A 42,127-nucleotide genomic window follows, 5' to 3' on the forward strand; every position below is an offset into this window, starting at 1 on the left:
GCCGCGGCATAAAGTCGCCGGGGTAAACGATGACTTCGACCCAGTCCCGGTAGTAATCAAGGCCCAGATTGAGAATCAACAAGCAGGCCTGGGCGGCAATTACCATGCACATTTCTTCCGTCAATTGCAATTCCGCCGCGCCGCTGATTTGCTTGTTGCCGAGAAAACGCTGCGTCAAATCACGCAGACGTCCCTTTTCGTCGGCAGTGAGTGCACGCAGGAAAGGAAAACGCGAACAAATTTTCCGCCACAGAACTTCATCGACTGCGGCATAACTTGGAGTACGCCGCCTGCGCCAGGTTTTGAGTCCCCACATCGTTTAAGACGCTCAACCCGACTCTTCACGTCCCTGCTTCACCTCCAGCAAGGCAGCCGGCTCGCTCTGCTCCAAGTCCAGTTCGACACCTTCGATGCGCTTGAATTTGTCGCTGATCTTCCTGCTGGTCGTGTGCACTTCTTGAGCGTCTTCATGCGCCTGACGGATATGGTTGGCGAGATTTTTCATGCGCAGATCAAAACGTTCAAAATCTATGCTCAATTTGGCGAGGGCTTCTTTAATAACGTTCATATGCTTGCGCATTTCCACATCTTTTAATACTGCCCGGGCAGTGTTCAGCACCGCCATCAGCGTGGTCGGGGACACGATCCACACCCGCTGTTGCATCGCGTAATCCACGATGTCGAAGTGGTAGGCATGGATTTCAGCAAACACCGCTTCCGCAGGAACAAACATCACCGCGCCGTCCGAAGTTTCATTGGCAATAATATATTTCTGGCTGATGTCATCCACGTGTTTTTTGACGTCCGCCTTGAACTGGCGCTGCGCCTGGGCACGTTCGATTTCGCTGACATCCGGCGCGAACATACGATGATAGTTTTCCAGAGGGAATTTGGAATCCACCGCGACCATGCCGGTGGGCTCGGGAAGTCGCAGCACACAATCCACGCGGCTGCCGTTGCTTAATGTGTATTGCATGGCATAAGCGGAGGGCGGAAGGATATTTCTCACCAGCGCTTCCAGCTGCACTTCGCCAAAAGCGCCACGCGAACGTTTGTCCCCCAGCAGTTCCTGCAGGCTTACCACGTTGCTGGTAAGCCCGTCTATTTTCTTTTGCGCCTCATCTATAGTGGCAAGCCGCGCCATCACATTAGTGAAGGTTTCGTTGGTCTTTTTGAATCCTTCGTCGAGGCGCTCGCTTACCTTCCCGCTGATTTGCTGCAAACGTTCATCCACCGTGGCGCGCAGCCGATCAGAAGTTTGCGTGAGCTTCTCATCAAGACGGTCGCCCTGGCGGGTGAAGCCCTCATGCAAATCCTTGAGCATGGCGCGGTGCTTTTCCTCCATTATGGCGGCAAAACGCCAAACCATCCCAATCAGCACGAGCAGCACCAAGCCCGCGATCACGCCCACAACAATTTCGCCCATAAACGCTCCTGCCGCCAGTATAGCTTATCAGCGCAAGAGCTGCCTTCTTGGGGCTGAACGCGTTTGGACGATTGGTTGCTGCGGGTGAGTCGCGATAACGGTTATCCGCATTCTGGGACTGCGCTCCGGCCCAGCCAACGGTATAGTCGGCAAGATCGGATTGGCGCTGACGGACTGGATGCACATGGACTGATACGATGGCCGCCTCGTCGACACTAGCGACGGGGATTTACCTGGTTCCGAAAATGCAAACATCCCCGTTTCGGTCCGGTCTTCGTCGACTGCATCGATCCCTAAGTGAATCGGCTCGAGGCCAATGGTTTGGTGGAGCTGGCGCCGCAGTTAGTTGCCCCCGCGTTAGCGAATGACGTGCTCAATGCGACTGAGAATCGCATGACGCGCCGCTGTCGCTAAAAGGCGCAGAAGTCACCACTCTGGCGGGGCGAGCGTGGACTAATCTGAGCGCGGTCGGTTCAAGGCCAGGGATCTCAGCTATTCCGCGAGCGCCTTGTAGGTGAACTCGCGCGTCCAGTTCGTGTATTGCTTGCCGTTCACTTCGACGTACATCTTTGCAAGCGCGTTCACCGGTCCGTCGTTCTGCGGCGGCTGCATCATCAGATCGCGGCCCATCGACCACACGACCCGACGGTCATCGAGATTCCCGAAATAGTAGTCGACTTTGCTCGTGTCGAGGCCGTGATAGCCGGTCGCAGTGGTCAGCTCGACCAGCTTCTCGTTCTTGTCGGTAAGCGGAAACTCCTTGCCGTAAATGTTGGCAAGTGAAACGTCAAGCGGCAGCCAGCCGTAGTTAGGCGCATAGAATTCGATCCAGCAATGGTAGCTCGCGTCCACCTGAACACCATTGAGCGTGGGTTTCAGCAGCGAGCCATATACCATACGAACGGGAATGCCCGAGGCCATCGCGAGCGAGGCAAACAGAGAATGGAAATCGGTGCAATTGCCTGTCTTGGTTATAAGGCAATAGTCGGTGCTGCCAACGGCCGAAGCCTTCAGATGATCGGGGTACTTCACCCAGTAGTCCACATTCTGCAGCGTCCAGTCGTACAACTTGCGGGCCGCGATGATGGGATTCGTTTCTCCGCCGACAATCGAAGCCGAAAGCTTTTTGACCCGATCGTTCACCACGACGTAGGTGGTGGGTAGAAGGTAACGAGCCAGGGCCTCGCGCTCGGCATCCGTTAGCGGGCGTGTCTTGGACGGATCAACGCTATTGCGGATCTCCGATCGGCTCAAATCGAACGTCTCGGTAATCGTGATTGTCGGCTCGATGGATCCACTCGCCTCGAGATAACCGACGCGGTTGCCCCAGGAATCGTGGTCGTAGCTGACGGGATACGGGCTCGCCACCTTAAAATTCGTAATTACGGAATACCCGTCATCGTTGGGCACTGCGAACCATACTCGTACCCGGTGAGCATCCTTGGGGACGTGCACCGTCAACACATTCCGTATCTGGAACGACGCGTGATCCACTTGAGTCGCCCCCGCGATGTTGATGGAAGCAAGACTGATGAACGAGAACAAAAGCAGCGTTTGCAACACGGTTGGAAGATGAACAGATCGACGCAGCATAATAAGCTCCTCGTATGACATCCAAGAAACAGTTACGGCCAAAACCCGGAGCGCTCAAGTCGGTTCTACGGCGCCAGGTCGTGAATCTCTAGCGCACGATGACTGTCAGCGTGCTCAAAGCGAGAATATGACGTTCAAGGTTCAAGGCCTGACGCTAATCATACACTCGCGACGGAAAGCGCCGCTCGACTTAATTGCTGGGGTTCGAGGCCATTCGCTGAGCCGTCTATGTGCAAAACGGGGCACCGCTTCGCCGCTCTAATCCGAATCAATCAAACTTGGCCGAAATAGCTCTCAATTTGATGCGCCAGGTTGATCCAAACTCGTGAAAATCATTAGGCCTCATTCAGTCTTTTCTCGCTACCCGCAAATTCATATGTAGGCCACAATGGAACTGTGGTAGGTTAAATCGTTATTGACAACTTTTTTATTAGGAGACAACCATGGCCTGGAGCAAACCCGAATTTACCGATATGCGTTTCGGTTTCGAAGTTACTATGTACATTCTGAACCGCTAATCGCATTTAAGTTCCATTAGGAAAAAGGGCTGCTGAAGAAGCAGCCCTTTTTTATTCCAAGCTCCAATTTGTCCAGCTAACCGCAAGTATTCGACGCGGGTCCTATCGCTATCGGCTTTTCCCGTTGGAGCAGCTTATATCGGTTGCATCTCGTAGGACCCACGTTACTCGAACGGCGGGATGACAATCAAAAACACTTAAAGTCGGGTTTCGAACCAAGGCAATCATTCCGGCCGACTCCTAATCCGGATTGTTATTTCGAGTCCTTGTGGGGAAAGTGGTTATGATCAATACATTCGCCACCACAGGGCGCGGCCGCGAGCATCGGGCTTGTCGGTCACCCGTGCTTGAGCTTCAACGCCAGGATCGCGCCGGCGAGCACGAGCGTCACGGCGTTGGCAAGGATCACTGGCAGTGAATGGATCATGAGCCCGTAGATGAGCCACAGCAGAACGCCGGTGCAAAAAATCAGGAACATGCCGAGCGAGACGTCTTTGGCGGACTTCGTCTGCCACGTGTGAATCAGTTGGGGCAGAAAGGCAATCGTGGTCAGGGTACCGGCAACCAGTCCGACAAACAAGGCGATATCCATAAAGGAAGCTCCAATCAGCGCTGAGTAATTTGTGCCGGATGCCCAAGGTTTCGACACAATGCCGACATTGCCGCTGACTGTGCGATCCTTTGACCCTCGGCAAGCACTTTTATGCAATTGGCCAGGCCTGCGCCGTTGAAACTGAAGATTACGGCACTGACGCTCTAATTGAACACCATTTTAAGGTACTCGCGCGCTGCCAAGCTAATCCTTCAGAAAAAGAGCTGTGTGATTGACAAAAAGCTCCGCATATTGAAACAGAGCGCCGTGTCCGGAGTCGGGATACAAGATCAACTGAGCATTTTTCAGATGTTTGAACATGAAATACGCATTTTGGTCGGGAAGCATGGTGTCGTTGCTGCCGCTCACGATAAGGACGGGCTGGTGGATGGCTTTCAGAACGGCGTTCTCCGGATCCTTGGTGGCACACCATGTGATCAACGCTTTGGCTTGCGGATCGGTTATCGCCTTGCCGCTATCCGGATCTCTATCAACGGTTCTGACCTTGGCGCGCGCGAGGAAAGCCCGGCCTGCAGCCTGACTTGCCTCTGACTGGGTAAAAAACAGAGGCAGCCTCGGATCGGGTGCGTCCCTATGTGAATATGCTTCAGCCAGTACTTTCATCAAATGCTCTTCGCCTCCTTGCGGGGCGGTGCCTACCAGCAAAATCTTTCTGACCAGTTGAGGATGATCAGCCGCTATTTTTTGCGCGATAAAGCCGCCCAGAGAATATCCGAGGAGGTCGACCTTCTTCAAACCTAGGGCGGATATAAAATGCGCGGCGTCCGCTGCCATTTGGGCAACATTGTCAGGAGTCTTGCCGCCGGATTTTCCAACTCCAGAATTATCGAAGACGACTACAGGCCGATCTTTGGCAAGGGGGTTGACGACAGCCGGGTCCCAAGAGTCCATATGCCCTGAAAAGTGCTGCAGGAAAACCAACGGTGTGCCGGCGCGCTTCCCAAAACTACGGTAGGCAAACTTAATCCCGCCAGCGTCGATGAATTTGGTCGGTTCAGTTTCCAGTTTGTCCGATTTCTCTCGGGCATTCGCAACTGTTTCATCCGCAACAATAAACACTGCGTTATTCCAGAGAAGCGGTAATCTAAGATATGACATGATTTTGGTCTCCTTGATTGAGGTTTGAATAAACGGATGGATTCGACTGGACCATCAGCAAGGGAGTGCTCGCCTTGATAAAGGCGCACATACGCGTATATTATACGCATATGCACTTATGTCAAGACACGCCAAACATTTTATGAGTAACGCCACCGACTTGCAGTCCAGACCGTGTAATTGCGCAGGGCTGCGCGAAGCGGCCCGCTATGTCACCCAGTTGTACGACCGGCATTTGGCCGGCGCGGGTCTGCGCAGCACCCAGTTCTCGATCCTCGCCAGGCTAAAGCGCCTGGGACCTACCACCATCAACACCCTGGCGCAAGACATGGTGATGGACCGGACCACGCTAGGACGGAATATCATGCCGCTGCAGCGCAGGCGTCTCATTGCGGTGAGGAGAGGGCGCGAAGACGGACGAATCAAGGAACTGCATCTAACGAAGACCGGACTCGTGCGGTTCGACGCGGCATTCAAAGCATGGGTCAAAGCACAAGCGCAATTTGAAGCGACGCTCGGGGGCGACCGCGCATCGGCGTTGCGCGATCTTCTGCGCGCAGTCGTCGGGAGCGATTTCCGCACCGACATCGACCCGCGGAGTAAAGCGGCGGGCGGCTATTCAAGGTAACATACTCGGCGAGTTGCCGATTCAACGCAGCAACGTTAAACAAGCGGACCTTCGCACGCCAAAAAAAAGTAGTCAGGTCTTGAATCTTGAAGCCTGGATGCTAAGCATCGTAATCTAAGGGACGATATTACGTTCAAGATTCAAAACTTGACCCTTTCGTTGTATTTGCCCATCTGGCTAAAACTGTCAAAGCAGCGTCGTCCGGCGACGATCCAGTGTCACAGCAACGATCTTTTTTCGCACTACGAAAGTGCGGGCATCGCACCACCAAGGTGCAACTCCGGGGAACACACGTGCTGAAGTACTTTTCAACGTTCTGGCCGCCCAACGGCTGCGAATCAAAATAGATGGTTTCGTTACTCTTCGGCAAACCTAAAAAATGCCCTGAAATTCTCATCGAAAACTCTTGCAATACTGTGCGATAGCTCACAACCAGCGGCGTTTCGGCACAGTTTATGCTGCTCACTCCAGTAGTGATCCTCTGGAAAACGGCTATGCGAATTATTGGTACTGTGCTCATGCTGGGGCTTCTGCCTTCGTTCGCAGTTTGGGGCGAAGATACGCCGGTCAATGTGTTCGCGAGCGGCTCGAGCATTTTCATGGTTCGGGCGCAATACCCTGGCGGCAGAGTTAACTACGGTTCTGCGATTTTGGTCCAGCCTGGTAAATTCGTGACCAACTGCCATGTCACACGGCAAGCCCAACGTATCGTAGTCGTTCGCGGCTCAGCGGCCTGGAGCGTCGAATCCCAAACGCCGGATATAGAGCACGACCTTTGTATATTGGCGGTGCGTGACGCTGTTGGCGAGGTTCCCGGGTTCGTTAAACCGGGCGAGCTTAAGGTCGGTGAAAAAGTATATGCATTGGGTTACGGTGGATTTGGCCATCTAACGTTGAGCGACGGGGCAGTTGTGGCGTTACACCCTTACGATGGCGCAAAAGTAATTCAAACATCGGCCTCGTTCACCTTTGGGGAAAGCGGCGGCGGCCTTTTCGACGGACGGGGCCGGTTGGTTGGAATTATTACGTTTAAAACACTTGCGGGCGGGGAATATCATTTTGCCTTGCCCGTTGAGTGGGTACAGGCTCTTTTAGCGAGGTCCGGCAACAAAACTGCGGCGATTGCGCCGGAGACCGGCAAAGCTTTTTGGGAACGCCCAAGCGAAGCGCAACCCAAATTTATGCAGGCCGCGACACTCGAAGCCGAAAAAGACTGGGGCGCCCTTCTTAAGTTTGCTAAGGGATGGATCGAGGTTGATGCGACCAACGCGGGAGCGTGGATTGCGAAAAGCGAAGCGTTGCACTATCTCAACCATGAAACTGAGGCCGCATCCGCATTCGATGAGGCGGTACGGCTGGATTCTTCTTACGCTCAAAACGAATACACGTTTGAGCATACCCGTCACGATCTGAACGAACGCGTCACGGTCCAGAACTTGGGCGCGTCCTATAGTCAATCTCAATAATTTTGTCCTAGAGCAATGGAAAGTTCCGTCGTGGCGTCCCGAGCAGGGCTCGAACGGCTCAGGTCGTTATTTACAGGACGTTTTACTAGTGCGCGCTTTTGGCGGCGAAAGCGGTCGCTCGCTAATGGCCGCTTCCGCCCCATTTCGCTCATTCAAAAAGATAAGCAGATCCACCAAACACATATCCTGCCGACCGGTATAGGGTGAACTCGAAATAAATCGGGCCCGGCGCCTATTACTCAACGTTGGAATGCAAGACCTGAACCCTTTTCGCGGCCCCATGGATTTTTCTATTCGCTCGGGTGCCGGGGACGATCACGGTCCTTCGGGGTGCGCCTGCGCCCCGGCAGCAGCTCGAATAACCACTCGGCCATCACGTTGGCGCGAATGACGCGGATAGCGAGCGCTGTCGGGGAGATCGGCCGCACCAAGCGCGTCTCGCGCAGCCGCCGCAGGAACACCGCGATCACCACAGCGCGCGCGACGCCCGAGGCGCAGAGCGCGAGCCACAATCCGCTGCTGAAGACGACCGTATGACCAACGAGCTTGAGCTCGTGCGGCGCGTGCGTGGCCAGCACGCCGCCGATCAGCGCGCCGCCGAAGACCGCCGTATTCGAGAGGGTCTGGTGCACGGCGCTGTAGGCGGCGCGCTTCTCCGGCGGTACGACGTCGTAGAGAAAATTCCCCACCGCGAGGCTGAATCCCGCCCAGGCGACGCCGCTGATGATCTGAATCACGAGAATCGCCCAGAAATTCGGGAACAGCACCCACAGAACCGGCAGCGCGGGAAACACGATGCTCGTGATCTGCACCACCCGCAGGTTGCCGAACACGTCCGACAGCCGGCCCCACAAATTGAGTGCGGCAAACTGCATCAGCACGTAGAACGCGTTGACCGCGGTGAATTCGATATACGAGAAGCGGAGATCGCGCAGCATGTACAGCGCAAAGAACGGCGAAGCGATGGCCACCGTCAGGTTCATGAAGCCGACGAACAGCGCGAAGCGCATGAAGTCCGAGCCGCGCATCCGGTCGAGCAGCCCGCCTAGGGGCGGGAGCGTCAACGGCGCGAGGCGCGCGAGCGGCTCGTGCATGCGCATTAGCTGAGCGAGCGAGTACAGGCGCCCCGCCAGCGCGATTGTGAAGATCGCCGCGAAACCCCAGTGCGCCAGCTGCCGCTGCTCGAAGAACTCCAGGGCGAGGCCGGCAGCGCTCAGGCTCGCGAAGGTCATGACGCTCATGAGCCGGGTGCGCCGGCCGAAGAAACGGCCGCGCCGGCGCTCTGGAACCAGATCGCTGATCAGGCTGCTCCACGGCGGCGCCGCAAACTGGCCGCCGATGTAGTAGAGCACGACTGCCGCGATGAGCAGCACCACCGAAGTCTCACCGGGGACGAACGCGAGGGCGATGATCGGCAGCCACGCGGCCGACTGCAGCAGCACGCCGGCAAAAATCAGTGTCTTGCGCCGGATGGCGTACCCCGCCACCCAGGCTGAGGCGAGCTGGGCTACCGAACCGAGCATCGAGGGCAACGCGGCGAGCAGCGTGATCTGGGCTGTGCTTGCCTTGAGAAAGATCGCGAACGCTTGGAGGTAGGACTCACCCGCGCCGAACATCAGCGACCAAGCGACGCCGTCGCGCACGGAGTATTGGAGTGATCGGTCGACCTTGGGGTCGCGTGAAAAGTGGCGGGACACGAAGAGCGCTAGAAAGGAGCGGGTTTAGGCAAAGTATAGATGTTGCCGCGCCTGCTTGAAAAATTAAATAGGCGAGGCACGATTTCTCATAATTCGTGCCTGGCCCGTTAGCGCGACTGTCTATTCGGCAATCTCGCGTTTTTTTCGCTCAAATTCCTCCCGATTAATTTCCCCACGGGCATAACGATCCTTAAGCACTTCAAGAGGTGATTTCTCTGGTGGTTGACCTGCTGATGAATTAGCAGAGTTCCTGAGCCACCTGATCAGAAGGACAATAACCAGGACAATTAATACCGCGAACAGGAACATGCCGAATATGGCGAGCCCTGTCCACACCGATTCCCAGCCAAAGTTCCACATACCATTGATTTCTCCTTGTCCTGTATGCAGCAACCGCTATGCCAGAAACTGCCGCTTTCAATTGTATTTACTTAAAAAACAAGACCTTCTGGCCGACGAACGCTGTTCTGGGCTGATAGACGTTTTATTCGCGATCCGGCTTGAACGCATAGGTATTACGCGGTTCATAAAATTGCGACAAAACGGCGTATGTCAGGCCTAAGCGAGTCATAATCTACTTTCGTAATTACACCGACAGCCAGTTGCTTACTGCGGTGCGAGCTTGAACTTAATGAGCAGTGGGCGCTGGTGAAGTCGCGCTCGTATGACGGGCAGAATTTAATGCGTGAACATCCGGTTTCGACCAAATGCCAACTGGCCGGTGGCGCGCCCGAGTTTTGATCCGCGCAAACGCCCGAGGCTTCGCGCAGCCGATGCAGCGGCACGGACGGGGCACGGCAGTGATTTATCTAGTGCGACATCAACACCGGCACGGTCATCGAGTCGAACATTGTCCGTGTCACGCCGCCAAGCACCAACTCGCTGAAGCGTGAATGCCCGTAGGCTCCCATCACAATCAAGTCGGATGACAGATCTGCGGCTCGGGACAGCAGGAGATTGCCCGCGTCGACGTCCACCCCCTCAATATTTTCTACCTTCACCTGCACGCCATGCCGCGCCAGGTAAAGCCCAATATCAGCTCCGGGCACTTCTCCGTGCGAAGAGCTGTCTGGCTTGACCAGCACCACCCGGACTTCCTCGGCTGCCTGCAGGAACGGCAGCGCATCGGTTGTTGCTCGCGTTGCCTCGCGAGTGGCGTTCCAAGCAAGCAGCACCCGCTTGCCGATCGTGCCTGGCGCGCCGATGTACGGCACCACCAATACCGGGCGTCCGGCCATTAGCACAAGTCGATGGGCAAAAGTCATGTCGGCGCCGGAATCCTCTTGAACGTCGGGCTGACCTATTACGACGAGATCGGCGTAGCGCGAGTGCAGCGCCAGGGCCGCGAGCGCGTCTCCTGACGAGGTTCGCCACTCCGCACTAACTGAATCACCTTTTTCGGCTGTGCGCCGGAACGCGGTCTCAGCGCCCTTCGCCTGCTCCAGCGCCACCCGCTTCTCGCTCTCAATGATCAGGGGATCCGTCTCGACTGTCTGGTACGCCAAAGAGTACGCAGGGGTCACGGCGTGAAGTCCTACCAAATGGGCCTGGAAACGTCCGGCAAGGTCAACCGCAACTTCGGCGCGCGCCGGCCAGCGGCTTCCATTGTCGACGTGCACGAGGATCGTCTTGTATGTCATCGCTTTCTCCTTGGAAGGCTTTGCGGTAACGCGAGCCCTATTGTTAATGCTCCTTGGTTGCAGGAAAACCGGTCCAATGATACGGGCCCGTGCCCCGGCTGTCTTTGAGCCAGGTCAACAAACACGCAGGCGCCTCGCCTGCCGCGATTTCGTGATCAAGCGGTACGCAGGATAACGCGGTATCCGTTGACCCCGCGAATGCTCGCTCGATAGGATAAAGTGTTTTAGCACCACACGTCGAGGTGTGGAGCCGGGCTGCACGCGTAGGGGTTCACCAACGACGTTCGGCGCGGCGTATCGACCTCAAGCGCGCGTGGACTCCTCTCTTAAGTCAAGCGAAGTGGGGAAGAAGCCGTGTCAGACAGCCTCTCGGTGCCGTCCAGTAACCTCATCGAGCCCTAACTAACCGCTCGTCAAACGTAATCACTTATCCGGGAGCCGACGCTTAACGCCCTGCTTAATTGGCTGGTTGTGGAGCGCGAGCGACGGTTTCAAATCCGAGCTGAAATTACACTGAGCCCAAGTCATGCCGCGAGCGTAGCGTTCGCAGCATCTCCTTGGCCGGATGGTGTTTCCATTCAGGCCGCTGTTTGCGCAGCTCGTTCGCCATTCTCAATGTCTTGAGAATATCCCAAGGCATAGGAATGCGCGGCATACACGCAAGCTCCCAGCGTATTCCGGTTGGATCGACGAAAAAGACGGCGTAGTAGCCCGGCGCGTAGATTGGGTATTCACTCGGCCTGTCGGTCACAGTGACGTTTTCCCTAAGCAAAAACTCTTTGTAGAATTGGTCGACCTCCGTTCTACTTCGCGCCCACAGAGCGACATGATGGATCCCGGGTGCATGGTCTTCATGGTTCAATATTCCACGCTGCGCAGCAGGTTAAATTCCGACGTAACTGTGCGGAAATGGAAAGCGGGCCATGTAGTATGTGAAACGGTATCCGACGTCCAGTGTCCAGAAACTCTTGTACCCCAGCCACCCGAACATCCGATCATAGAATTTGATCGAGTTGTCGAAATCCAGTACAGAAAATTCCACGTGATGCGCTCCTCGAAGTCTCATTTCCTCCTTCCTATGCTTGTAGGTTCGCGGGGCGTTAGACGGCGAAGCTGCTCGTTGATTGGTCCGATTGACGGCACGGCATTGCTGTATTTCGTTTTTATCAGACGGCCATTCCCCACTTGTTTTTTGCAGGTTCCAAGCGGCGATCGCGAGTGCGCGCTTTTGGTCGCGTCCAGCCACTCGAGAGGCACAGGCTAGTAAAACAAACTACTGGCATTGTTCACTTGAAAACATCCTGTTTGCCCGTGAAGATATCATTGCAATGATTCTGGACAAAAATAGAATCGCGGTCTTCCGCGAGCAGCCGATATCGCGTAATATTCTTTGCGGTTGCCGCGAAGCAAATCAGAGCATTGAGTTGGTACTGGCGTATCCAGCGTAGCAAGCGGGGTTAATTGCAGCGGGGTTCTCTATTAAGTGACCTGATGCAAGCCGGGCGGGTCCCCTTCGAGCGCAAACCGAATACGCATCATGCCGTGTCAACGAGCATTGCAATGAGACAGTTGAAAATCGCAATCCTTTTGCTGGGAATTCTTGAGCTCGGCGCCTGCCATTCGCGTGCCAAGACCGTCCCCGTGGATCCGCCGCAAAATGTGTCATCCGGTTCGACATTGACCCTCAATCAGACCATCGTGATTCCGGATGGAAGTACTGGCGTGCATTTTCAGGACACGCAGCTGGTCGAAATTGCGTCCATCCAGCCGAACTACGCCTACTGCAAGTTCGAACTCAATGATCCTGCCGGCCCCGCCCGCAACATAGAACCCCAAGCATTTACGGTCGCAAGCGTGGACTACGATCAAGAGTCCATCGGTTCGCTGGGAGAAGCCGTGTCTTCGACGCGCATGAACCTTCAATCAGGGCAGCAGGCGGCGGCCTATCACATGACTTGCATGCTCCCGGCTGGGCCAGATTCCGCGCGTTTTGTGACCGTCTACGAAATCAATGGGGCGCTCGGCAACTATTTCACGTTGATGCGGGTGTACTAGGGAATTTCATATTGCAAGTCTGGACGTTTGGGCGAGAGTAGAATTTGCTTTTAAGCGTTTCCGGTCTACCCAGTATCCTTATGCAACGGAAAGTATTGCTGCAAATAATACGCTAGGTTTGAAGCCGAATCGCGGAATCGCGACCCAAAGCCCGCTATCGAGTCAAAACGGTAATTCACGCAACGTCGAGCGGTGCCGCTTGCAACTCGAATACTCCAAAGTCTGCGCGACATTCTGATCGCCATCAAGAGCGCAAAACTGAATTTTTGACGCCTCCGTGATTTGCCGGTTGGCATCCCGCGAGGCGTTGTGCAAGAATTTCCGATATCCAGGTTCTGAGTGAGGCGTCCGTGCTTAAAATCGTTGCACTATTGCTCGTACTGACCACCGTGTATGCAAACCTGACTCACTGGTATATGAAATTCCAGAGGAGAATTGGCGTGATGGCGCACCGACCAGCCCATTTTGAGGAGTCATCATGCGACTTATAGCGATTCTTGGAATTGCAGTAGCGGTTGCTGGCGTTGCGTTTGCGCTGCAGAACAATGTTCCGGTTACGGTGACGTTGCTCCTCTGGCGTTTCGACAGTTCGCTCGCGACGGTTCTGCTGCTGGCACTTGCGCTTGGCGCCATCATCGTGGCGTTTGTCTCGACGCCGCGCGCGCTTCGTACACACTGGCTGCTTTCGCGTCAACGCAAAGATATTGCAGCGCTAGAGGCCGCCAACGTCGAATTGCGGAAGAAACTGGCAGCACTGGAACACCAGAACGGAACGGGAATCGACACCGGCCAATAAGCGCACGCCGGTTGCGGCCACGCGCGGATACGGCTCAGCGAGGTGACCGCTATTGGCCGGAACTTTTCAGATATCGAATTTAGTTGCGGTTGATCGCGCCATAGACGCGCGCGCCACAAAGTACTTAAATCATCCACAAACTGCTAGAACAATAGATGAATTCCGCCGCCGGCCTGCTTCCGATCGCGCATGAGTATGCGAGCCGCGGACCGCTGATTCTCGCGATTTTTGCGATAACGTATTTTGGCATCGCGGTGGGCCGTGTGCCCGCCTTGAAGGTGAACCGCGTCGGCATCGCCTTGCTCGGCGCGATTGCGCTTACGATTTTCGCCGGCGTGACCACGGCGGACGTCGTCTCGTTCATCAACTGGCCAACTGTTTTTCTATTGTTCGGCTTCTTCGTGTTGTCCGCGCAGTTGCGCCTATCTGGATTCTTCGACAAGGTGGCGATTGCCGTTGCGGCCCGGCTCGGACACCCAGCGCGCTTTTTGCTGCAACTGATGCTGGTGACGGCGGGATTGTCTGCAGTGCTCAACCACGACGTTGTTTGCTTGGTGTTTGCCCCGATCATCGCGGCCGCGCTGATCCGGCAAAAAATCAATCCGGTACCGTTTCTGATCGCGCTCGCGATTGCGAGCAACATCGGGGCGGCTTCCACGCTTGTCGGTAATCCTCAGGACATGGTGATTGCGCAGCTCGCGCGGCTCGATTTCGGGCGCTACATCCTGTGGTCTATCGCACCGGTACTGTTCGCGCTTGCCAGTGCATACGCTATCATATGGATGCTGTCGCGCAAAACGCTGCATTCCACGGTGTTTCCGCGGACTGGCGCGCAGCGCGCGAATCGGCCGTTCGACCGCGGCCATACCATCAAGGGGCTCGTGATTCTCGCGGTCGTCATCGCGCTGTTCTTTACGTCGCTGCCGAAGGAAATGATTGCGCTCGCCGCCGCCGGAATTCATATCGCCAGCCGCAAGTTCCGCACCGAGGAATTGCTGGGTCTGGTGGACTGGTCGATTCTCGTACTTTTTATCGGGCTGTTCGTGATCGCCGGCGCATTTCAGACTACCGGCTATGGCGAGCTGGCCGTGCGCTGGCTCGCAAATAACGGAGTGAACCTCGGGTCGTTGCCCGTGCTGACAGGAGTCACCGCAGTCTTGTCCAACCTCCTTAACAATTCGGCGGCGGTGATGCTGCTGCTCAACGTCGTTGACCTTTCAAATCCGGCCACAGCCTATACGCTGGCGCTCGCCAACAGCTTCGGCGGCAGCCTCGTTATCATTGGCAGCGTGTCCAACATCATTGTCGTACAGCAGGCTCGCGAGTCGGGAATCAATATTTCGTTCTATGATTTCGCCCGCGTGGGTGTTCCGGTGACGCTTGCCGCTCTGGCAGGTCTGATCATCTGGACAATGTTGCCGTTCTAAGAGCGGTTGGCCTAACCGCCATTTTAATCCAAGTTGAATGAGAAAATACGGGCATGCGTTGTTCGAACGCATCTCGATTTACGTTTAACGGATTCCATTGAACGTCCGCGTCCGTCCGAATGCCGCTGTTCCCCGAAATCGAAGTGTGTACGGGAATGCATAGCGGGAGCGCCATCACGCGAGCGGCACGCTCAATTCCCGGAACTGCCACATAGAGTGAGGCGCCGCCCCGCGTTTCAACGTGCTACACCACCACCCCCGATTGCCTGATTCAGCGGCTGCGCAATCCCAGCCGGCGGTTAATCAGGGTATCGACGCTGACCTTCCCTGGGCCCGCCATGAGCAGCCAGAAGAAGATGAGAATGTAAACAAACTCATCTAACTCGACGAAGTCGTCGAAGCTGCTAACGTTCTTGATGACCACCAACGCAATGGCGACGACCATGTTGATGATCATCGGAATTGCCGTCAATCGCGTCAGTAACCCAACCATGATCAGTCCGCCCCCGACGAACTCCGTCCAGGCGGACAGCGAAGCGCTGAAAGCGGGAAATGGAATCCCCCAGTTGATGAAGCGTTCCGTAAAGGCGGCCAAGTTATGCAGCTTGGCCCAGCCCGTCTCCAGCCAGAAATAGCCGAAGAACAAACGTATCACCAGTGGCCCCAGCCAGTCCAGGGAATCCGCAAACTTGAGAAGCGCATTGCAACGATTTACAACAAATGCCCGCATGATATGTCCTTTCTTTTGTCCCCAGTGTTCGGATACTACGGCTGGAAATCGAAACGCAGTGCGATCTTCAATATATCGTTGGTCGAAGACTGATTTCTGGCTAAAGTTGACGATGCCCGCGCGGCCGCTAAGTCTGCCGGTACCACTTTATCCATAGCAGTGCGCCATTTTTTGTCAGCTGTGCCCTTCTTCAAGCGCGCCCATCGCCTGATTTCGGCACAAGTCATGCCGGCTCTCGCCCGCAACGACACCGAATTCTGTACCTCGCAGCGGTCAGGCGATTTACCGGGAGGGGTGCCGAGCCGAACACGGCGCCCCGACAATGAGTAAATGCGTCGCTTAATACTCGCCTGTGCCTTTATTATAATTGCCCGTGCCCTTGTCGACGGTGCCGCCTTGTTTGGCGCACTCTTCCTCCGTCATACTGAGGAAACCTTGGCCCTTACAGGCGTTCTGGCCTTTGCATGCATTGTTCGCGCTCTTGCAGTCGCTCTTGCCTTTGCAGGCATTGACGCCGGTACAATGCACCTTTGACTCGGCGGCGGCGTTTCCGACTACCGTAGTGGTCGCAAAAAGACCAGCCGCTATAGCGGCCAGAGTTGCACCTGAAAGCACTTTAATCGTGTTTCTTTTTCCTTGATCCATGGTAAAGCCTCCTGATTAGAAATTGATCCAGTTAAGAAAGGCACCCCTCCTGCAGCTACGATACAGAACTTTTCTGATAACTCCGCTCGAACGGGTTCGGGTGCTGTGCGGTCCTCATCCATAATACGCTGATGATTTACCGTTGGATTAAAGAGATTTCGTTTGTCGGAGAATACATTAGCTTCCTTACAAACGTTCGCAGTTTGATGAAGAACAGACCTGGGGGAGCGTGAGTACGATGGCCAACACATTCAAACAGGTTTGTAATGAATGCTGGCGTTGCTAGACTAATAGGAGCACTGGTTGCCCTTTAGGGGAATAGGTTATTACTTTTCCGAGCGTAGGTTAGGGACCTGCTACTCGGTAATTTGGACAGACGAACAATGTTGGCCCTGATGTGGTGGCCTTTGCCAGGTGATGATTTTGTTTACACACAAATATTGAAGTCCGCGGAGTTACGCCTATGAGAATTAGCATTCGCTTCGTTTTGTTGACTGTGTTGGTTGCCATCACAGTGGCAGTTTTTGCATCACGCAACGATAAAGGAAATTCAATGACCACTCAAGCCCAGGTCCAGACTCAGTCTGCCAAGCCGTCCGATGACGCGCTGAAGAAGAAGCTGACTCCGATCCAGTACGAGGTCACGCAGCATGAAGGAACGGAGCCGCCGTTCCACAACGAATACTGGAACAATCACGAGGCCGGAATCTATGTCGACGTCGTTTCAGGCGAGCCGTTGTTCAGCTCGACCGACAAATTCGACTCCGGAACCGGTTGGCCGAGCTTTACCAAACCGCTCGAGGCCTCGGACGTGGTGCTGAAGCGCGACACCAGATTATTCATGGTGCGCACCGAGGTCCGTTCCGCGAAGGGCGACTCGCACCTTGGACACGTCTTCGATGACGGTCCTCCGCCAACCGGCCTGCGTTATTGCATAAATTCAGCTGCCCTGCGATTCATTCCGGTTAGCAGGCTGGAAGCGGAGGGCTACGGTAAGTACCTCCCGCTTTTCGCGAAAGCAAGTCGGTGACAGAAGACCGCGCAACGCCGTTTATCGATGTAAAACGATATTCGGCGCTGACGGCTACTGGCGTGTCCTATCCCTACGTATCCATGATTGAGCAAAATGTTAGACCGCGAGTGCGTTAACGAGCTCGCGATTACTGCGCTGCAGCTCTAAAAAGATCGTTCAGCGCACCGAAGGGCGGTGTTTCGAGGCCATGGCGCTGCTGCAAGAATTCCGGGCTGTTGTAACTAATGAGCACTTTGCCCTCCGCCATTTCCGACACCAGCGCCTTGAGCGGCAGATCTATGGCGATAGACGGATAACGGTTCATCAGCGGGGTGCCGCCTTTTGGATCGCCGAATATCAAGAGCACCGTTGGTCGCATGGTGAGCCCAACGGCATGGGCTTCCGCAGCTTGATCGATCCGGGCAAAAATCTTCATGCCTTTGGCTCGAAGCATCGATTCGAGTCGATCGCTGGTTTCGACAACCGAGTGGTTACTGGGCACATCCATAATACCCTTTGTATTCATCATTTAGCCCTCCTGTGCGCTAGCTTTGGTTTCCGCAATGCCGAATAGGCCCTGTCCGCCGCCTCGGTCTTTGAGATGGTCTGGTCCGCGTGGCCGAAGCTGCTAAGCCCCGGCTACTGCAACAGCAAATCATCCGGCGAGGCGTGCTCAAGTTTTCGTTTTCATCAATGACCCGCTCCACCGGGGCCAGCTAATTGTGCTTTCCGGCTCGAGAATTGCAAGGCAATTGGAATGCTGGTGCCCCAAAGAGAACCTGGCTGGGGAGGCTGGATTCGAACCAGCGAATCACCGCTTCAGAGGCGGGTCCCTTAGACCGCTCGGGCACTCCCCAAAATCATGCCAACTGATTATCGACAAACTTTAGAACAAAATATTCGCGTAATCGCAGCTTAATTATGCACATTTTTGAATCCGCCTGCGCAATTCCCGCGCCGCAATCGACTGACGGCGGTCAGTTCCGCTGACTGTCAGCACAGGTTCTTGCCTCTACCCCGAGTCGCCGAACCATGAAATCGCATTGATTAGTGATGATTCACTGCCCGATTTCTTGACAATGGCATAATTAATGTCGTTTTATTAAGATTATTTTTCGGTCGTCTAATATACACTGGTCGTCTAGGAACATTTACTGAGTGTGCTGAGAAATGTCGGACCCACGCGTTTTCTTTGCCGCAGAGCGCACACTTCTGGCATGGGTCAGGTCAGGACTTACTTTGATGGCCCTTGGTTTTGTCGTTGCTAGGTTCGGCCTTTTCCTGACTCTCTTGGCCGCTTCACGTGTGGCTCCGGGCGATAGCTCCCACAGCCATTGGCCGTCTAGCGCGCTCGGCATCGCTCTCGTAGTCCTGGGCGCAGCAATCGTTCTGGGTGCCTTACATAATCACCGGCTTTACGTACGCTCGCTCCCGCCCGAGGATCTTCCGAAGCTGGCCATTCCATGGCTCACTTCGTTATTGGCTTTGTCAGTGGCCGCGGTGGGGCTTTTTTTGGCGGCATATCTTCTGCTTGCCTGAAGCTTCGTTCGTGGAGTGTTGTTAGCATGCATCCATAAGCGAGCTGCCTAACGTCGGAATCGAGCGGCCGATTTACGAGCTTGGCTCGCTTTTTCCCTGCTGCTGACATTGATATCTAAGCGCAGCGACGCTCTGAATTACCTATATCGCCTGGATTTGCTGTGCTCGGGCAGCCTTGCCGCTTTAACGCCTGTCGCTAATAATTGGTCCGGCCTGATGCCAGTTCCGCTGTTTGGCCGAAAGCAGACGCTTGCGAGTCACGGCTTTCGACCCAAAGCGCGATGCCCGGCCGTGCGGGACACTCACGCTGCTCTCATTAATCTTGTGGTTTCTTGGCAGAACGGTCCGGGGTTGGAGCAATTAACGGTTGCAATTCCGGCGTTTTTCGCTCCGGTTGCTTGCGTATGACAAAAGGATGTGGATGCCTCCGATGCCTGCGGATCGCACGGTGTCGTCTCTGTTGTTTTTTGCCCATGATGAGCCCACGCCAAAAATAAAGTAATGAGAATATCTCGGGTGCGAATGACTGTATTGATCCAAGTCAACAGCCGTTGGTCGCCCGATGCTAATGTGTCAGGCAACTTGGCCGCCGCTTCCTAGCAATAGGCGACTCAAGTAGCCCACCTATCGAGCCGCTCCAAATGTATAGTAGTTCAAACGCGGTCTGACGAGTAGGGTGCGATATTCAATGTCCGCCGCCGCAAGCAGACAGTCGCGCCGGGTCGAGTTCGAGACATGATGGCCTCTCCGTTCACTTATTTCGAAGTCGGTAGGTAATCCAGATTATTAGCCCTATCAGTGCAATCACCCCGAGCGCAAATACTTCATAGCGTTTCAGGTTGGTCAGCATCAGTCCTAATACCTCGCCAAAGAGATATCCCGCGCTGCTGAACATCGCGGCCCATATAACGGCGCTGACGATGTTCAGTCCCACAAACTTCAGAGCAGGCACGCCACTCATGCCAATGACGATTGGGCCGACGATGCGCAGCCCGTAGAGAAACCGAATTGCAAGAATAATGGGCGTGTGGTACCGGGCGAGAAGCGCATCAACCCTGTTTGCGCGCCGCTGGAGCAAAGGAAAACGTTGCAATATTCGCTTTCCGTGCCGGCGACCGAGGAAGAAATAAAGCTGGTCGCCAAAAAGACTGCCACAAAAAGCCGCCAGCATGACCCAAGGAAGCGCCAGAAAACCGCTGTGAGCAGCGAACCCGGCCAGGATAAGCACAGTCTCACCTTCGAGAAAAGCGCCAGCGAAGACGCCATAGTAGCCGTAGTTTTCGATCAATGATTGAAGCGTGGTCATAGCAGATATTTGACGATAGGCTTAACGGGCAAAAAAAACAAAACGAGTCGGAATCAATTTCGCCGGCTGTCCTAGACCGGCAGGTTCGCTCCGAACGGGTCCCGATTATCCCGTCCCCATGCCATTTTGTTGGCTTGATCGGTTAACACTCTCCGGATATCGAGCGGGTCGGTGTAGCTAATTAAATAGCGTCAGCGTAACTTTTTTATCGGCCCAAAGACTTGCTTCGTTCGGCCGTTCGATCTACTTCAGATTAAAGTGCGCCCGCTTTTCTTCTTTCGTTTCCGTCTACAACAAATGCATCAAAGTTATAGCGACCCCTATTTATCCTTCGTTGCAGCGATAACGCTAGGGTAAGAAGGGCTCCACTGGCTGCTAATTACCCGGCGTCGAAGGTCTTCCTCCGTCGTCTGCGGTGCGACGCCTGCCTTTTGCGCTTCTGTGCCAACCGCCAAGGCAATTTTCGCTGCCACCTCGCGCACGTCCGTTAGCGCAGGCAGCAAGGGAGCGTTGGGATCTTTGAGCGCGGGAGAATTCTCGCCTAACGCCCGGGCTGCCGCCAAAATCATACCTTCTGTTACTCGGCGCGCGCCAGACGCTACACAGCCTAAACCCATGGCGGGGAAAATGTAGATGTTATTGCACTGCGCGATTGGAACGCGTCGTCCTCGAAAGTTGACCGGCTCGAAAGGGGAACCCGTGGCAACCAGTGCGCGACCGTCCGTCCAACGAATCAGGTCATCGGCTTTGGCTTCCGAGTTCACGGTGGGATTGGAGAGCGGCAGAATGATCGGACGAGGCGATTTGCGCGCCATCTCTCGGACAACGGGCTCCGTGAAAGCACCACCAACCGTGGAAAGACCTATCAGAATCGTGGCTTCGATTTTTCCGATCACATCCGCGAGGCCGACTTCCCCGTTAACGGTGCGCGGCCAATTGGCCACGCGATCGGACCCCTGGGCGTAAACCTGTTGCTCCGGCGTAAGATCGATCCGCCGGCCATGCAACAGACCTTTTTTGTCGACAATCCAGAAGCGACTGACGGCGTCCGAGTTTGAGAGCCGGTCCGCCATCATCATCCGGCGCAGGTAGTCGGCAACACCGATTCCCGCAGACCCCGCTCCCAGAATGACGATTTGCTGCTCCTTCAAACTCTTTCCAGTTACACGAAGCGCGGCTAGAATGGCGCCCAGGACAACAGCGCCCGTCCCCTGAATGTCGTCATTGAAAGTCAGAAGTTGATCGCCGTAGCGCAGAAGAATGGGCCGGGCATGCTCCGCGGCAAAATCTTCCCACTGCAGACATGTGTCCGGTAGCTCTTTCTTTACCGCCTGGACGAATTGATCGATGAAATCAAAATAGTCGCTTCCAGTCACCCGCTCATGGCGCCAGCCGAGATATTCCGGATCATCGAGGCGTTCGCGGTTGTTGGTCCCTACATCCAGGACGATCGGCAAGGTGCGCGAAGGATGGATCCCGCCGATAAGTGTGTACAACGAGAGCTTGCCGATAGGAATGCCGAGGCCGCCGGCGCCCTGATCACCGATACCCAGGATGCGCTCTCCATCTGTGACGACAATTACGTCGACTTCCGGGTGGGGGCGATTTCGCAAGAGTACAGGAATCGTGTGGCGCAACGGATACGATATAAAGAGACCTCGCGGACGCCGGTAAATGTGACTGAATTGTTGGCAAGCTTGCGCCACCACCGGCGTGTAAACTATTGGAATCATTTCCACAATGTGGTCGAGCAGGAGGCGATAGAAAAGAACTTCATTGTTGTCCTGGAGTTGGCGCAGATAGATGTGTCGTTCCAGGTCATCCTCCTTCCTCTGATACGCCTCGTACGCGCGCCTAACTTGTTGGTCGAGTGTCTCGACCTGCGCCGGCAGTAAACCGTGCAAGCCGAGCGCTGCGCGTTCGTCGTCCGTGAATGCAGTTCCTTTATTAAGGACCGGCGTGTCGAGCAGTTCTTCGCCTCTCCGGGCGGTCAGGATTATCGCGTGTCTTTGTGTCGGCATTTCATCGCTCCCCGGGTCGGATCCCTTTCGCTTTAGCCGGTGCCAGATATGCGGTTGCCTCAATTCTATCCCGAGATGCGGCGATTCCGCTCGAACCACGTTCATCGGTCGTGGTCATAACTGATTTTGGACCCAATGTTCATGGTATTCAGAATTTGAACGGATGACTTCGGCTGCTAATCCATATTTCATAGTTTCGATTCCTACTCCGGTAGTCAACACGCAATGCGGGCTATCGAGCGGAAACGGAAATTCCCGTTGGGTGGAATTAGGCCAACAATATTCCTTTGGATGTGAAACGGCGTGGAGAACGGCATGCATTACAAGTCTATAGGTGCGAGGCCAAGCGGATTGCGGCTCGAGCGCATGCAATCCTCGCCACTCTGGGACGGAGACGGCTTTCGCAACATTCATCCGGTACTGCCGGGTTTACGCGATACCAGTGTACCGAGGCCATCACTATCAGATTTTCTGCGCGGCGGCAATCGCCGGGTGCCGCGCGCGGGCCTCCCCGCCGTCGATCCACGCGAAGTGTGGTCTAGTACGCCGGGAACTGGACTGCGAGCGACTTGGCTCGGTCACTCTACCGTCCTCGTCGAAATAGACGGGATTCGAGTATTGACTGATCCCGTGTGGGGTCGTCGCGCTTCGCCTTCGCGTCTGGTGGGGCCGAAACGCTTCCAGCCAGTGCCCGTTGCGCTACGGGCGCTTCCGCCGATCGACGTCGTGCTCGTGTCTCATGATCACTACGACCACCTCGATTATCCAACCATCCGCAAGCTGGCGCAGTCCAATGTGCCGTTCATTACCTCACTCGGCGTCGGCGCGCACCTGGAGGCGTGGGGCGTGCCGCCGGAACGCATTGCAGAGCTTGATTGGTGGGAATCTCACACGCTACCGAACACCGAGTTATCGGTGACTGCGGCGCCGTCGCAACATTTCTCGGGTCGCGGGCTCAAGGACCGTAATGCGACGCTTTGGTCATCCTTGGTTATTCGCTCCCCGCGGCACGCCGTATTTTTTAGTGGCGACACCGGCTTGACGACCGAATACGCGGCGATCCGCACCCGATTGGGCCCGTTTGATCTCGTCATGCTGGAAGTGGGCGCCTTCCACCCATCGTGGGGCCACATTCACCTCGGTCCCGAACACGCGCTTGAGGCGCTCGCCCTGTTGGGTGGCGGTGCGTTCCTGCCGGTGCATTGGGGCACGTTTCCGTTGGCTTTGCATGATTGGGACCAGCCAGCCGAGACGTTGCTGACGCTCGGTCCAAAGCACGGTGCGCAGCTGCTGATGCCGCGGCTGGGCGAGCCCGTTGAGCCGGCGCACATCCATAAAGTCACACCGTGGTGGCGGTCAGTCGACGTACAAGAGATTCGTCAGCAACCGTCCGCGAAACCTTACCTGACACTACCCAAAGCGATGCCGTGGCCGTTTGACTGAGGGTAGACACCGCCTTTCTTAAGATTACGCCAGCCTCAGTCGGTGGCAAGTCATGCTACCGAGTTCTAGCCGGCGGACACGCAAGCCGAAATGCCCGAGAATGAAGCAGTAGTCATATGTCGTGGTGCAGCTCGTTGCGGTTGAGATTTGAAAGGGGCGATCTGAGACTTTTGAATCCGAGTCGATCGAAAGATCGCTTCATAAGACTGGGTGGTTCAAACGCCATTTGGTGTACGTTGTTGCCTCGTGTTAGTAGTCCTATTTTTGCCAAAAGCCGACCTCTAGCCTGCGACCCGCAAGGTTGTTTAGACCGATCTATAGTGATCTTTGAAAAAATTCTGCGCAAAGAAAAAACGAAGATTTCTCAGCGCTAAAAATATTGCAGCGTAACAGGTTCTTTTCTAAGCCGATAAATGCGGCAGTCAAATTCGTGCAAAACGCACAACTCAAGCCATTGAGTGCACAACAATAATAGAAAATGAGAATGTGGGTTAAGTCACATATTTATTTATCTTATATACGCATAATCTTCATCCCAAACCGTCAAGAAAAGACGGAAACGAAAATGGATTTGAAAAGCAATAACTTCCAGCGGTCCCCAGGTTCATTAATGGCGGCACGTCTTTCAGATACGAAATCCTGAGTCGCCTCGGCGACCCGGATTAGCGCCGCGAAAGCGGTCGAATCCTTTCATACGAGAGTTTTCCTGCAAATAAGGAGGACTCAAACATGGTTTGCATGTTGCCCAATGCCGAGAAAGGAAAAGCTTCCTCTGATGGTTCCCGTGCTTGCAGAAAGCCAAAATCCAATTTGCGAGACAAGAATGCAGCGTCTTTTCTATTTAACGAGACGCCGTTCGCGTATACCAGGGAGAATATCATGCAACTCAAATTCTTTTGTCGCAGTAAATTTAAACAGAATCGCCAGTGCGAACGCTTCGCTCTGCTTCAACATAGACGCAGCAGCATCGTGCTCCTGGCGTTGCTTTTACTCGGGGCGGCCGTCGGTTCCACGCCGGCGGAGGCGAGTCCTTTTGCCTATGTGACGACGCGTGATGCCAACGGCGTCTCCGTAATTGATACTGCAACCAACGTGGTGGTTGGTACGATCCCAGTGGGGATGTTTCCAGTAGCGGTGGCCATTACGCCGGACGGAACCCGCGCCTTTGTGACGAATCAGTTCTCCGACAGTGTTTCGGTAATTGATACTGCGACAAATACAGTGGGTGCCACGATTCCGGTCGGGTCCTACCCCTCAGAAGTGGCCATCACACCGAATGAAACTCGCGTCTTCATAGCAAACGAGATTTCCGGCGATGTCTCGGTGATCGACACGTCGACCAACACGGTGGTCGCTACAGTCCCTATTGGGTCGTTACCTTTTGGATTAGCCATCACGCCGAATGGAACCCAGGCTTATGTGTCGAATTTAGGCTCCGACACCGTTTCGGTGATCGATACGGCGACCAACACAGTGGTAGCCACCATCCCAGAGCCAGTGGGGTCCTTACCCGCCGGGGTGGCCATCACGCCGGACGGAACGCGCGCCTATGTGACGAATGTTGGCTCCAATACTGTCTCGGTGATTAACACCGCGACCAACACGGTAGCAGCCACGATCACGTCGCCGGGATTTGAACCGGGTCACGTTGCCATCACGCCGGATGGCAGCCGCGCCTATGTGACGAATGCGGGCTCCAACGATGTCTCGGTGATCGACACGGCGACCAACACTGTTGTGGCGACAGTCCCTGTTGGGTTGTTTCCTTACGGATTAGCAATAACGTCCGACGGGACTCGCGCCTACGTGGCGAGTCTTGACTCCCTAAGCGTCTCAGTGATTAACACCGCGACCAACACGGTGGTAGCCACGGTCGCGCTTGGAGGTCAACCATCCGGGGTGGCCATTACCCCGGCGCTCGCGCCATTTGCCTTTTTCGCAGTCAACGTCCAGTTCGAGTTGCATCATTACTCCGCCGACCGTGACGAGTTTGAGTCGCGTTATGGCTGTCCTGACCGTGACAAGTTCGAATCGCATCATGGCCGTGCTGATTGCGATAAGTTTGAGTCGCATCATCATTCCACGAACAATGACGAGTTCCATATGAAAGCGACGTTTACCTTGGCCGCGGGCAGCAACGGCATCGCGCCGCTGACGGAAGATGTGACCGTCAGTATCGGCACTTTTTCAGCGAAAATCCCGGCCGGCTCCTTCCGCCAAAATAAGAGAGGGGAATTCAAGTTTGAAGGGGCCATTGGCGGCGGAAAACTGGAAGCTGAGATCACTCCGCTTGGCAAAGCCCGCTACAAATTCACGGCCGAAGGCAGTCACTTGAACTTGGACGGGGTCGCGAACCGACAGACCACAGTGCAACTTACGATCGGGGAAAATGCCGGCAGCACGACCGTCGCGCCTAGATTTGAGCGCTGATTGCATTGATTCGGAAGCAGGTTTTTAACCGTTTCGGAAACCGTCTCGCTTGCGGATGCGAATCATTAATTGGGATTTAAGGCGATATCGTGTTGGCGTTTAGCGGCTGGAAATTTTGCATCTAGGTCGTAGAACCTTAATCTAGGCAGTTTCGTCGGCCAAATAGAATTGGTTAGATGCTGTGGCGAATGTCCGATACTGGCCAAGGGCAAACGCTCGCGAAGGACCGGTTCCATTCCATGTCGGTAGTTCCCGAAATCCAGCGAATTTTGAAAAGGGGTTTGTTCCGGAGTAAAAATTTCTCGGGCAACACAAGTTCTTTTTGCTCAGGCTGAAATCACATTTCAACCTGGCGCAAAATGCGCCGCACTACCGGCTGAACTACGCCGGAATTATGCTTCTGATGCTATTAGTGTTAGTGTTGCTGTCAGCATCGCTACGCCGACGCCGGCAAGTACAGCCACAAACAATATGTGAAGCACCCACAGGGTAACAAAGACATCCGGTCGATCCCACATACCCTACCTCGCGCGATGCAGATTCCCTGCCTGCCTGTAACATGGGCCGCAGCTACTGCTGCATCGGTTGTAGACACATCTCCATCGTCTTGTTCACGGCATTTTTCCCTTTAAAGCGTCCGGCCTCGCTTGTCTGCGGCCACCGATATTTACGTCCTGAGCGTACCCTAAAGATAAGACGAGCAAATTACATGCTAGGCGGTTGTCAAGGAAAGCCTTTGTGTTCAATAGGGTTGTGGCGTTTGGCGGTAGCGTTCTGAACAAACTGCCGATTTTAGTCACGTAGAGCCGCCCCACGCGGTTTCTGGGCTAATGTGAAAAATCGTGCAGATCAAGATAGCACGCGCAGAAGAGTTTCGTCTGTGCGACCCCATCCTTCCACGCGCCGCAAGCCAAGGCGCGCGCAAGCGCTGCAGTGATAAGCGCGGACACTTAGGGACTGTCAACGACACGGTTGGCCGTCTTGAACAGGGTCGGGCGCTACCGCTTCTGCGGGGGAATATCCTTGATTGGAGCCGAGAACTTCAAATGCGCCGCGGCATCAACCGGCCTATGCTTGATTTTGGTGCTTGCCGGGTCGTTGCCGAGGAAGTTGCCGCATTTCCAGTTCTTCGATGGCCTAACAGGCCTGGGAATAAACCCACCGCCACAGTTGGGGCACACATTGCCCAAGACATTGTCGACGCACGTCGCGCAGAACGTACACTCATAAGAGCAAATGCGGGCTTCCAGCGAGTCCGGCGGAAGAGGCTTGTTGCAGTTTTCGCAGGTCGGGCGGAGTTCGAGCATCGTGTTCTTCCTAGATCGCTAGCACACAACCAAAGCCGATGGACGCAAGGGTGGAGCAGGCAGGTTGGCTGAACCCTTGGCTCGGCGCTGAATCTTGAAGCGTTTGCCGTGTTATTCTGCCACGCTAACACCTGAACCGCCCATTTCCTTCTGGAGGTCCTTCATCTTCGGCAACCCGTCCCTAATGCGCAGCTTCGTCTCCTGATAGTTGACATGCACGCCAGCATGGACCGGGAAGTCTGGAATGACCGCCGCATACACGTCAGTGAGTCCGATGCCGGGATGGTCAGTAAAGATGTGGCCTCCGCAGGTCTTGCACCATTTGCGATAACTGCGCGGCGTCTTATTGTAAGTACCGATATTTTCCGCCCCCCGCGTGATCCGCACTGTTTCGGGTTTCCATAAAGTGAAGGCATTGACAGGCGCTGCCGACCAGCTTCGACACGACTCACAATGGCAATAACCCATTGCAGCCGGCTCGCCGCTGACCGTGAATTGAACCGCGCCGCAAAAGCAGCTGCCCTGGTAAGTTTTTTTGCTGCTCATGAAAGATCCCCTTGGTGGTTTTTACAATGCGCGCTTCCGGACCGGCGGATCCAGCAGTGCCACAAGGAGGCACACTTTGATTTTGGCCCACCCGATCCAGTCCAACGCTCATAAGGACTTGCGGCTCGGCAGCAGCATCCCGACCTGGTTGCGATAGCGGTGGTAGAGCTCGCCGAACTGCGCAATGAGGTCGCGCTCCTCGAACCAGATGCCGACGAGGATGTAGCCGGTGGCACCGATCGAGAACAGCAGGTGCCCGGTCGTCATGACCGGCGCTGCCCAGAAAACGAGCAGGAGGCCGAGATAAATGGGATGGCGCACGTAGCGATAGAAGAACGGCGTCCTGAACGTTGGCTCTGGAAGCGCTCGGCCGGCCAGGCGCGCAAACACTTGCCGTACGCCGAACAGCTCGAAGTGGTTGATGAGGAAGGTACTCACCAGAAACACCGTGCAACCGAGCCAGAACGCGGCCCACAGCAGCTGCGCGCCGCCTGTGCTCCCGACATTCCAGACGATCGGCTCGGGAATCGGGCGCCACTGCCAAAACAGGAGTGCGAGCGCAAGGCTGGCTGCGAGCACGAAAGTGCTGCGCTCCACCGCCGGGGACACGATGCCTGTCCACCAGCGCTTGAACGAGCGCCGCGCCATGACGCTGTGCTGCACGGCGAAGATGCCGAGCAGGAGAAGGTTCACGATCACCGACTGAGCAAGCGGCCCCGGCGCTCCCGTGTCGATTGACTTAGGAACGAAGAGATTGCCGGTGAAACCGATCGCGTAGAGAAGCGTCGCCACGCACAACGCGTAGACGATCAGGCCGTATAAAAGCGAGAAAATTGCTCCCATGGTAGTTTCCTTAAGTTGGTTGACTTCAAATTAGGCCGGTGCAGACGAGCGCAATACCGAGGTGCTTACGGTTCTGGTCGCGCATGGTCGCCTGCAAATCATTACTTGCAATCGATGACGACCTCGAGGTACTCAGCCGGCACGACCAGCGAAACAGGCCCCGCGGTATTGCATCGGTTGAGCAGCGCCGTAACGTCTTTCGCAAGGGCGTCTTGCCCGGCGGGATCAAGCGCCGCGAACGCTTTTTGTACAGGCCCATAGAAATCACGGAAAATCTGTAACCAGTGCGCTGCCGAGCGATACCGAAAATTGAAATTCTTGCGCACGGTGCGAATATCCGTCGCGTGGGGGCCAAACAGTTCAACAATATGTGGTTCGGTGCCCCACAGCGCGGGCGACTTGAGGCCTACTGGCGCCGGGATGTAATTACCGATGACCTTGAACAGCTGCCCAATAAAGCCCTCGGGCGTCCAGTTTGCAAGGCCGATTCGTCCCCCGTTGCGCACCACACGCAGCATCTCGCGCGCGGGCCGCGTATGATCCGGGGTGAACATTGCGCCAAACGTCGATAGCACGACATCAAAGCTGTTGCCCTCAAACGGCAAATCTTCGGCATCGGCAATACGGAAATGAACCTGCAAACCCTCGGCCGCAGCACGAGCGCGGCCTTTGTCGAGCAGCGCGGGCACATAATCGGTCGAAGTGACTTTGGCAAAGCGGCGCGCAGCGGCGAGCGTGGCGTTGCCGTTGCCGGCGGCGACATCGAGCACGTACTCACCGGCGCGAATATCGGCCGCCTCGGCCAGGATTTCACCGACGATTTGCAGTGTGGTGCCGATGACTGCGAAATCACCGCTGGCCCAGGTCGCCTGCTGGCGTTGCTTGATGGTTGCGTAATCTGGCGCAGCGGGAACGGATGCCTTTTGCATGGAAGACGTGGGTATAGCAATGGTAGTCATGTTTCATTCTCCTTAAACAATGATTGCGTTAATCGGTTCAGGTTTGGAACGGGGCCCATTATTCCATTCGCACGCGCTTGACACTTGACCGGCCGTCGTTCACATTTGCTCGTACGTCCCGAGTTGCTGGCGGACTTGATTGACCGTCCGCCGGATTTGGCTGTTCGTCCGGGAGCCTAGACGATGACTACCGATACTTTGTCCGATGTGCTGCGCTCAGTCCGCCTGCGCGGTGCGGTGTTTTATTGGCTGAGTTGTGGGGAAGAATGGGCAGTCGAGGCGCCGCCCGCGAAAGAGATCGCCGGAGCGGTAAACCCGGGCGCGGAGCACGTGATGGAGTATCACGTAATTACGAAGGGCAGTGGCTGGGCGGCGATTGTCGGCGAGCCGCCGGTGCGTCTGGAAACGGGCGATACGGTGATGTTTCCGCATGGTGACGCGCACGTAATGTCGAGCGCACCCGGAATACAGCCAACGCGCATGCGCCGGGACTGGATATATGCCACACGCAAAGATCCCAAGCCGATTCCTGTCGTATTTCGCACACTGACAGAGTTTACCTATGGAGAGCCTGCACCGGAGTCGCCGACCAACGTTGCATGCGGATTTCTCGGTTGCGACCTGCGGCCTTTCAATCCATTGATTGCGACTCTGCCGCGACTGCTGCACCTGCCGGCAGCCGGTGAAGGTACATGGATCAGCCAGGTCATGCGGCAGGCAGTCAACGCATCGCAGAACAAGCGCCCCGGTGGTAACGCGGTACTTGAGCGCATAAGCGAGATGATGTTTGTCGATGCAATACGCCGCTACGTGGAGCGGCTTCCCGAAGCAAGTTCCGGCTGGCTTGCGGGATTGCGCGACCGCCACGTAGGACGGGCGCTCGCGCTGATACACGAAAATCCGGCTCGCACATGGACGATAGACACACTGGCTGACGAAATCGCGCTGTCGCGCTCGGCGTTCTATGAACGATTCGTGCGGCTCATCGGACAGCCTCCCATGCAATACCTCACGCAGTGGCGCATGCAAGCGGCCGCAAATCTGCTGCGGCAGAGCCACGCGCCCATTGCGTCGATAGCACTCGATGTTGGTTATGAATCCGAAGCCGCATTCGCGCGCGCATTCAAGCGACTAGTCGGGACACCGCCTGCAAGTTGGCGGCGAATTCAGAACAGGCAGTAGGTACAAGGCAAATTCGTTATGGAATTACCCCGACTGCGGGAGCACTGTTACGCGTGGGGTGTGGTCGATTCCCAAAAGCGCCCGCTCCGCCTGGCGGCAGTTACAATTCCTGCGGGAAGATTAGAAATTTCTCCGGGTCAACCGAGGAAATCCACGGCGCCCGTTTCCAGGTTGTACATCGCGCCGCTAATCTCGATCTTGCCGTTGGCTTCCAATTCCGCGAGTACGGGGCTATTTTTGCGAATGTTTGCCAGAGTTATCGTGACGTTCGTGCGCGCCACGGCATCCACGAAATCGTAGTTCGCCGCCGAGCGCTCACCGGTATATGCTGTCGCCTGCACCGCGGGTTTAATCTTGGCCAGCAGTCCGGTGAGATTGCCCAACTCGGCATTGGCGATGGCGCCTTTCACCGCACCGCATTTAGTGTGCCCCATCACCAGCACGACCTTGGCACCAGCCAGTTTGCAGGCGAACTCCATGCTACCCAGAATGTCTTGGTTTTCGATGTTGCCCGCGACACGGCAATTGAAGATATCACCGATGCCGAGGTCCATGATCACCTCAGCCGGCGCGCGTGAATCGATACAGGTAAGAAGCACTGCCGCGGGATACTGGCCCTTGGCGCTCGCCCTCTGTTCCCTTAGATAATTGCGGTCTTTCCGCTCTCCTTTGCGGAAGCGCTGGTTCCCGGCCTTCATTACCTCGAGGATCTGCTCCGGCGTCATACTGTCGCGCTGTGCCTTGGTCAGTGCATCGGCGCGCGCCGACCCGATAAAGAGATTGCCGCCGATAAGCCCGAGCGCACTCGCGGCGCCCGTCACTTTGAGAAAATTCCTGCGGCCTGAATCGCCGCTGTTCCGAGGGTATTCAAGTTTGTCGCACATGATCTTGCCTCCTTTCTGAGAATCTTTTTTCCTGAATCAACGTTGGGCGCCGCGCTTTGAACCGACCGATTTTTTGCCGGCGCATGGACACTTTACTATATTGCAGGCGTTTGCTTTGGTGTACGCAATTTGGAGCTATGAATTGTTAGTATCGAGCGAGTAACGTCGGCTCGCATCCGCTTCTGACGAATCTTTCGGGTTTGCGCCGACACCGCCATGCAATGACCCGAACCTGAGAAAGACGTTTGTGATCTCACAGGCAGCGTGCGCAATCCAATCTCCGACAGTTCTCCCAAACTGCCGTTGCCATTTACAGTTAATCGGAGTTCTTTGTTTTGGCCCTGACGGGGTAGCGGAGTTGCAGCAAAAGTGGGCACTGATTTTCTGCCCATTTTTGTATCAATGTGTCGCGTGGACTTGGCTGTAATGGAGCTAGAACAGGTACGCGGCGCCGCAGTTGGTTTGGCCGCTGGTGGTGAGCCAGACCCCGTTCGTCAGATCGGCACAGGTTGCAGCAGTCGGTGCGGTTCCCGCTCCGAGGTAGCTGCTGAAGCGGAATGTGCCGCGCCCCGGATTGGCGTCGTCAATCTTGCGGTCTACTTCGGTCAGAATATCTACCGGTATCTCGTTCCCCGTCTTCAGATTGTGAAGGTTGGCGGCGGCCGGGTCGCCAACGACAATGCTGTAGTTGTTGTCGTAAATGATTTGAAAATACGCGTTGTAGGGGTTGCTCGGCGTATTGGCTTGGGCGACGGCATCGGTCGCGGTCGCCATGTTGTAGCTACCGGTCAGGAAACCTGCGTGCGACATGTGGGTCCACGCTATGGTCTGTTCGTTGGCGCCGGCGGTATTGAGTATTTGTCCGTCGCCGTTGCCGCCCAAGGTCGCCGCGACGTTCGGGATGTTGGTGGTCGCCAGCGCCCCAGGGTAATCACCCGGCAGGGCGTGATAACGGTCCTGGAAGCCGAAGAAAGCCGCCTTGATTCCGTCTTGCTGGGAAATGAGGTTCCTGACCCGGGCGCTGGTGATCAGCTCCTGGCCTTTCAGCACACCGCCCAATAGCAGGCCGATAATGACCAGCACGATAGCCACTTCAATCAGGGTAAAGCCGCGTTGTCTTGTTATCACTGTCAAACTCCTTGGCCTCGAGAAACCTAAATCCACGTTGCAAATTGAACGTACGGCTCGTCTATGCAGGCTGCAAGATACACTATGGCGTCTCCGGGTGCTACTGCGAGGGGATTACCGCCAACTAAAAAATCGTCGGGGGCGTCTGTAGTAGCCGCGACTTGGATAGGCACAGCGTCCGCGCTCAGTTGGCCGATCGCCATGGTCACAATAAATCGTTCATGGGAATCGGCGTATCGGACGGCACGTTCGCAACCAACGTTGCCGTATGCGCCAGCGATCGTGCCGGGTTCATTGCTCCCAGCACGCCGTTCATATTGGTATCCTCGGTGCCAATCGGTGCTTAAACGTCATCTCGACTCCGTATTTATGGCCGCACCGCCGAAAGCGATTTACCTCAATTTTCACCCCAACGGCAACAGCGCGTTCCGTTAGGCAAAACCGGCGAATCCTCTCCCGTGGCATATGCGGGCCTTTAAAATCGCTTGATCAATAGGGGAACAGCAATATCTGTGCCTGGAATTGCATGTGTTATGGCCGCAAAAGGTAGGTTGGAAGTGTGTTCCCCCAACTTGCCGCAGACGTTTAACCTGTGCCAGACGGGGGAAAACGAGCCGTTCCTGCACCGCCCGGATTTTCCCTCGATGCGGGCCGTGTGGGGTTCTATATTAGACTACCCGATAGATTCAGACTCGCTGTAATCTACGCTTTTGGCAGGTAACTGACCGTTCTTCAAAGTTCGCTTCCCGACCCAAGTCATACAGTCAACCTGATGGCGGGCCAACATTTACGCCCTGGACATTCGATCTCGTTTAACCACGATTGGGCCGACCCTTATCTGATTCAAAAGAGTTGTCCCGGCCGGTATTCGGTGGATTTGTCCCGTGTCGCGATTGCCCGCCCGTTGGTGGTTGCGATCGGAAGCGGGGGCGAAACGGTTGCCGCTGCCTTGTGAGTCGTGTTCTTAGATAGCGTCTGCGCTTGCCACCGTTGATGAAAGCGAAAACGGATAAGCCGCCAAGGTCGCAATAGTTTCTCGGTCAACTCACGTTTTCAGTTGGAAATGGCGGGCATTTCAAGAAACACGTAAATCAATACCATCATGGCAATTCCGACGCCCAAATAAGTGCTGCACAGAATCCAAAACCAGATGGGTTCCTCGTCGCGGCGAACGAAGCGGTAATACCTCCGCTCGCCGTCTACCGTTCCGTAGCTTTTGGTGATGACCTTTCCGAGGATGATACCTGACATTCCCCAGGCAACCATGCCGACAGCCACGAGAATGCCGAGGCCTAGCAAAAACGTCGATGAGATCATGAAACTCCCCAAATTTATCACTGCTATGGATAATCCGTTCCAATTACTTTTTAGACGCCGTGCCTGCTCGATAACGGTTCCGTGCAGATATTCTCCGCTCGTTATTCACCATTTCGAACCGGCGGCGCAAATTATCGGTTTTGGTCCAAACCCGAGGCGCGCAACGCACTGCTTCCGACCCAAAGTGATCATGGTCACAATCCGGCACAACTTGCCAACTATCGCATCGACACTGCCGTCGAGAATACAGTATTCTTGATCCAGGATCCTGGCTCGCTTGCGGACTGACTCGTGGAGCACGACGCGCTCCCGCAAATGACGGCAACGCGAATTAACGTTCCCACGCTGACAAAATCGTCTCACGGCTTGGGGTCGATCTGGAAAAAATATAATCGAAGTTTCATGAATTCAGCTGCACAACTTTTCCCAAACATGGAAATAATTTCGACGATCTTGGCGAAAAGCCAAACTCAAATTGAGTCGCGATACCGCTCAATCCGGTGCGCCCACACTTCGCGCAGCTCCAATTCAAGTAATTCAATGGATCGGGGAGCGTTGCTCAGCGCCAATGTATGAGCCGTTTCTCGAGCGCGCCCGCAATTGCAAACAGGAGCAAGACGCAGGCCATGATAAGAAGGATAAGCGCCATCATCAGCGCGGCATTGTACGTGCTCTGCGCGAAGGAGAGGAGGTACCCCAGGCCGCGCGTCGCAGCGACAAACTCGCCGACGCAGGCGCCGGTGAAGGCAAAGCCGACCGAGACCTTGAGATTGCCGAGAATCCAGGCGGTGATGGACGGTAGATAAACTTCGCGCAGCAGGACGGTGCGTCCACCGCCGAGCGTCGTCACGCGCTCGACGAGGCGCCGGTCGACTTCCTTGATGCCCGTGTACACGGTAAAGAACATGAGCACTGCAACGAGGATGAATGCAACAGCGACCTTCGAGCTGAGACCAATGCCGAGCCAGATGACGAACAGCGGGGCAAGGATGACGCGCGGGACGGCATTGAGAGACGTCATCACCGGCGCAAGCAGTTCCGCCAGGCGCGGCAGCAGCGCGGCTGCGGCGCCGAGAACGACTCCGACCGCTACACCAAGAGCGAGCCCCAGAAGCGCGGCCGAGAAAGTCGCCTCGAGGTGCGGCCAAATACTGCCCTCGCTGAAGAGCGCGACAAGCGCGAGCCAGACCCGGCTGGGTGCCGGAAAATAAAGCGCATTCAAAAGACCGAGGCGCGCGCAGATTTCCCACAGAGCCAGGAAAAGGGCGAGCGCCACTGTTTGCCGCACGCTGGTTCTATTGAGTACGCTTTTCATGCGCCGCCGGTCGGGTGCTGGCTCCCGACCTCTTCCGAAAGGTCATGCCAAAGTCGTGCGAGGAGCGGCGCGAAAGACGGATGTGCGCGCGCCGCGATGAGATCGCGCGGCCGCGGGATGGGCACCGGATAGCGCTGCCGGATGCGTGCCCGGGGCCCGCGCGAGAGGAGATAGACGACATCGGAAAGGACCTGCGCCTCTTCCAGATCGTGGGTTACCAGAAGGATGGTGATCCGCTGGTCCTCTACGAGCGCAAGAAGATCCTCGGTGACGCGATGGCGCACGATTGCGTCAAGCGACGCAAAAGGCTCGTCCATTAGGAGCAATCGCGGCCGCAGCGCCAGCACCTGGGCGAGCGCGACGCGCTTTCTCTGCCCTCCGCTCAGGGAACGCGGATAACGCGGGCCGAGTCCGTGCAGCCCGAGCCGTTCGAGCCAGAAATCCGCCTCCGCTTCAGCCTCGCCGCGTGCTTTGCCGCGGATGCGCAATCCGAGGCACACGTTCTCGCGCGCCGTTCGCCACGGAAGCAGCGCATCGTCCTGAAACAAGATGCCGACTTCATGGGAGGGAATGCCAAGCTCGACCGTGCCGGCGCTATAGCGCTGTAGGCCCATGATAGCGCGCAGGACGCTGCTCTTTCCCGAGCCCGAAGGACCCACCAGGCTGACGAATTGCCCTTGTTCTACCGCGATGCTGGCGTCTTCGAGTACCGGCTCGTCACCGTAGGATAACGTGAGGTTGGAGACCTCAAGCACTCAGCTTCCACTGACTGAGAGGTCGAGAATGCTTTCGGCCTTGACGTCCGACTTGAGAAGCCCGCTGATTTTCAAGGACTGGGCAACGCGGTCGCACGCCGCAACATTAATGGCGACCTGCGTTGGATAGAGCGAGTGCCGGTATCGGTCGACGATCGTGGCGAACTCGTTCATGTCGGCACCTGCGGTAAGCGCGCGCGGCAGCGCGGCGACGAGTTCGTTCGCCGGCACGCTTTGAACGCGCTGAAGCCCGCGCTGGAGTGCGCGGGCGAGGGCGGCCATCTCTTTCTTGCGGGCTTCAATCTCACTGGCCCGCACGGCGACGCCCATGAATTCGTACGGGCCGCCCAGATACTTCTCCGAATCGGCGAGCAGCATGAAGTTGACGAGTACGCGGCTTCCGGCCTTGACGGCGCGGTCCAGCGCCGGCTCCTGCACCATGCCGGCATCGATTTGACCGAGGCGCAAGGCTTCGGAAATGTTCGGGCCAAGCGTGGCGAACTGGACCTTTGCCGAATCGGCGCCCGCCTTGGCAAGCAGGTAGAGTACAAGTGCGTGATCAGCATTACCCAGTGCCGAAACGCCGACCGTGTGCCCTTCGAGCTTCTTCAAGTCAACGATCTCCGCGGCGCGGTGCGGCGCAGTCACCAGCGCAAACAACGGCAACCGCCCGGTCGACGCGAAGCGCCTAATGTTGGCGCCATGCGCGTAAGCCTGAAGCGCGACGTCGAACGCGGTAGCGGCGTAGTCAACCGCGCCGCCAACGAGCGCCTGCATCGCGGCGTTGCCGCCGCGCGCATAGACGAGCTCGACCTCGAGTCCTTCGTCACGAAAGAAGCCCGCCGAGCGTGTCGTTTCATAGGGAATCACGCAGAGGAGCTGACTGCAGAACGCGAGCTTGACGTGCTTAAGTTCGGGGGCGGCGCGCACACCGCGCATCGCCAGCGAAGCGACGAGCGCCGCGACGCCCTTCAGGACTCCGCGTCGCGACACTTCCGCGTCGCGATCAATTTTTTGCAGGGCGCCCGACGGTGTGACGTCCGCACCCGCGACCCATTTTTTCTCGCAACATCCCATTTTTGAATTTTGAAAAAACCTGGAAAAAGCACGGTACCGCCATCATGTGATGATGTCAAATATCGCAGATTACAAATTTCGAGCTCGATCGCAGACAAAGCGACCGGGGTCGCGTGCTTGGTTTTTTGGCATTCGGGAGTAATTCAACGCGCTCGTTGCTCGTTACATCCATCATTGCTTCGTGATCAATACACATTCTTATCGTAGAATTCTTCCTCGCAGATAACGTTACTCTCGATCACGGTTCATTCCCTGGCGAGTTTCTTGAGGTCGGGAAAATGGTTGCCGGGCTTCGGCCTTCGCAAGCCGTGAGGAGACCGCCCTGAAGACAAGATCGTGGCCCTCGCGGGACAAATGGATCCCATCGGCGTAGAGAAAGAGATCTTTGCTCGGTCGCGCGCTCGCGGCGAATGTGTCGTAGAGATCGAGCGTCGGGATGCCCAGCGCGCGGAGCTTGCTGTCTAGCAATCGTTGTGGAGCGAGGTCTTTTGCGTCTCTCTGCCGGACCTGGTACTCGTAGGGCAGGACGACAACGAGGAACGGGATCCCTGCCTTCTTCAGTAGAGCATGGGTCTCGCCCAACACTTCGACCGTCTGCCGAAAGGCGGGGTTTGCGGCATTATAATAGGCGAAGTCATTCAAAAAATAGGTCTTGCTCCGGTCCGCGAGGATGCCCTTCATGAGCATGTAGAGCTTCGAATGGCGACGAAGCAAGCCGAGCACCTCCTCCGAAAGGGGCACGGGGCCGGCCGGAAGCTGAAATCGAGGCGCCGGGTCATTGAGACAGTAGAACAGGATAACCAGGCTCGGCGGCGTCGGCTTTGCGAGAAACTCTTTGACCACTTCGAGGTAGTCCCCGACGCTATACCCTATAACCGCGCTGTTCCAGATCTTGATTGCCGGATGCGCCGCTTGCAGTTTGCCGGCGAAGGTGTCCTTCGCAGCCACGCCAACACCGAACGCAACCGAGTCGCCGAGCAACAGCCACGATGGGCCGGTTACACTCGCACCGCCTTGGAGATCGCGGTATCCAAACCGGTCGATCTTCACCGACTCCCCGAACACGACTCCGGAGGCTCCTGGACGCCAACGGACAAGGCTCCCACCGGGGGCAGGCGGAAGCAAGAGAGATCGCTCCGCGTCCTGGAAGTTGATGTGTGGAAACGACCAACGGACGAGGAACTCCACGGCGACAAGCAGGACGGAAACCATCACCACGAGATATACAGCAAAACCTAGCCATCTCAGCAAACGCAGAGGCGCCCCGTCCTTTAAGATGCTGCGGCGAAACGCCCCTGTCGTCACGTCAATCTTTTGCGGGGCGGCCGGCTGAGTACGTTGCTTTTGATCCACTTTTCCTGGTGGCATCCCATATTCGCATTTAAAAAAACTTGGAACGAACACGGTACCGCCGCAATGCGATGATTTCAAACATTGAATATGGCAATTGTCAAGCTCGATCGAAAACGAAGCAACCTGGCAGACGATTTCACGGTTTGCTTGGAAAAACAGCTAGGAGGTTACTTTTTTTGGAGCGTCGGTACTGACCTTCTTGACGTTTTGCTTCCTCAGCTTCTTGGCTCGCTTGGCCAGCACCGCGAGGTGTTTCTTTGCTTTTTGCCGCATGCGCCTGGTTTTTAGCATTCGGGAATGACTCAACGGAACCTCCGGTCGTTACATTCGTCAGAACTTTGCGAATAACGGTCAATCTTATCGTAGGACACATCCTCGCGGGTCGCTTCGCCCTCAATTACGCGCCCGCCCGGCGGACGTTCGCGCATCTGCCGTCGCAGTTCACGCGTTTTCCACCACAAGTAGCCCCATGCGAGCAGCCCGGCGATCACCAGGATTGCAAACACCAGCAGTGAGAACATGAACGCCACGATCAGCAGCGCGGCAGCCACCACATACGTGAGCACTTTGAGGCCTGGCGCATTTAAGTTGAAGCGCGTGCTGCTTGCAGTGTGTGTGGGCCGTTCCTCGTCTGTTTGCATTAAATTCCGTAATGGCGTTCACTGCGCAAATTATGCGTATTGTATATTTTATCGATTCGATGCGTACTGGGACAGTTCAGCTTGCCGCTGGGCAAATTTGGGATCGAATTTTGTCGCACTGCGGGCCAACGCGGTATCTCCACCTGCGTCGCCCTTAAAATTTGTCCCCGCATGCACACCAAATTCGACCATGGCTGGACACATTCTGTGTATTTGTCCTGATCTGATTTGACGGCGTATTATTTCGGACGTTCCATCAACGCATTCACTTCGTGTACGGCTAAAGAGCTGCCGGTTAGCTGCGGTGAATGTATTACCAAATGAACTGACTGCTTGCATCTTGGTTTTATTTCCAAAGCGGCTCTTCACTCATCACAGAACAGTTAATCACGCGTTCCTTGATACCGAACCGCTCGCAAATAGGGTCAGAATCGCCGAGAATCCATTTAACCACAATCTGAGATACCGATGGCAACGGAATCAAAGGGAATCCAAGGGCGCGATGCCCAAAAAGAGGCGTTGAAACGCGCACCGCCGGCGACGCCCCACACTCAGTCCTTCGCGGTTCTTGCCGTTGCGGTGCTTGGCGTGGTTTACGGAGATATCGGCACCAGTCCGATTTACGCGTTGCGGCAGTGTTTTGCCGGCAAGGATCCAATACTTGTCACGTCGGGCAATGTGCTGGGAGTACTCTCGCTGGTTTTCTGGACGCTCATCTTGGTCATCTCGCTCAAGTACATGGTCTATGTGTTGCGCGCGGATAACCGCGGTGAAGGCGGCACCTTCGCGCTGCTGGCGTTACTTCGACCGGACCAGGATCAACGATGGCTACGCCGTGCGCTCATCCTGCTGGGAGTTATGGGGGCGTCGATGCTATACGGTGGCGCGATGATCACGCCTGCGATCTCGGTGCTGAGCGCGGTGGAAGGCCTGCAAGTTGCTGCGCCGAATCTGCATAACTACGTAATTCCAATTACCGTGGCGATTCTGATTCTGCTCTTCGCCGTACAGCGTCACGGAACCGCGACGGTAGGGGCAATTTTTGGTCCCTTAATGCTGATCTGGTTGGCCGTACTGGCCGCGCTTGGAATTCACGGCATTCTCCAAGCCCCCCAAGTATTACTCGCGATCAACCCGTGGTACGCGATCAAGTTCTTTCTAGCAAATGGTTTCACGGGCTATCTTATTCTCTACGCTGTTTTCCTTGTTACTACGGGCGGTGAAGCATTATACGCGGATCTGGGCCATTTCGGCCGCCATCCCATTCGCAAAGTTTGGTTCGCTTTCGTACTTCCGGCGCTACTGATCAATTACTTCGGACAAGGCGCGTTATTGATTGCCGCACCCTCAAAAAGCGTCCATCCCTTCTTTCATCTGGCTCCATCATGGGGCGTATACCCGCTGATCATTCTTGCCACAGCCGCGACCTGCATCGCGTCACAAGCAGTAATTACCGGCACCTACTCATTGACGCGTCAGGCCGTGCAACTCGGACTATTACCCGGGCTCACCGTGGAACAAACCTCCGCCGACGCACGCGGACAGGTATATATGCCTGCCGTAAACTGGCTGCTGATGACGGCCGCCATCGGCTTGGTGCTTGCTTTTCGCACCTCCGGTAATTTGGCCGCAGCGTACGGTGTGGCGGTAAACTCCGCTATGGCAATCACGACGGTACTGACGTTCAACGTCGCGCGCGAGCGCCGGGGCTGGACCTTGCCCGCAGCGTTTGCTTTTCTACTGGGGTTTTTAGCGATTGATCTTGGGTTCCTGGGCTCCAATCTCTTCAAAATACCCGATGGCGGCTGGTTGCCCTTAGTGATCGGCGTGACGCTGTTCACCGTCATGACCACGTGGCGCAGGGGCGCGGGTCTTTTAGCCGAGCAGATCGCAAATACCACATCAAATCTGGAAACGTTCATCGGGCGCGTAACGGCCGAACGCATATCGCGCGTACCCGGCACTGCGGTATTTTTCACCGGGCGGTTGGAGCAGACCCCGCCGTCGCTGCAGCAGCTGGTGCGGCACACCGGTGTCTTGTTCAAGCGTGTGATCTTGGTGACGGTGGTAATTGAACCGTTGCCTACTATAAACCGCGAGGAACGCATCGAACTAAACAAGCTCGAGCACGGGTTCTACCGACTGGTGCTGCGCTATGGATTCATGCAGGGGCCAAACATTCCGTCGGAGCTGGCTGCCTGCGAGGAATTGGGACTCAAGCTCGATTTAAATCAAATACACTACTTCATTGGCCATGTGGATCTGCTGCCGGGTCGCAAGCGGGAAGGCATGGCACGCTGGCGCGATCGGCTTTTCGTTTGGATGGCGCGCAATACCCAGGATGCAACTGCCGCTTACCATATCCCCGCCGCTCAAACAATGAAGGTCGGATTACAGGTTGGAATCTGAATTTTTTGTTGTATTCGTTAAAACGCCCATCCCCGTATCGGAACGGTCGTCGTCGCGATTTCGCTTACTCCCGAACCAAAATCACGTTTACGGCTTTGACAAGAACGCGCACCGAATCACCTTTTTTCACGCCAAGATCGGCGAGCGTATCCAAAGTCATGACGGAGGTGATATCGATCGGGCCATCGACCGTGACCTTGACCTGACTCATGACGGAACCCCTTTTAATTTCCTCGACTTTTCCAACTATGTTGTTTCGCGCTCCGTATTTCATGCGGTCCTCCATAGAAAAAAGTGCTGTCGAAATTCCCGACTTGCGGCTGTGAAC

The 42,127-nt window shown here is 55.8% G+C and carries 40 protein-coding genes and 1 tRNA gene; 11 read left to right on the top strand and 30 right to left on the bottom strand.

The annotated features are described in order from the left end of the window. From VLV32_10905 to VLV32_10925, 5 genes are all read right to left on the bottom strand, one after another. Positions 1 to 316: zinc-dependent peptidase (locus VLV32_10905; protein HUL42394.1), on the bottom strand; the 316-nt coding region annotated here is incomplete at its 3' end. Between the two features lie 12 nt (positions 317 to 328). Further along, on the bottom strand, positions 329 to 1,426 hold the full coding sequence (locus tag VLV32_10910) for a DNA recombination protein RmuC (GenBank protein HUL42395.1): 1,098 nt from the start codon (positions 1,424 to 1,426) through the stop codon (positions 329 to 331). A 492-nt stretch (positions 1,427 to 1,918) separates the two neighbouring features. Beyond that, complete coding sequence (locus VLV32_10915; protein ID HUL42396.1) at positions 1,919 to 3,019, bottom strand: transglutaminase domain-containing protein; 1,101 nt, start codon at positions 3,017 to 3,019, stop codon at positions 1,919 to 1,921. A gap of 855 nt (positions 3,020 to 3,874) precedes the next feature. Then, positions 3,875 to 4,129, bottom strand: coding sequence for a SemiSWEET transporter (locus VLV32_10920; GenBank protein ID HUL42397.1), 255 nt, complete (start codon positions 4,127 to 4,129; stop codon positions 3,875 to 3,877). Positions 4,130 to 4,333: 204 nt separating this feature from the next. Beyond that, positions 4,334 to 5,248 carry an alpha/beta hydrolase gene (locus VLV32_10925; protein HUL42398.1) on the bottom strand — a complete coding sequence of 305 codons (915 nt, stop codon included), beginning with the start codon at positions 5,246 to 5,248 and terminating at the stop codon, positions 4,334 to 4,336. Between the two features lie 142 nt (positions 5,249 to 5,390). Between VLV32_10925 and VLV32_10930 the strand changes: the two genes are divergently transcribed. Both VLV32_10930 and VLV32_10935 read left to right on the top strand, forming a co-directional pair. Then, positions 5,391 to 5,876: a MarR family winged helix-turn-helix transcriptional regulator gene (locus VLV32_10930; GenBank protein ID HUL42399.1), complete on the top strand. Its 486-nt coding sequence runs from the start codon at positions 5,391 to 5,393 to the stop codon at positions 5,874 to 5,876. Between the two features lie 455 nt (positions 5,877 to 6,331). Next, positions 6,332 to 7,342, top strand: a complete 1,011-nt coding sequence (locus tag VLV32_10935; protein ID HUL42400.1) for a serine protease — start codon at positions 6,332 to 6,334, stop codon at positions 7,340 to 7,342. A gap of 290 nt (positions 7,343 to 7,632) precedes the next feature. On the opposite strand, the gene VLV32_10940 is transcribed toward VLV32_10935, so the two are convergent. The 5 genes from VLV32_10940 to VLV32_10960 form a co-directional block, all read right to left on the bottom strand. After that, the gene (locus tag VLV32_10940) at positions 7,633 to 8,985 is read right to left on the bottom strand and encodes an MFS transporter (protein HUL42401.1); all 1,353 of its coding nucleotides are present in this window, start codon (positions 8,983 to 8,985) and stop codon (positions 7,633 to 7,635) included. A gap of 174 nt (positions 8,986 to 9,159) precedes the next feature. Then, positions 9,160 to 9,432, bottom strand: a complete 273-nt coding sequence (locus tag VLV32_10945) for an SHOCT domain-containing protein (protein HUL42402.1) — start codon at positions 9,430 to 9,432, stop codon at positions 9,160 to 9,162. A 416-nt stretch (positions 9,433 to 9,848) separates the two neighbouring features. After that, on the bottom strand, positions 9,849 to 10,679 hold the full coding sequence (locus VLV32_10950) for a universal stress protein (GenBank protein ID HUL42403.1): 831 nt from the start codon (positions 10,677 to 10,679) through the stop codon (positions 9,849 to 9,851). 508 nt (positions 10,680 to 11,187) lie between these two features. After that, positions 11,188 to 11,541 (bottom strand): hypothetical protein, encoded by a 354-nt coding sequence (locus tag VLV32_10955; protein ID HUL42404.1) that lies wholly within the window; start codon positions 11,539 to 11,541, stop codon positions 11,188 to 11,190. Between the two features lie 21 nt (positions 11,542 to 11,562). Next, positions 11,563 to 11,745 (bottom strand): hypothetical protein, encoded by a 183-nt coding sequence (locus VLV32_10960; GenBank protein ID HUL42405.1) that lies wholly within the window; start codon positions 11,743 to 11,745, stop codon positions 11,563 to 11,565. 494 nt (positions 11,746 to 12,239) lie between these two features. Between VLV32_10960 and VLV32_10965 the strand changes: the two genes are divergently transcribed. The 3 genes from VLV32_10965 to VLV32_10975 all read left to right on the top strand — a co-directional run bounded on the left by VLV32_10965 (position 12,240) and on the right by VLV32_10975 (position 14,957). Beyond that, the gene (locus tag VLV32_10965; protein HUL42406.1) at positions 12,240 to 12,734 is read left to right on the top strand and encodes a hypothetical protein; all 495 of its coding nucleotides are present in this window, start codon (positions 12,240 to 12,242) and stop codon (positions 12,732 to 12,734) included. Between the two features lie 478 nt (positions 12,735 to 13,212). Then, positions 13,213 to 13,530, top strand: a complete 318-nt coding sequence (locus VLV32_10970; protein ID HUL42407.1) for a LapA family protein — start codon at positions 13,213 to 13,215, stop codon at positions 13,528 to 13,530. A 155-nt stretch (positions 13,531 to 13,685) separates the two neighbouring features. Further along, on the top strand, positions 13,686 to 14,957 hold the full coding sequence (locus VLV32_10975; GenBank protein ID HUL42408.1) for an SLC13 family permease: 1,272 nt from the start codon (positions 13,686 to 13,688) through the stop codon (positions 14,955 to 14,957). A 271-nt stretch (positions 14,958 to 15,228) separates the two neighbouring features. Here the strand turns inward: VLV32_10975 and VLV32_10980 are convergent, their stop codons facing one another. Beyond that, positions 15,229 to 15,687: a DoxX family protein gene (locus VLV32_10980; GenBank protein HUL42409.1), complete on the bottom strand. Its 459-nt coding sequence runs from the start codon at positions 15,685 to 15,687 to the stop codon at positions 15,229 to 15,231. A 339-nt stretch (positions 15,688 to 16,026) separates the two neighbouring features. Then, the gene (locus tag VLV32_10985; protein HUL42410.1) at positions 16,027 to 16,332 is read right to left on the bottom strand and encodes a hypothetical protein; all 306 of its coding nucleotides are present in this window, start codon (positions 16,330 to 16,332) and stop codon (positions 16,027 to 16,029) included. Between the two features lie 553 nt (positions 16,333 to 16,885). Here VLV32_10985 and msrB point away from each other — a divergent pair. Further along, positions 16,886 to 17,362: a peptide-methionine (R)-S-oxide reductase MsrB gene (gene msrB / locus VLV32_10990; protein ID HUL42411.1), complete on the top strand. Its 477-nt coding sequence runs from the start codon at positions 16,886 to 16,888 to the stop codon at positions 17,360 to 17,362. Positions 17,363 to 17,492: 130 nt separating this feature from the next. On the opposite strand, the gene VLV32_10995 is transcribed toward msrB, so the two are convergent. After that, the gene (locus tag VLV32_10995) at positions 17,493 to 17,873 is read right to left on the bottom strand and encodes a DUF302 domain-containing protein (protein ID HUL42412.1); all 381 of its coding nucleotides are present in this window, start codon (positions 17,871 to 17,873) and stop codon (positions 17,493 to 17,495) included. Between the two features lie 251 nt (positions 17,874 to 18,124). Then, positions 18,125 to 18,201 (bottom strand) — tRNA-Gln (locus VLV32_11000). Positions 18,202 to 18,514: 313 nt separating this feature from the next. On the opposite strand from VLV32_11000, the gene VLV32_11005 reads away from it, so the two are divergent. Continuing rightward, positions 18,515 to 18,883: a DUF202 domain-containing protein gene (locus VLV32_11005; protein ID HUL42413.1), complete on the top strand. Its 369-nt coding sequence runs from the start codon at positions 18,515 to 18,517 to the stop codon at positions 18,881 to 18,883. A 751-nt stretch (positions 18,884 to 19,634) separates the two neighbouring features. On the opposite strand, the gene VLV32_11010 is transcribed toward VLV32_11005, so the two are convergent. Next, entirely contained in the window at positions 19,635 to 20,189 is a 555-nt protein-coding gene (locus VLV32_11010; GenBank protein HUL42414.1) for a DedA family protein, read from the bottom strand. Between the two features lie 320 nt (positions 20,190 to 20,509). Then, on the bottom strand, positions 20,510 to 22,210 hold the full coding sequence (locus VLV32_11015) for an NAD-dependent malic enzyme (protein ID HUL42415.1): 1,701 nt from the start codon (positions 22,208 to 22,210) through the stop codon (positions 20,510 to 20,512). A 315-nt stretch (positions 22,211 to 22,525) separates the two neighbouring features. Between VLV32_11015 and VLV32_11020 the strand changes: the two genes are divergently transcribed. Together VLV32_11020 and VLV32_11025 are read left to right on the top strand one after the other, a co-directional pair. Further along, positions 22,526 to 23,653 carry an MBL fold metallo-hydrolase gene (locus VLV32_11020; GenBank protein ID HUL42416.1) on the top strand — a complete coding sequence of 376 codons (1,128 nt, stop codon included), beginning with the start codon at positions 22,526 to 22,528 and terminating at the stop codon, positions 23,651 to 23,653. An 879-nt stretch (positions 23,654 to 24,532) separates the two neighbouring features. Beyond that, positions 24,533 to 26,083, top strand: a complete 1,551-nt coding sequence (locus VLV32_11025; GenBank protein HUL42417.1) for a YncE family protein — start codon at positions 24,533 to 24,535, stop codon at positions 26,081 to 26,083. 998 nt (positions 26,084 to 27,081) lie between these two features. On the opposite strand, the gene VLV32_11030 is transcribed toward VLV32_11025, so the two are convergent. The 4 genes from VLV32_11030 to VLV32_11045 all read right to left on the bottom strand — a co-directional run bounded on the left by VLV32_11030 (position 27,082) and on the right by VLV32_11045 (position 29,738). Next, positions 27,082 to 27,390, bottom strand: a complete 309-nt coding sequence (locus VLV32_11030) for a DUF1272 domain-containing protein (GenBank protein HUL42418.1) — start codon at positions 27,388 to 27,390, stop codon at positions 27,082 to 27,084. A gap of 111 nt (positions 27,391 to 27,501) precedes the next feature. Beyond that, positions 27,502 to 27,936 carry a GFA family protein gene (locus VLV32_11035; GenBank protein HUL42419.1) on the bottom strand — a complete coding sequence of 145 codons (435 nt, stop codon included), beginning with the start codon at positions 27,934 to 27,936 and terminating at the stop codon, positions 27,502 to 27,504. Between the two features lie 108 nt (positions 27,937 to 28,044). Beyond that, positions 28,045 to 28,779 (bottom strand): NnrU family protein, encoded by a 735-nt coding sequence (locus tag VLV32_11040; protein ID HUL42420.1) that lies wholly within the window; start codon positions 28,777 to 28,779, stop codon positions 28,045 to 28,047. Between the two features lie 101 nt (positions 28,780 to 28,880). Further along, positions 28,881 to 29,738, bottom strand: coding sequence for a class I SAM-dependent methyltransferase (locus tag VLV32_11045; GenBank protein HUL42421.1), 858 nt, complete (start codon positions 29,736 to 29,738; stop codon positions 28,881 to 28,883). 183 nt (positions 29,739 to 29,921) lie between these two features. Between VLV32_11045 and VLV32_11050 the strand changes: the two genes are divergently transcribed. Continuing rightward, the gene (locus VLV32_11050; GenBank protein HUL42422.1) at positions 29,922 to 30,920 is read left to right on the top strand and encodes an AraC family transcriptional regulator; all 999 of its coding nucleotides are present in this window, start codon (positions 29,922 to 29,924) and stop codon (positions 30,918 to 30,920) included. 137 nt (positions 30,921 to 31,057) lie between these two features. Here VLV32_11050 and VLV32_11055 read toward each other — a convergent pair whose 3' ends face one another. The 9 genes from VLV32_11055 to VLV32_11095 form a co-directional block, all read right to left on the bottom strand. Then, entirely contained in the window at positions 31,058 to 31,804 is a 747-nt protein-coding gene (locus tag VLV32_11055; GenBank protein ID HUL42423.1) for a carbonic anhydrase family protein, read from the bottom strand. Positions 31,805 to 32,236: 432 nt separating this feature from the next. After that, positions 32,237 to 32,932, bottom strand: a complete 696-nt coding sequence (locus VLV32_11060; GenBank protein HUL42424.1) for a prepilin-type N-terminal cleavage/methylation domain-containing protein — start codon at positions 32,930 to 32,932, stop codon at positions 32,237 to 32,239. Positions 32,933 to 33,985: 1,053 nt separating this feature from the next. Further along, entirely contained in the window at positions 33,986 to 34,249 is a 264-nt protein-coding gene (locus tag VLV32_11065; protein HUL42425.1) for a hypothetical protein, read from the bottom strand. A gap of 559 nt (positions 34,250 to 34,808) precedes the next feature. Further along, entirely contained in the window at positions 34,809 to 35,564 is a 756-nt protein-coding gene (locus tag VLV32_11070) for an ABC transporter permease (protein HUL42426.1), read from the bottom strand. Next, positions 35,561 to 36,319: an ABC transporter ATP-binding protein gene (locus VLV32_11075; protein ID HUL42427.1), complete on the bottom strand. Its 759-nt coding sequence runs from the start codon at positions 36,317 to 36,319 to the stop codon at positions 35,561 to 35,563. The genes VLV32_11070 and VLV32_11075 overlap by 4 nt, the downstream gene beginning before the upstream one ends. Then, on the bottom strand, positions 36,320 to 37,396 hold the full coding sequence (locus VLV32_11080; GenBank protein ID HUL42428.1) for an ABC transporter substrate-binding protein: 1,077 nt from the start codon (positions 37,394 to 37,396) through the stop codon (positions 36,320 to 36,322). It abuts the gene before it with no gap. 228 nt (positions 37,397 to 37,624) lie between these two features. Beyond that, positions 37,625 to 38,749, bottom strand: coding sequence for an SGNH/GDSL hydrolase family protein (locus VLV32_11085; GenBank protein HUL42429.1), 1,125 nt, complete (start codon positions 38,747 to 38,749; stop codon positions 37,625 to 37,627). Between the two features lie 159 nt (positions 38,750 to 38,908). Next, on the bottom strand, positions 38,909 to 39,055 hold the full coding sequence (locus VLV32_11090; protein HUL42430.1) for a hypothetical protein: 147 nt from the start codon (positions 39,053 to 39,055) through the stop codon (positions 38,909 to 38,911). Continuing rightward, positions 39,052 to 39,390: a hypothetical protein gene (locus VLV32_11095; protein HUL42431.1), complete on the bottom strand. Its 339-nt coding sequence runs from the start codon at positions 39,388 to 39,390 to the stop codon at positions 39,052 to 39,054. Before VLV32_11095 ends, VLV32_11090 begins: the two co-directional genes overlap by 4 nt. A gap of 468 nt (positions 39,391 to 39,858) precedes the next feature. Between VLV32_11095 and VLV32_11100 the strand changes: the two genes are divergently transcribed. Next, complete coding sequence (locus tag VLV32_11100) at positions 39,859 to 41,799, top strand: KUP/HAK/KT family potassium transporter (protein HUL42432.1); 1,941 nt, start codon at positions 39,859 to 39,861, stop codon at positions 41,797 to 41,799. Positions 41,800 to 41,863: 64 nt separating this feature from the next. On the opposite strand, the gene VLV32_11105 is transcribed toward VLV32_11100, so the two are convergent. Further along, positions 41,864 to 42,127 (bottom strand): TOBE domain-containing protein (locus tag VLV32_11105; protein ID HUL42433.1); only part of this gene is annotated, 264 nt, incomplete at its 5' end.

The sequence above is a fragment of the Burkholderiales bacterium genome, from assembly GCA_035518095.1.
Taxonomy (GTDB): domain Bacteria; phylum Pseudomonadota; class Gammaproteobacteria; order Burkholderiales; family JAHFRG01; genus JAHFRG01.

Excerpts from the sequence above, each read along its gene's own strand:
- VLV32_10910 (HUL42395.1), bottom strand. The coding sequence starts at position 1,426 with ATGGGCGAAATTGTTGTGGGCGTGATCGCGGGCTTGGTGCTGCTCGTG.
- VLV32_10915 (HUL42396.1), bottom strand. The coding sequence starts at position 3,019 with ATGCTGCGTCGATCTGTTCATCTTCCAACCGTGTTGCAAACGCTGCTT.
- VLV32_10920 (HUL42397.1), bottom strand. The coding sequence starts at position 4,129 with ATGGATATCGCCTTGTTTGTCGGACTGGTTGCCGGTACCCTGACCACG.
- VLV32_10925 (HUL42398.1), bottom strand. The coding sequence starts at position 5,248 with ATGTCATATCTTAGATTACCGCTTCTCTGGAATAACGCAGTGTTTATT.
- VLV32_10930 (HUL42399.1), top strand. The coding sequence starts at position 5,391 with ATGAGTAACGCCACCGACTTGCAGTCCAGACCGTGTAATTGCGCAGGG.
- VLV32_10935 (HUL42400.1), top strand. The coding sequence starts at position 6,332 with ATGCTGCTCACTCCAGTAGTGATCCTCTGGAAAACGGCTATGCGAATT.
- VLV32_10950 (HUL42403.1), bottom strand. The coding sequence starts at position 10,679 with ATGACATACAAGACGATCCTCGTGCACGTCGACAATGGAAGCCGCTGG.
- VLV32_10960 (HUL42405.1), bottom strand. The coding sequence starts at position 11,745 with ATGAGACTTCGAGGAGCGCATCACGTGGAATTTTCTGTACTGGATTTC.
- VLV32_10965 (HUL42406.1), top strand. The coding sequence starts at position 12,240 with ATGAGACAGTTGAAAATCGCAATCCTTTTGCTGGGAATTCTTGAGCTC.
- VLV32_10970 (HUL42407.1), top strand. The coding sequence starts at position 13,213 with ATGCGACTTATAGCGATTCTTGGAATTGCAGTAGCGGTTGCTGGCGTT.
- VLV32_10975 (HUL42408.1), top strand. The coding sequence starts at position 13,686 with ATGAATTCCGCCGCCGGCCTGCTTCCGATCGCGCATGAGTATGCGAGC.
- VLV32_10980 (HUL42409.1), bottom strand. The coding sequence starts at position 15,687 with ATGCGGGCATTTGTTGTAAATCGTTGCAATGCGCTTCTCAAGTTTGCG.
- VLV32_10985 (HUL42410.1), bottom strand. The coding sequence starts at position 16,332 with ATGGATCAAGGAAAAAGAAACACGATTAAAGTGCTTTCAGGTGCAACT.
- msrB (HUL42411.1), top strand. The coding sequence starts at position 16,886 with ATGACCACTCAAGCCCAGGTCCAGACTCAGTCTGCCAAGCCGTCCGAT.
- VLV32_10995 (HUL42412.1), bottom strand. The coding sequence starts at position 17,873 with ATGATGAATACAAAGGGTATTATGGATGTGCCCAGTAACCACTCGGTT.
- VLV32_11005 (HUL42413.1), top strand. The coding sequence starts at position 18,515 with ATGTCGGACCCACGCGTTTTCTTTGCCGCAGAGCGCACACTTCTGGCA.
- VLV32_11010 (HUL42414.1), bottom strand. The coding sequence starts at position 20,189 with ATGACCACGCTTCAATCATTGATCGAAAACTACGGCTACTATGGCGTC.
- VLV32_11015 (HUL42415.1), bottom strand. The coding sequence starts at position 22,210 with ATGCCGACACAAAGACACGCGATAATCCTGACCGCCCGGAGAGGCGAA.
- VLV32_11020 (HUL42416.1), top strand. The coding sequence starts at position 22,526 with ATGCATTACAAGTCTATAGGTGCGAGGCCAAGCGGATTGCGGCTCGAG.
- VLV32_11025 (HUL42417.1), top strand. The coding sequence starts at position 24,533 with ATGCAACTCAAATTCTTTTGTCGCAGTAAATTTAAACAGAATCGCCAG.
- VLV32_11030 (HUL42418.1), bottom strand. The coding sequence starts at position 27,390 with ATGCTCGAACTCCGCCCGACCTGCGAAAACTGCAACAAGCCTCTTCCG.
- VLV32_11035 (HUL42419.1), bottom strand. The coding sequence starts at position 27,936 with ATGAGCAGCAAAAAAACTTACCAGGGCAGCTGCTTTTGCGGCGCGGTT.
- VLV32_11040 (HUL42420.1), bottom strand. The coding sequence starts at position 28,779 with ATGGGAGCAATTTTCTCGCTTTTATACGGCCTGATCGTCTACGCGTTG.
- VLV32_11045 (HUL42421.1), bottom strand. The coding sequence starts at position 29,738 with ATGACTACCATTGCTATACCCACGTCTTCCATGCAAAAGGCATCCGTT.
- VLV32_11050 (HUL42422.1), top strand. The coding sequence starts at position 29,922 with ATGACTACCGATACTTTGTCCGATGTGCTGCGCTCAGTCCGCCTGCGC.
- VLV32_11055 (HUL42423.1), bottom strand. The coding sequence starts at position 31,804 with ATGTGCGACAAACTTGAATACCCTCGGAACAGCGGCGATTCAGGCCGC.
- VLV32_11065 (HUL42425.1), bottom strand. The coding sequence starts at position 34,249 with ATGATCTCATCGACGTTTTTGCTAGGCCTCGGCATTCTCGTGGCTGTC.
- VLV32_11070 (HUL42426.1), bottom strand. The coding sequence starts at position 35,564 with ATGAAAAGCGTACTCAATAGAACCAGCGTGCGGCAAACAGTGGCGCTC.
- VLV32_11080 (HUL42428.1), bottom strand. The coding sequence starts at position 37,396 with ATGGGATGTTGCGAGAAAAAATGGGTCGCGGGTGCGGACGTCACACCG.
- VLV32_11095 (HUL42431.1), bottom strand. The coding sequence starts at position 39,390 with ATGCAAACAGACGAGGAACGGCCCACACACACTGCAAGCAGCACGCGC.
- VLV32_11100 (HUL42432.1), top strand. The coding sequence starts at position 39,859 with ATGGCAACGGAATCAAAGGGAATCCAAGGGCGCGATGCCCAAAAAGAG.